The organism is Streptomyces sp. NPDC002206, from assembly GCF_053593595.1.
Map to the genome: position 1 here is coordinate 228,172 of NZ_JBSFCW010000010.1, position 57,238 is coordinate 285,409.

Sequence of the window (57,238 nt, forward strand, 5' to 3'; positions counted from 1 at the left end):
GCGAGGTGCGGCGCAGCCGAGTGTGCTCGTCGACCCGGGCCTGCGGCGAGTCGTAGTCGGCGAGGATCTTGGCGACGATCTCCTCGGTGCCCGGCCTGACGGTGAACGTCAGCGCGTGGCGGACCACACCGTCGCCCAGCCGCGGCGAGGCCTGCAGGCCGCCCTTGGCCGACTCCGGCAATGCGTCGAAGGCGCTGCCGGTCTCGCGCAGGATGCTGTAGCGCAGCGAGCGGGTGTCGCGTACGCAGCTGTGCAGGGGCTGGACCGTCTTGACGTGTTCCTCGCTGTTGACCCAGGCGAGGAAGGGCGGCGCGCTCTCCCATTCGCTGGTGATGAGCCATTGGGAGGGGTTCTCGATCGACTGGCACAGCTGGTCGCTGATGTGTCCGGGGACGGATGCCACTTGGTTGCGCATGTCCTCATACGCCTCCAGGAATTGCTTCTGGGCTCCGTCGTGCAGATCGAGCAGCAGAACGATCCGCAGCCTGGAGCCGTCGAAGGCGGACTGCGAGATCCGTTCCGAGAGGGTGGTCATGGTTGCGCTCTCCTTCGAGACGGTGCGGTGGCCGTATCGGTTGGCCGGCCGTCGGTTGTCGAGTGGAATCGGAGCGGGGCTTCTCCCGGCGGATGTGTACGGTCCGCCCCCGGACCGCGGGCATCTCTCCGTGACCGATCGTGAAACGCTGGTCCGGCTGACGCGAGATTTATGAACCGTTCAGGTGAGCAGGGCTCCGGCGGCCGTCCGAACGGCTCTCACAAGGGCATGGACAGTGCATCTGCACAGCGTCCTAGCGGGAGCAACTGATGAACGAGAACGTCGATCACCGCGTACCAGTCCTCATCGTGGGAGGCTCGCTGGTGGGCCTGTCCGCATCGCTCTTCCTCGGCAGGCTCGGCATCGAGCATCTGCTGGTCGAGAAGCACGCGGCCACCTCTACACATCCGCGGGGGCGCGGCAACAACGTCCGGACCATGGAGGTGTTCCGCACGGCGGGGGTGGAGCAGCGGATCCGGGAGGCAGCTTCGGTCCTCGCTGACAACCATGGCATCCTGCAGGCGGGCTCGCTGACCGGCGACGACCAGGAGTGGCTGTTCAAGGAGATCGACCCGGGCGGCGGACTCGCCCGGTTCAGCCCGAGCGGCTGGTGCCTGTGCAGCCAGAACGATCTGGAGCCGGTGCTGCTGGCCCAGGCCCGTGAGCAGGGCAGTGATCTGAGGTTCTCCACCGAGCTGCTGAGTTTCGACTCGAACGGGTCAACGGTGGACGCGGTGCTGAAGAACCGGGAGACCGGTGAGCACACCACCGTCCGCGCCGACTACCTCATCGCGGCCGACGGCCCGCGCAGTCCGATCAGGGAGCAGCTGCGGATCGGCCGGTCGGGCCCCGGCGACCTGTTCCACAACGTCAGCATCACCTTCCGGTCCAAGAAGCTCGCCGACGTGCTGGGCGACCGGCGGTTCATCGTGTGCTACCTCACCAACCCGGCGGCGGACGGCGCGCTGTTGCCCGTGGACAACGAGCAGGACTGGGTGTTCCACGCACCGTGGAAGCCCGAACAGGGCGAGACCCTCGAGGACTTCACCGACGAGCGGTGCGCGGACCACATCCGCCGGGCGACGGGCGCCCCGGACATCGATGTGGAGATCACCGGCAAGGCCCCGTGGCACGCCGCGGAGCGCGTCGCCGACCGGTACGGCTCCGGCCGGGTGTTCCTCGCCGGCGACTCGGCCCACGAGATGTCCCCCACCGGGGCGTTCGGCTCCAACACCGGTATCCAGGACGCGCACAACCTCGCCTGGAAGCTCGCAGCCGTGCTGCGTGGCGAGGCCGGTCCGGGACTGCTGGACACGTACGAGGCGGAGCGGCTGCCGGTGGCCCGGGCGACGAGCGAGCGGGCCTCCGCCCGTTCCGCGGAACACAGCCACCCCGGCTATGCCCCGCCTCCCGGCGCGGGCGGCGGGAAGCAGGGCGGCCTGCTGCCCGTGGCGCTGGGCTACCGCTATGTCCGTGGCGCCGTGGTGGGCGCCGACCCCGAGCAGCCCGTGGTACCGCGCGGATTGCAGCTGACTGGTGACCCCGGCTCCCGGGCCCCGCATCTGTGGGTCCGTCAGTCCGGTGAGCGCAAGTCCACCCTGGATCTGTACGAGCGTTCGTTCGTGCTGCTCTGCGACGGCTCGGATGTGGCGTGGCGTCGTGCGGCCGTGCGCGTCGCCGACCGGCTGGCGGTGCGGCTCGACGCCTTCGGCATCGGCTCCGGATCCGATCTGGAGCCGGAGAACGGGGCGGACTGGGCCGAGGCCCACGGTACGACCGCCGAGGGCGCGGTGCTGGTGCGCCCCGACGGCTTCGTGGCCTGGCGGTCGGCCGGTTCCGTACCCGACCCGGAGGCGACCCTGCACGAGGTCCTGGCCACCCTGCTCAGCCGCGACTGACCCCCGGAGCAGTCCATCGGGACCCGTCGCCGACGTCTCAGTCCATGCCGAACGACCGCAGCGCCACCAGGAATTCGGCGGGTTGGGCGGCGTGGACGAGATGTCCGGCGTCGATGGTCACGAACCGGCAGTCGGGGATCTGCTGTGCCATCCGGGCGAGTTGATCCTGTGGCAGGTGGCTGCCGGGGCCTCCGCCGATGACGAGTGTCGGGGCGATGATGTCGCCGAGGCGCTCGCGGCCCGTCGGATCGGGGTCGTTGAGCTGGGCGTCGATCGACGGGACGACCGGCCAGTCGAAGTCGAGCTCCCCGTCCGGGCGTTCGGCAGGCCGACGGGGCGGGTCGAGCGGGATGAGCGTCGGGGCTTCCTCGACGACGAGTCTGCCGATCAGTCCCGGTTCCCGTTCGGCGAGCAGATAGGCGGCGGCGCCGCCCATCGAGTGCCCGACGACGGTGGCGCCGGCCAGATTGCGGGCCTCCATGAAGGCGTGCAGATCGTCGCGGAACAGCTCGAAGGAGTAGCGGCCGGTCCAGTCGCTGAGGCCGTGGCCGCGGAAGTCGAGTGCGTACACCCGGTGGTCGGCGGCGAGTTGTTCAGCGATCTCCGTCCAGTCCCGGCTGTTGCCGCCCCGCCCGTGGGCGAGGACCACGGGCGGGGCGGACAGATCGCCCCAGACGCGGTACGCGAGCCGTATGCCGCCGGCCTGCACGCTGTGCACCTCGGGGTCGAGGAACGCACGGACGGTACGCGCGAACGCGCCGGGGTCGTCGAGCCACGGAAAGTGCGCGGCACCGCGCTGCACGGCGAACTCGGCCTGCGGAAAGAGCGCGGCCAGTTCGGCGGCGCGGTCGGGGGTCGGTCCTGCGTCGTACTCCCCCGCGAGGACGAGCACCGGGACCGGCAGGTTGTGCAGTGGGGCAACCGTGGTCGCCGTGTCGAAGGCGCCGTCCTGGTAGTAGACGGCCATCGCCCGGGCATTGCACTGTGTCGCTTTCCCGGCGGCGTGCGTCCGGGCTGCGGCGTCCCACCGTCCGTAGGCGAACGGCTCGACCGCCGCCCACTGCTCGCTCCCGCCGCGTCCGGCCTGGATCTCCTTCAGTGCCGAGACTCCGGCCTCGTACCAGGGTTCACCGCTGCGCAGCGCGAAGGCGTCGATCCGGTCCTGGTCGGTCATCTCCACTCCGACGGCCCGGGCTCCCGGGGTGACGAGCGTGAGCGAGCGCAGCCGCTGCGGATACCGGGCGGCGTAGAGCTCGACCAGGTTGCCGGCGGCGGAGTGGCCCAGCAGATCGATGCGCTCCAGGCCCAGGTGTACGCGCAGCGCCTCGACGTCGTCGACGAGGCGGTCGCAGCGGTATGTCGCAGGGTCGTCGGGCACCGCCGAGTCGCCCGTCCCTCGCAGATCGAGCAGCACCAGCTGCCGATGGGCGGAGAGTCCGCCCAGGTCACCGAGGTAGACGGCGGCCCGCATCGGCCCACCGGGCACACAGATCAGTGGCTCGCCCTCGCCCTGGATGTGGTAGGTGAGCTCGGTCCCGTCATATGTGTGAAAGAAGGGCATGCACGCCATCCAAACAGGCACCGCGCCGGGCTGCACCGGTGTTCGGTGTGAGCGAATCCGCACCGCGGTTCGGCTCCGGCGCGCACGATTGTGCCGCCCCCCCTTGCCAGGCTGCGGATCATCCTGAATTACTGCTCCCGTAACGATCGACCGAATGATCGGTCGTCTGCTCGGGACGAGGGAGATCGGGATGACGGCTCTGCTGGACGCGGCGGAACGGCTCGACCGCAAGGAGCTGGAGGCGCTGCAGCTGGAGCGTCTGCGCGCCACACTTCACCATGCGTACGACCACGTCGGCTTCTACCGTGCGGCGTTCGACGCGGCGGGGCTGCGCCCGGACGACTGCCGCAGCCTCGCCGATCTGGCCCGCTTCCCGTTCACGACGAAGACCGATCTGCGGGACAACTATCCGTTCGGCATGTTCGCGGTGCCGGAGGACCAGGTACGGCGCATCCATGCTTCCAGCGGGACCACGGGCCGCCCCACCGTCGTCGGCTACACCCAGGCGGATCTCGACACCTGGGCGGATGTGGTCGCCCGCTCGATCCGGGCGGCCGGCGGCCGCCCGGGGCAGAAGGTCCATGTGGCATACGGGTACGGCCTGTTCACCGGCGGTCTCGGGGCACACTACGGAGCGGAGCGGCTCGGCTGCACAGTCATCCCCGCGTCCGGCGGCATGACTGCCCGTCAGGTGCAGCTGATCCAGGACTTCCGGCCGGAGATCATCATGATCACGCCGTCGTACATGCTCACGCTTCTCGACGAGTTCGAGCGGCAGGGCGTCGATCCGCGTACGACATCGCTGAAGGTCGGGATATTCGGTGCCGAGCCGTGGACGCAGGAGATGCGCCGGGAGATCGAGGAGCGGTTCGCCATCGACGCGGTCGACATCTACGGCCTGTCGGAGGTGATCGGCCCGGGTGTCGCCCAGGAGTGCGTCGAGACGAAGGACGGACTGCACATCTGGGAGGACCACTTCTATCCGGAGGTCGTCGACCCGCTGACCGGGGAAGTGCTGCCGGAGGGCGAGGAGGGTGAGCTCGTCTTCACCTCGCTCACCAAGGAGGCCATGCCGGTGATCCGCTACCGGACCCGGGACCTGACCCGGCTACTGCCCGGCACGGCCAGGGTCTTCCGGCGGATGGAGAAGGTCACCGGGCGCAGCGACGACCTGGTGATCCTGCGCGGGGTGAATCTCTTCCCGACCCAGATCGAGGAGATCGTGCTGCGTACACCAGGGGTGGCGCCGCACTTCCAGCTCCGGCTGACCCGTGAGGGCCGGCTCGACGCGCTGACGGTGCGGGCGGAGGCGCGGGCGGAATCGACGCCGGACCAGCGGGCGGCGGCCGCGCTCGCGATCGCGACGGCCGTCAAGGAGGGCATCGGGGTGTCGGTGGGGGTCGAGATCGTCGACCCCGAGACGCTGGAGCGGTCGGTCGGCAAGTTCAAGCGGATCGTGGACGAGCGCGGCGGGCACTGAGCGCCTGTCGTCGAACCGCCGGGGAGCGGCGTTGTTCGCCCCCGGCGGACGGGACGAACACCGCGGTGTTCCTGGCCTCTGCCCAGGCCGCCGCCGTGTCGGGGGGCCGTCGTCGGCATCGGCTGCGGCGCGCTCGTCACCCAGGGAGCGCGAACCGGTCCCTGAGCTCGCGCTTGAGGATCTTTCCGCTGGCGTTGCGGGGCAGCTCGTCCACGAAGAGGACCCTCTTCGGCGCCTTGAAGTGGGCGAGCCGTTCCCGCGCGTGGTCGAGCAGCTGCTGTTCCGTGGCGTCCGCGCGCAGGACCACGACTGCGGTGACTGCCTCGATCCAGCGCTCGTCGGGCAGCCCGACGACGGCTGCCTCCGCGACGGCGGGGTGGGTGTAGAGGGCATCCTCGACCTGGCGGGAGGCGACGAGGACACCACCGGAGTTGATGACGTCCTTCACCCGGTCGACCACGGTGAAGAAGCCCTCCGGGTCCCGGACCGCGAGATCGCCGGAGTGGAACCAGCCGTCGCGGAACGCCTCGGCGGTCTCCTCCGGCTTGTCCCAGTAGCCCTCGCACAGCTGCGGGGAACGGTAGACGACCTCGCCCGCCGTCCCGTCCGGCACCTCCTTGCCGTGCTCGTCGACGACTCGCGCCTCGACGAAGAGCACCGGCCGGCCACAGGAGTCCATCCGGCCCTCGTGCTCGTCGGGCCCGAGAACGGTGGCGAGCGGACCGATCTCGCTCTGCCCGAAGCAGTTGTAGAACGCGAGTGCGGGCAACCGCTCACGGAGCCGTTCCAGCACCGGAACCGGCATGATCGACGCCCCGTAGTACGCCTTGCGCAGCCCGCCGAGGTCGCGGGTGGCGAACTCCGGGTGGTTGGCGAGGCCGATCCAGACAGTCGGCGGGGCGAACAGGCTGTCCGCCTGCCCGGCCTCGACGAGGTCGAAGATCCGGCCCGCTTCGGGCGCGTCGAGGATGGTGCTCTCCGCGCCGACCGCGAGGTACGGCAGCAGGAACACATGCATCTGCGCGGAGTGGTACAGCGGAAGCGAGTGGACGGGCCGGTCGGTGGGGCGCAGATCGAGGGCGGTGATCGCGCTGACGTACTCGTGGACGAGGGCGCCGTGCGTCATCATCGCGCCCTTGGGGAGCGCGGTGGTGCCCGATGTGTAGAGCAGCTGCACCAGGTCGCCGACGGCCGGTTCGCGCTCTGCGGTGAAGGGGCGCGGGGTGGCGAGTTCACCGAGGAGGGAGTGCGGCGCGTCGCGCAGTGGACGTACGGCGAAACCGGCCGGGATCCGGTCGGCAAGGTCCGGATCGGTGAGGACGAGGGCGCTGCCCGACTGCTGCAGGATGTACGTCAGGTCGTCGCCGGTGAGGTTCTGGTTGACCGGCACATGGACGAGGCCGGCGCGGGCGCAGGCGAGGTACGCGATCAGGTACGCGTCGGAGTTGTGCGCGTAGGAGGCGACCCGGTCGCCGGGGTGCAGGCCGTGTTCGGCGAGGAGGACGGCGGCCGCGGTGCTGACCGCCGTGTCGAGGGCCCGGTAGGTCCAGGACCGCTCGGCGTACCGCACGGCGGTGCGCTCGGGAGTGCGCCGGGCGCTGCGCGTCACGACGCCGTCGACTGTGGAGCTGCGTACACCTGTCATGGCGTGATCCTGTGCGGCCGGGACCCGGTGGTCAAGGGTTTGGATCCCGGCCACGATGTTGACAGGGGTACGCGGGTGCTGGCTGAGTTACGCGTGGCGTCTCGGAAAATCCGAGCAACCACCTTTCGTTCCCGCACAGTTGGGAGGACCCTTGCCCCTCCGAAACCGTCTGAGACTTCTCGCGGTATCCGGTCTCGCTCTGTTCACCGTGTCGGCGTCCCTGCCACCGGCGGCCGCCGATCCCTCGCACGGCCAACACCCGGCGGGCGGCGGGCTGTCCGCCGTGATCCGCTACACCGAGTACGGCATCCCGCACATCGTGGCGAAGGACTACGCAGATCTCGGGTTCGGCAACGGCTGGGCGCAGGCCGCCGACCAGGTGTGCACGCTTGCCGACGGCTTTGTGACGCTGCGCGGCGAGCGGTCGAGGTACTTCGGTCCGGACGCGGCGCCGGACGGCTCGCTGTCCTCCGCGACGAAGAATCTCTCCAGCGATCTCTACTTCCGCGGGATACGCGACAGCCACACCGTCGAGAGACTGCTGAAGGTGCCCGCTCCGGCGGGTCAGAGCCATGAGGTGAAGGAGCTGGAGCGCGGCTGGGCGGCCGGGTACAACGCCTGGCTGGCCCAGAACCGGATCACGGATCCGGCCTGCCGGGACGCCGACTGGGTGCGACCGGTGACGGCCCTGGATGTCACGACCCGCGCCTTCGCGCTCTCCGTGCTGGGCGGTCAGGGCCGCGGTATCGACGGCATCACAGCGGCACAGCCGCCCACGGGTGCAGTGTCGCCCGGTGTCCCGCCGGGCGACGCCGCGCAGGCGGCGCAGCGGCTGCTGTCCACGCAGAACGCGGACATGGGCTCCAACGCGGTCGCGTTCCGCGGCAGTTCGACGGCGAACGGGCGTGGGCTGCTGCTGGGCAATCCGCACTACCCGTGGCAGGGCGGGCGGCGGTTCTGGCAGTCGCAGCAGACCATCCCCGGGGAGCTGAATGTGGCGGGCGGTTCACTGCTCGGTTCGGCGACCGTGTCGATCGGGCACAACGCGAACATCGCGTGGAGCCACACGGTCGCCACCGGTGTCACCCTCAATCTGCATCAGCTGACCCTCGACCCGGCGGATCCGACCGTGTATCTGGTGGACGGACTGCCGGAGCGCATGGTGAAACGCACGGTCTCGGTGGCCGTGAAGGGCAGCGCCGCGGTGACCCGCACGCAGTGGTGGACCCGGTACGGTCCGGTCGTCACCTCGCTCGGTGCCGGGCTGCCGCTGCCGTGGACGGCGACGACCGCGTACGCGCTCAACGACCCGAACGCCGCGAATCTGCGGTCCCCGGACACCGGTCTCGGGTTCAGCAGGGCCCGCAGCACCGCGGACATCCAGACCACGTTGCGCCGTACCCAGGGGCTGCCGTGGGTGAACACCGTCGCCGCCGATTCGTCGGGGCACTCGTTCTTCTCCCAGTCGCAGGTGCTGCCGAGGATCACGGACGAGCTCGCGCAGCGGTGCTCCACCCCGCTGGGCCGGGCGACCTACCCGTCATCGGGACTCGCGGTGCTGGACGGTTCGAGGAGCGACTGTGCGCTCGGTTCGGACCCGGACGCGGTGCAGCCCGGCATCTTCGGGCCGGGCCGGATGCCGACCGTCAAGGACGCCCCGTACGTCGAGAACTCCAACGACAGCGCCTGGCTGACCAACGCCGACGCTCCGCTGACCGGCTTCGAGCGGGTCTTCGGTACGGTCGCCGTGCCCCGGTCGATGCGGACCCGGGGGGCGATCGAGGATGTGTCGGCGATGGCGGCGAAAGGCCGGCTCACCGTCGGCGACCTGCAGGACCAGCAGTACGCGAACCGCGCCCCGGCGGGAGATCTGGCCGCGGCCGACCTGGCGCGCGCCTGCGCCGCGCTGCCCGGCGGGCGTGCCGTCGGCAGCGACGGGACAGCGGTCGATGTATCGGCGGCGTGCGGTGTGCTTGCCCACTGGGACCGGAAGGTCGACACCGGCAGCCGGGGCGCGCTGCTCTTCGACCGGTTCTGGCGCAGGGCCACCGCGGTGCCCGCGGCCGAGCTGTGGAAGGTGCCCTTCTCCGCCGCGGACCCGGTCCGCACCCCGAACACATTGAACACCTCGGCGCCGGGCGTCACTTCGGCTCTCGCCGACGCGGTAGCCGAACTGCGCGCGGCCAGGATCGCCCTGGACGCACCGCTGGGCGACCACCAAGGGGTCGTACGGAACGGGAAGCGCATCCCGGTCGGCGGCGGTACGGAGTCCCTCGGCATCTGGAACAAGACGGAGCCGGTGTGGGACGCTGCGGGTGGCGGCTACACGGAGGTGTCGGCCGGCTCCAGCTATGTGCAGGCGGTCGGCTGGGACGGCTCCAAGTGCCCGGTGGCCCGAACGCTGTTGACGTACTCCCAGTCCTCGAACCCGAAGTCTCCGCACTTCAGCGACCAGACCGAGCTCTACTCGGGTGAGCGCTGGGTGACCTCCCGGTTCTGCGAGAAGGACATCGCACGCTCGCCCGCGCTGCGGGTGGTGCGGGTGCACGAGCACCGGTAGTCCGCCGTGGGCCGGTATCCCGCCCGGAGGTGGCAGGGTACCGGCCCGTCGGTCACAGGGCCCGCCGGTGGCCTTCCCAGTACGGGTCGCGCAGCCGTCGCTTGTACAGCTTGCCGTTCGGGTCGCGTGGCATCGCCTCGATGAAGTCGACGCTCTTGGGGCGTTTGTATCCGGCGAGCCGCTGTGCGCAATGGGCGAGGATCTCGGTGGCGAACCCGTCGCCCGGCAGGTGCCCTTCGGCCGGTTCCACGACCGCCTTGACCTCCTCACCCCAGTCGGCGTGCGGGATGCCGAAGACGGCGGCGTCGGCGACCGCGGGGTGGGCGAGGAGGGCGGCTTCGATCTCGGCCGGATAGATGTTCACGCCGCCCGAGATGATCATGTCGATCTTGCGGTCGCGGAGGAAGAGATAGCCGTCCTCGTCGAGGATGCCGAGGTCGCCGACGGTGAAGAAGTCGCCGATGCGGTTCTTCTCCGTCTTGGTCCTGTCCTTGTGGTAGCTGAAGCCGCCGGTACTCATCTTCATGTAGACGGTGCCCAGTTCGCCCGGTGGGAGGCGGGTGCCGTCGTCGTCGAAGACGGCGAGTTCACTGATCGGCCAGGCCTTCCCGACCGTGCCGGGCTTCTTCAGCCAGTCCTCGGCGGTGGCGAACGCCCCGCCGCCCTCGCTGGCGGCGTAGTACTCCTCGACGCACCGTCCCCACCAGTCGATCATGGCGCGTTTGACGTGGTCGGGGCAGGGGGCCGCACCATGGATGGCATGCCGCATCGAGGTGACGTCGTACCGCTTCTTCACTTCGTCGGGCAGGGCCAGGAGCCGGTGGAACTGCGTGGGGACCATGTGCGTGTGCGTGCAGCGGTGGGCGTCGATGACCCGCAGCATCTCCTCGGGCGCCCACTTGTCCATCACCACCAGGGGGTGGCCGATGTGCAGGGCGGCGCCCGCGAACTGGAGTACGGCGGTGTGGTACAGCGGCGAGCAGACCAGGTGGACGTTGTCGTCGAACGGCCTGATGCCGAAGATGCCGAGGAACCCGCCGAGATGGCTCTCCTCCGGGAGCCTGCCGGGCAGCGGGCGGCGGATGCCGCGGGGCCGGCCGGTGGTGCCGGAGGTGTAGTTCATGACCCAGCCGAGCGTGCGGTCGTCGGGCGGGGCGTCGGACTGCCCGTCGAGCAGTTCGGCGTAGGGACGGAATCCGTCGACCTCGCCGACGGCGTACCGGTGGCTCGCGGGCAGCTTCGCCTCGTCCGCGGCGGCGGTCGCGGCGTCGGTGAACCGCTCGTGCGCGATCAGCGCCTTGGAGCCGGAGTCGGAGACGATCCAGGCGATCTCGGGGCCGACGAGGTGGTGGTTGACGGGTACGAGGTAGAAGCCGGCCTGGGCGGCGGCGAGGTAGGCGGTGAAGAACTCGACGTCGTTGGGGAGGACGACGGCGAACGCGTCGCCCTGCCGGAGTCCGGCCGCACGCAGCCCGTGGACCAGGCGGTTGGCAGCGGCGTGCAGCCGGCCCGCGGTCCAGGTCTGCCCGTCGGGCGCGACAAGGACCGTACGGTCGGGGTCGGCGGTGGCCTGGGCCCAGAAGCCGTTCGGCGGCTGGTTCATGTGACGCTCCGTCCGGCGATGCGGTTGATCCGGTCCACGGCGCGTTCGAATCCGCTGGTCAGGTCGTCGAAGACGGCCTGCACGCTGCGTTCGGTGTTCATCCTGCCGACGATCTGACCGACGGGGGTGCCGAGCAGCGCGCCGGTCTCGTACTTCTGGATGCGGGAGACGGCCTCGGCGACCAGCAGCCCCTGGAGCGGCATGGGAAGTGTGCCGGGTCCCGACGGGTCGTCCCAGGCGTCGGTCCACTCGGTACGGAGCTGGCGTGCGGGTTTGCCGGTGAGGGCACGAGAGCGGACGGTGTCGCCGGAACCTGCGGCAAGGAGTTTGCGGGTCAGCGCGCGGGAGTGGAGGTCGGCCTCCTCGGTGGTCAGCCAGAGCGAGCCGAGCCAGACGCCCTGCGCTCCGAGGGCGAGTCCGGCGGCGATCTGCTCTCCGCTGCCGATGCCTCCGGCGGCGAGGACGGGCAGCGGTCCCACGGCGTCGACGACGTCGGGGACGAGGACCATGGAAGCGATCTCTCCGGTGTGGCCGCCCGCTTCGTACCCCTGGGCGACGACGATGTCGATGCCCGCGTCCGCGTGGTGCCGGGCGTGTCTGGCGCTTCCGGCGAGGGCGGCGACGAGAACGTCCCCGTCATGTGCGCGTTGCACGACGTCGGCGGGTGGCGAACCGAGGGCGTTGGCGAGCAGCTTGATGGGGTACTCGAAGGCGACGTCGAGCTGGTTGCGGGCGACCTCCTCCATCCATCCGGTGATCCGCCAGCCTGAGGCCTCGCCCTCGGCGAGCTCGGGGACGCCGTGCTTGGCGAGGGTGTCCTGGACGAACTGGCGGTGTCCGGCCGGGATCATCGCCTCCACATCGGCCTCGGTCACCCCCTCCACCTTTCTGGCGGGCATGACGACATCGAGGCCGTACGGCTTGCCGTCGGTGTGCTCCTGCATCCAGTCGAGGTCGCGCGCGAGGTCGTCGGGGGCGGTGTAGCGGACCGCGCCGAGTACGCCGAACCCGCCGGCCCGGGTGATGGCCGCGGCCACCGCCGGGAACGGCGTGAAGCCGAAGATGGCTTGCTCGACTCCCAGTTTCTTGCTCAGCTCCGTCTCCATGGGCGGCAGGATGCCGCAGTCGGACATCCGAAGGAAGAGATTTTCTGATGCAGTGTCAGATTCTTTGTGGCGACGGGAGCCTCCGGGACGGCAGGGGTGACAGTAATCTCTGCGGCGGCAGGAAGTTTCACCACAGGACTGGATGACGAAAGTAACTTTCACCCGGTAGGAAGGGGTTCCGGATGACCGAGGACGCAACCGGCACAGGAATCAGCCGACGCAGGCTGAGCGGCGGGATGCTGGCACTGGGCGGGGCGCTCACCCTCGCACCGATTCCGTTCGCGGAGACGGCGTCGGCCATGGAATCGGGAGCGGGATCGTCGGGGACGTCGGAAGCGGGAACATCGGGACCGGGGGCGGATGCCGCGCACGCTCGGCCGACGCTGCGGCGCGGTTCCGCCGCCCGCGCGGGCCTGTTGCAGGGGCCGCTGGACCAATTGGTCATCGACACCGAGAAGTTCCTCGGCGCCTCCCCCAAGCACCCGTGGTTCGCGGGCGCGGTGCTGCTCGCGGGGCGAGGTGGCACGGTGGCACTGCACCGGCCGATCGGCAAGGCAGTGCGGTACGCGGCATACGACGAGAAGACCGACACCGGGGTGGAGTTCCCGACGGACCAGCAGATCGCGATGGCCGAGGACACGGTCTTCGATCTGGCGTCGGTGTCGAAGCTGTTCACCTCGATCCTGGCCGTGCAGCAGATCGAGCGCGGGGCGCTGGAGCTGGAGGCGAAGGTCGCCTCGTATCTGCCCGACTTCGCGGGGGGCGGCAAGCAGGACATCACGATCCGTCAGCTGCTGACGCACACGTCGGGTTTCCGCGCCTGGATTCCGCTCTACAAGGCACCGACGCGGGAGGGAAAGCTGGAGCTGCTGTGGAACGAGGTGCCGGCCAACCCGCCCGGCACCGTGTACCTCTACTCCGACCTCAATCTGATCTCGTTGCAGCTGGTCCTGGAGAAGATCACCGGCAGCACCCAGGATGTCCTGCTCCGCGAGGAGATCACCGCTCCGCTCGGTATGCACCGCACTCGTTACAACCCGCCCGCCGCCTGGAAGCCGAAGATCGCGGCGACCGAGGACGCCCGGCTCCCCTGGTCCGGCCTGGACCGCGGCCTCGTCTGGGGCGAGGTGCACGACGAGAACGCCTACAGCCTGGACGGGGTGGCGGGCCACGCCGGAGTCTTCTCGTGCGCCTGGGACCTGGCGATCCTGGCCCGGACACTGCTCAACGGCGGCGTCTACGGGCGCGCGAGGATCCTCTCCGACGAGTCCGTGGATCTCCTGTTCACCGACTTCAACACCGCGTTCCCGGGTCATGCGCACGGGCTCGGCTTCGAGCTCTACCAGCACTGGTACATGGGTGCGATGGCCACCCCGCGCACCGCGGGCCACACCGGCTTCACGGGCACAAGCCTCGTCCTCGATCCGACGACCGACTCGTTCCTGATCGTGCTGGGCAACTCGGTCCACCCGGTCCGCACCTGGCGCTCCGGCAGCGCACCACGCGTCGCCACCGCGAACCAGATGGCGCGAGCCGTGGCGGTGCGCCCGGCCCACGACCGTACCGCCTGGTTCTCGGGCATGGCGAGCGCCGCTTCCGCCACGCTCGCGCTGCCCGTGCTGCGTCCGGTGACATCGCGTGCCGCGCTGAGCTGCACGCTGTGGTGGGACACCGAGCCGGGCTCCGACTTCCTGTTCCTCGAGGCTTCTTCGGACGCCGGGGCGACCTGGCAGCCGGTGCCGTTCACCACCGTACCGACAGCGGCCGCACACCACGGGACGGAGCCCGAACCGCATCCGGCCGGCTCCGTCTCCGGCTGGTCGGGCCGGGTCTGGCACCGGTTGGACGCGGACCTTGCCGCCTGGCGCGACAAGGAGGTGCGGCTTCGGTGGCGGTACACCACGGACCAGCTGTACGTCGGACGCGGGGCGTACGTGGACGGTATCCGGGTCGAGGACGGCGGTCGTACGGTCTTCGACGACAGCAGGTCCGGCGACGTGGGGCGTATCGAAGCGAACGGGTGGACGGTGTCCGCGGACTGAGGCGGGCCGTCGCGCCCGGCGGGCGACGTTGAGCAGGACCCGGGCTGCCGGCCGGTTCGGCCGGCAGCCCGGGTCATGACGTCGGGACGAGCAGATGGACGGCGAGTGCGGTGATCAGCGTGCTGGAGGCCAGGGCGGTGACGAGCCGCCCACGATGGCTGGTCAGCGCACGGCCGAGCAGCGCTCCCCCACCGGCGAGCACCAGTTGCCAGCTCGCAGATGCCGCGAAGGCCGCGAGGACGAACACCGACTGTTCCCAGCGGTCCGGATCCGCAGCGGCCGTCCGGCTGCCGAGCACCAGCGCCGCGAAGTAGATCACGGTGGTGGGGTTCAGCATCGTCATTCCGAGCAGCCCCAGATAGGCCCGCGCGGGGCCGAGGGGCGCCCCGTCGGTCCGGACTGCCGAATGCCGCTTGCGGTACCTGCCGATTGCTGTGGCCCCGCCCAGAGCCGCCAGTGCGACGAGCACCAGCGCCGAGGCCCAGCGCAGGGGCAGCGCGACGGGCTCGATGACATGGGTGAGCGACGAACCTCCGACGACCGCGATCAGCGCATAGAGGCCGTCGGCTGTCGCGACGCCGAGCGCGGCAGCGGCACCTGTCCTCAGAGACGTCCGGGCCGTGAGGGTCACCAGATAGGCCCCGACCGCTCCGATCGGCATGGCAATGCCCAAGCCGGCCAGGAGCCCCGCGACCAGGGCGGCGCTCACGCGTGCAGGAAGGCAGGCCTTCGCGGTGGGCCGGGCTGCTGCTGGCCTCGGACCGGTCGGGCGGCGGGGACGGTCAGCGACAGGAGGACGGTGATCGAGTTCATGAGCAGATGATGCGGGCGGCCCGGGGCGCGGGCAATGCAATTTCTGTCAGCCACTACGCTGCTCACTCATGACTGAACCCGCCTACCTGAGCACCACCCGGGCGTCCTATGACACCGTCGCCGTGGACTACGCCGAACTCCTGAGAAAGGAACTCGGATACAGGCCGCTGGACCGGGCGATGCTGGCCGCATTCGTCGAGCTCGTGCAGGCGTCCGATGCCGGACCGGTCGCCGACATCGGATGCGGACCCGGCCGGGTGACAGGGCACCTGCAGTCCCTGGGCTGACCGCACGCGGCATCGATCTGTCGCCGGAGATGATCGCGGTGGCCCGCCGAACCTATCCGGACCTTCGTTTCGACGTGGGTTCGATGAACGCGCTGGAACTCAAGGACGGCAGTCTCGGCGGCATCATCGCCTGGTACTCCATCATCCACACCCCGCCGGCGCTGTTGCCGGAAGTGTTCGCCGAGTTCCACCGGGTATTGGCCCCGGGCGGCCATCTGCTGCTCGCCTTCAAGGCCGGTGACGAGATCCGGCACCTTGAACACGCGTACGGCCATCCCCTGGCGCTCGACGTCCACTGGCTGGAGCCTGAGTGGGTGGCGGAGCTGCTGCGCCGGGCCGGGTTCGTCGTGGACGCCACGCTCGTGCGCGAGGCGGGCCGGAACGAGTCCGGCCCTCAGGCGTACCTCATGGTCCGCAGACCGGCGAACCCGTAGTCGGCGGGCCCGTCCTCCTGGCTACGGAGCGTCCGGCCTCCGGTCGGCGGGCTGGATCCCGGCCCGCCGTGCGACGTTCTCGCTGTGCTCCAGGTGGACACGCCCCTTCTCGCCGAGCTGTCCGAGTACGCCCGCGAGGACCGTCTCGACCGTGGCCAGCGTCGGCACCATGCTGTCGTACGGTGACGGGGCGGCAACCCGGCTGGGCAGGACGACATCGGCGAGATTGGTCACCGGCGAGAGCCAGGCATCGGTGAACAGCACGATCTTGCTGCCGCGCTCCCTGGCCAGCTCGGTGATGACGACCTTGTCCGGTTCGTAGCGGCGGTAGTCGAACACCACGAGGACGTCCTGTCTGCCCAGACCCGCGAGCACAGCGGTCCGTTCCACGTCCCGGTCCGGCAGGATCACCACGTCACCGCGCAACTGCATGAGATGCAGGCCCAGATATTGCGCCAGCAGGTGGGTGAACCGGCCGCCCACCAGGACGACCCGCCGCTTGGGGTGACAGAGCAGTGCCACTGCTGCCTCCACATCGTGCGGAGGCAGTTCGCGCAGGGTGCGGGCGACCTCGGCGCTGAACACATCCTGGTCGCCTTCGGCGCGCGCCGTTCCCGGCCCGGCGTCATCCTGCGCCCGGGGCGGAGTGCCGCCGTATCCGCGCGTACTGTACAGCGCCAGCGGTGAGGCGCTGCGTTCGTCGAGCTCCTCGCGCAGGGCCGCCTGGAAGTCGGGGAATCCCTTGTAGCCGAGCCTGTTGACGAAGCGGATCACCGTGGGCGCGCTCACGCCGGCCCGTTCGGCGAGCGTGGCCACGGTCTCGAAGCCTGCCGACGGATAGCCCGCGAGGAGCACCCGGGCCACCTTGCGTTCGGCGGGACTGAGGTCACCGATGCGGTGCCGGATCTCTTCGGCGAGTGAGGACATGGGCCGGGCCACCTTTCCAAAGGGGTTCAGATTACGCGGGACCCGGCCCCGGGCTCTCTCCGCATCGACGACGGGCCGCCCCGGGGAGCCCGGTCAGCTGCCGCCCGCATCCCCGAGCGTCACGATCAGGGCGGCCAGCAGGGCGACGCGGGACGGAACGGTCGTGACATCGAGCCACTCGTCCGGGCCGTGGTCTCCGCCGCCGACCGGGCCGAGGCCGTCGAGGATGGGGACACCGGCGCCGGCGATGGTGTTGGCGTCGCCTACGCCGCCGGTGGCTGCGGCGCCCAGAGCGATGGAGAGTTCCCTACCGGCCTCCACGGCGTGGGCGAACATGGCGCGCGCTGCCGGGGTGTCCTCCATCGCCGGACAGGCTTCGGTCTGCCGGACGGTGGCGGTGGTGCCGGGTACGCGGAGCCGGGCGGCAGCTTTCTCGATGGCCTCCCGGGCGTGCCGGATCCCGTCGCCGGTCGACGACCGCACCTCTACGTGCAGCTCCGCTTCGGGACAGACGATGTTGATGCGGCTGCCCGCCCTGACCATGCCCACATTGACGGTGACGTCGCCCCAGCGCCCGTTCATCTTCTGACAGTCGATGAGCAGATGCGCGGCGGCCAGCGCGGCGTTCGCTCCGCGCTCCGGTTCGATTCCGGCGTGTGCGGCCCGCCCTGTCACAGTGATCACGAAGTCGGCCACGCCCTTGCGGGCGACGACGAGGTCACCGTTCTCGCGGGCGCACTCCAGGCCGAGCGCGTGGTGGATTCCGGCCGTGAGCTCCACGGTCACCGGGCGGCTGGCCGGCGAGCCGATCTCCTCGTCCGGGGTGGCGAGGAAGACGATCTCCGCGAAGTCCAGCATCCGCCGGTCCACCAGGAGTTCCACGGCGGTGAGCCCGGCGAGGAGTCCTCCCTTGTCGTCGCTGACTCCGGGGCCGTGGGCGAGCGGGCCGCTCAGACGGAAGGGCCGGTCGGTCGCGGTCCCGTCGTCGAACACGGTGTCCATGTGCCCGGCGAGCAGGATGCGCCGTCCGCCGCGCTCCACGGGCAGCCGGCCGCGCAATCGCCCCACCACCAGGTCACCGAAGCGGGTGTCCCGGCCTTCGGCGGTGACGGCTGCCCGGTCGACCTCGAAGCCCAGGGATGTCAGTCGCCGTACGGTCCAAGCCGCGACCCGGTTGACCCCTTCGGGGCTGTACGAACCGGAGTCGATGGAGACGAGGTGCTGCAGGTCCGACAGGTAGCGGTCGTGCAGGGCGACAGCGTCCGCGAGGAACAGGGCCGCGGTGCGTGCCGCCTTGCCCCGGGCCCGTGCGGGGGCGCTCACAGGACCTTCGACAGAAAGGCGCGGGTGCGTTCCTGTTGCGGGTCGCCGAGCACCTGCCGCGGGGTGCCCGCCTCGACCACGACGCCGCCGTCCATGAAGACGGCCGTGTCCGCGACTTCGCGGGCGAACCCGATTTCGTGGGTGACAACCACCATCGTCATTCCTTCCGAGGCCAGTTGGCGCATGACGTCCAGTACTTCTCCGACCAGTTCGGGGTCGAGGGCGGACGTCGGTTCGTCGAAGAGCATCAGTTTGGGCTTCATCGCCAGGGCCCGTGCGATGGCGACACGCTGCTGCTGGCCGCCGGACAGCTGGGCGGGGTATCGGTCGGCGCGATCGGCGAGGCCGACGCGGTCCAGCAGGCGCCGGGCGTCCGCGCGGGCCTCGTCCCTGGCGACGCCCGCGACCTTCATGGGAGCCTCCATGACGTTCTGTTCCGCCGTCATGTGCGGGAAAAGATTGAACCGCTGGAACACCATCCCGATGTCGCGGCGGCTGCGGGCGATCTCGCGCTCCTTCAGCTCGTACAGCCGGTTGCCCTGCTGCCGGTAGCCAACCGGTGCACCGTCGACGGACAGCCTGCCCCCATCGAGCTTCTCGAGGTGGTTGATGCAGCGCAGGAACGTCGACTTCCCGGAACCGGAGGGGCCCAGTAGGCAGCAGACCTGGCCACGTTCCACGGTCAGGTCGATGCCCTGGAGCACGGCAACCTTCCCGAAGTGTTTGCGCACGCCCTCGGCGTGCACCATCGGCGTCTCCACGGTCGTCATCCCTTCGGGCCGGTCGGGGCGGGGGTGGTACGGGACAGGCTCAGCCGGGCTCCGGCGACGAGGCGCTGCAGCGGTCCGGCGGCAGCGGCGGGGCCCAGGCCGCGCCCGTACCGGCGCTCCAGCCAGGACTGCGGAAGGCTCAGGGCCGTGACGAGGATCAGGTACCAGATGGAGGCGACCACGAGCATGGGGATGACCTGGTAGTTCTGCGCGTACACATCCTGAATGTTGGACATCAGGTCGTGGGCGGAGATCACGGAGACCAGTGCGGTCATCTTGAGCATGTTGATGGTCTCGTTGCCCAGCGGCGGGATGATGACCCGCATGGCCTGGGGCAGCACGATGCGCCGGGTGGTGAGGGAGGCACGCATGCCGAGGGAGTGCCCGGCCTCCGTCTGGCCCGGGTCGACGGACTGGATCCCGGCGCGGACGATCTCGCTCGCGTACGCCGCCTCGTTCAGCCCCAGCGCCAGGAGCGCAGCGACCGTGGGCGTGAGCAGGGCGTTGGTGTCGGCCTGGAGAAGGGTGATGTGGGTGAACGGGACGCCGATCAGGACGTGTTGGTAGAGCGCTCCCGCGTACCCCCAGAAGATGATCTGGACCAGCAGGGGCGTCGACCGGAAGACCCAGACGAAAGCGGTGCCGAGGGTGCGCAGGACGGGATTGGACGACAGCCGCATGACCGCTACGAGGACACCGAGACCGAGCCCGATCGTCATGGCGGCCGCAGTGAGCCACAGCGTCGTGACCAGTCCGCTGAACACGAGATCGGCGAAGACGTAGCGTCCGACGATGTCCCAGTGCAGGTTCTTGTTGCCGGCCAGGGAGCCGATGAGCCCGACAAGGGCGGTGGCGGCTGCCGCCGCGGCGATCCAGCGGCCCCAGTGACGGACCGGCACGGCGGTGAGGGTGTCCGGTGCGGGCGCCGCCGGTGCGGAACGGCTCTGCATGGTCCCGGCGGGGGTCATGGCTGTCATGTCAGGACACCGCCGCGTTCTTGGTGGCTTCCTGCACCGCGATGGACGCGACACCGTACTTGGCGCAGATCCTGCGCAGCGTCCCGTCGTCGATGAGCGCCTGCACGGCCTTCTGGATCGCGTCGGTGAGGCCTGGCAGGCGTTTGGTGACACCGATCCCGTTGGGGGTGGCTTCGTAGCCGCCGACCGCCTCGGGGTCGTCGACGACTTCGAAGGCCCGGCCGCCGTCGGCGGTCTTGGCGGTCCAGCCGGCTGCTGGCTTGGTCAGCAGGTCGGCTGCGACTTTTCGTGATCGCAGGGCCAGTTGGGCATCCGAGTCCTTCGGGAACGTCTGGATGGAGACGGGCTTCTTGCCGGCGTCCGCGCATGCGGCCTGATGGGCCTTGAGTACGTCCAGCTGGTGGGTGGCGGCCTCGGCACCCACCTTCTTGCCGCACAGATCGTTGAGTTCGGTGATGTGATCCGGGTTCCCCTCGGTGACGAGGATGCCCGACCCCGACACGGAGTAGTCCACGAAATCCAGGACCTGCTGACGCTCCTTGGTGTCGGTCATGGCCGACATCACCGCGTCGAACTTGCCGGCCTGGATCGCCGGCACGATGCCGTCGAACTTCTGCGCGGTGAAGGTGAATCGCACCCCCAGCTTGGCTCCGAGCGCCTGCCCGAGATCGTAGTCGAGCCCGGTCAGTTCGGGTTTGCCCTCGGCCACGAACATCACGAACGGGGCGTACGGGACGTCGGTGGCGACCCTGACCGCACCGGCGGACCGCACGGCGGCAGGCAGGGCCGCGTGGAGCTTCGCATCGCGGGTGATGCGTACGCCGGCGACGGTGACGCCGGCTGCGGGGGCAGCGGTGTCGCTGACGCCGGGGTCGCTGCCGCAGCCGGACAGCGTCGTGGCCGCTGTGATCAACAGTGCTGTGGCCGCAACTGCGCGGTGCCATGAGTGAGTGTGCAACACGAACCCCTTCTCGCGGAACTGCCGTGCGGTTGGTTCACCGCCGACGAACTTCTCGCACGTTACACATGACGCCTTCATTCGATCTACCGTAACGCCCGTTACATATCGATAACGGCCCCACCACTCCGCGAGACGATCACCGAGCGACAGATACACCGAGGCCCCCGCGCCCACACGAGCGTGCGCCCCCACCGCCGGCGTTACAGATCGAAGACCACGTACTCGATGCGGAACGAGCACTACCGATCAATTCGCAACCTTGCGCGCGGAGTTTCGAGCGGCTTGCGATGCGCTCACCCCGTACAGGTATCGAAATATTTCGATGAATTTGCGGGCCCCTTCCGCGTCCAGATCGGGCTTTGATCCACCAAGAGGCGCGAAATGTTCTGCCAAGCAATACGAATGATCCAGGTGATCCGCCGAGTCGACCCCCGGCTTCGTCCGAATCGCATGCCGCATTTCGGAAGACTTTCGTAACTTCCACCTGCATCTGCGCCTACGTTCCCACCCCGGACGTCCGCGCCGACACCTCTCGGTCATATTCACGCAGTTCAGAGGCACCACAGGTGCAGATTTCACGCTTTACATCTTCGAAATATTTCGGAAATGCTGCGTTGACGTCTCTCGTCGGCGGGCGCATACTCTCCCTCGCTCCTTGCTTCACCGATCAACTCCCCGCCGGAGAACCGCCATTCGTCGGCATGTCCGGAGGCGGAACGCACAGCCCTGAACGGTCCACCCATCCCTGTCCGGGCGGTCCGCTCATTCCGTCCGACAATCGGAAGAAGAGGTTGGTCAGTGATCGACAATTCCCCCCGCGGCTTCGAGTCCGAACGCCCGCAGTTCCGTGCCCGGGTCCGCAAGGCACTCGTCCTCGGAACGGCCGGCGTCCTGGCCGCCACCGGTGTCCTCTCGCTCGCCGGTAGCGCAAGCGCTGCGAGCACACTCGGCGCCTCGGCCGCGGCCAAGGGCAGGTACTTCGGTACGGCGGTGGCCGCGAATCACCTCGGTGAGGCGCAGTACGCCTCCACGCTGGACACCGAGTTCAACGCGGTGACGCCCGAGAACGAGATGAAGTGGGACGCCGTCGAGGGCACCCGCAACTCGTTCAACTACTCCTCGGCCGACCAGATAGTCAGCCACGCCCAGGGCAAGGGGATGAAGGTCCGTGGCCACACCCTGGTGTGGTACTCGCAGCTGCCCGGCTGGGTGGGTGGCCTCGCCGCCGCCGACCTGCGTACGGCGATGAACAACCACATCACCCAGGTCATGACGCACTACAAGGGCAAGATCTATGCCTGGGACGTGGTCAACGAGGCGTTCCAGGACGGCAGCAGTGGCGCCCGCCGAAGCTCCCCGTTCCAGGACAAGCTCGGCAACGGCTACATCGAGGAGGCGTTCCGCACCGCTCGCGCCGCCGACTCGGGCGCCAAGCTCTGCTACAACGACTACAACACCGACGGCCAGAACGCGAAGAGCAACGCGGTCTACAACATGGTGAAGGACTTCAAGCAGCGCGGCGTGCCTATCGACTGCGTGGGTTTCCAGTCGCACTTCAACAGCAACTCGCCCGTCCCCAGTGACTACCAGGCCAATCTGCAGCGCTTCGCCGACCTCGGTGTCGATGTACAGATCACCGAACTGGACATCGAGGGCTCGGGCTCGGCGCAGGCCACCAACTACAGCAATGTGGTGAAGGCCTGTCTGGCCGTCTCGCGCTGCACCGGCATCACGGTCTGGGGCATCCCCGACAAGTACTCGTGGCGCAGCAGTGGCACCCCGCTGCTGTTCGACAACAACTACAACAAGAAGCCCGCGTACGACGCGGTGCTCGCCGCGCTCGGCGGCAGCACCGGTGGCGGTACCCCCGGCGGCGGCACGGGCGGCGCCACCTGCACGGCGACCTACACCCGCACCGACTCCTGGAGTGACCGCTACAACGGACAGGTGACGGTGAAGGCCGGCAGTTCCGCGATCACCAGCTGGTCGGTGCCGGTGACCCTGACCTCGCCGCAGAAGGTCTCCACGACCTGGAACGGCACTCCCAGCTGGGACACCAGCGGAAACGTGATGACCATGAAGCCGAACGGCAACGGCAGTCTGGCGGCAGGAGCGTCGACGACCTTCGGGTTCACCGTCATGACGAACGGCAGCACTGCGACGCCCTCCATCGGCGCCTGCACTGCCTCCTGATAAATCGTCAGAAAGGTGAGAATGCAGGGCGCGGCGATTCCCGGTCGCCGCGCCCTGCACCGTTGTAAGGAACAGGACGGGGTGCGCAATCGGCGGGCGGTTCCGTACTCCCGCTGTCCCACGAGCGGCTGTCCGGCCTCCGTCGACGCAGGGACGGAGTCGTCGGCCGGAACGGGCACCGGGGCCGGGGTGCGGTACGCCGCTGCGCGGACGGGCTGTTCGCGGCGAACTTCTGGACCGCGGGCACCGCACAGGACCTCACCTCGGACGGGCCTGTGTCGGTGCTGGTGCGGCCCGAGCGGAAGACGGTGACGGTGTCCCCGTCCGATCCGACCCAGCTGCGGTCCTCGGTCGTGCTGGACCTCGCGCAGTGCGGTCTGACCGTCGTCTCCGCCGATCCGGGCGTCAGCGCCTCGGCCACGGCACGGGCATCCGGATCACGCCCGACACCGCTGAACGCCACGGCGCAACCCTCACCCTCAACCTCACCCTGAAGAGGAGCTAGACCCTTGCTGTTCGACATGGGCCTGGAACGGCTGCGGGCCTACCGGCCGGAGCCGGAGGAACCCGCGGACTTCGACGCCTTCTGGGCGAAGACGCTCACCGAGACGGCGCGTCACGAGCTGGACGCCGAGTTCGTCCCGTACGACGCCGGGTTCGCCACGGTCGATGCCTTCGATGTGACATTCCGCGGCTGGGGCGGGCAACCGGTGAAGGCGTGGCTCATGCTGCCGCGGGCGCGCTCGGCGCTGCTGCCCGCCGTGGTGCAGTGCATCGGCTACAACGGCGGCCGGGGCATTCCGTACTCCTCGCTGACCTGGAGCGCCCTCGGCTACGCGCATCTGATCATGGACAACCGGGGGCAGGGCGGTGGGGCAAGAACACCGCAGACATCCCGGACATCGGCCCCGGCGGCCATGGCTCCTCGTCCCCCGGCTTCCTCACACGCGGCGTCGAGGATCCGTACCGGCACTACTACCGGCGGCTCATCACGGACGCGGTGCGGGCCGTCGATGCGGCGAAGGCGCACGAGGCCGTGGACGCATCGCGGGTCGCGGTGCTCGGCGGCAGCCGGGGCGGCGGGCTCGCCCTCGCCGCTGCCGGGCTGCGCGACGATGTGGTGGCGGCGGTCGTCGATGTGCCCTTCCTCTGCCACTACCGGCGCGCCTCGCAGATCACGGACGCGGGCCCGTACGCGGAGATCGCCCGCTGGCTGTCCGGGCACCGCTTCCGGATCGACGAGGCAATGGAGACGCTGTCCTACTTCGACGGGGTCGACTTCGCGGCGCGGGCGACCGCTCCGGCGTGGTTCTCGGTGGGGCTGACGGACAAGATCTGCCCGTCGTCGACGGTGTTCGCCGCCTACCACCGCTACGCCGGAGCGGCTGAGATCGAGGTGTTCACGTACAACGGGCACGAGGGCGGCGCGGAGTACGACCTGCCGCGCAAGCTGGGCGCGCTGCGCGGCGTGTTCGGTCAATAGGTACGGATCAGCAGGTACGGGTCACCGGCCCAGCGCCGCCATCGCGGCGTTGTGGCCGGGAACCCCGCTGACCCCGCCACCGCGCACGGCGCCCGCCCCGCACAGCAGCACATTGGCGTGCGCCGTCTCGACGCCCCACCGGCCGGTGGACTCCGTGGCGTACGGGAAGGCGAGATCCCGGTGGAAGATATGGCCGCCGGGCAGTCGCAGATCCCGTTCGAGGTCGAGCGGGGTCTTCGCCTCGATGCACGGCTCGCCGTTCCCGTCGACGGCCAGACAGTCGGCGATCGGCTCGTCGAGATGCGCGTCGAGTTCGGCGAGCGTGGCCTTGAGGAGGGCGGCGCGTGTCGCCTCGTTGTCCGTGGCGAAGAGCCGGGCGGGCGTGTGCAGGCCGAAGAGGGTGAGGGTCTGGTAGCCGCGGGCGGCGAGGTCGGGACCGAGGATCGACGGGTCGGTCAGCGAGTGGCAGTAGATCTCGGACGGGGGCGCAGCGGGCAGCCGGCCCGATGCGGCGTCCTGGTAGGCGTCGGCCAGCTGCCCGTACCCCTCGGCGATATGGAAGGTTCCGGCGAACGCCTGGCGTGGGTCGACGGAGCGGTCGCGCAGCCGGGGCAGCCGGCGCAGCAACATGTTGACCTTCAGCTGGGCGCCTTCGGCAGGGGCCGGCGGCTCGTCGCCGAGGAGTGCGGCGAGGGCCTGCGGCGATGCGTTGACGAGGACCCGGCGGGCGGCGACCCGGTGTTCACCGTCGGGTGAGCGCACGGTGACCTCGGCCCGGGTGCCGTCGGTCTCGAGCCGGGTCGCCTCGTGGCGGACCCGGATCTCGGCGCCCGCCGCCCGGGCGGCCTGCGCGAGGGCGTCGGTGAGCGCGCCCATGCCGCCGACGGGGACGTCCCAGTCGCCGGTGCCGCCGCCGATCACGTGGTAGAGGAAGCAGCGGTTCTGGAGCAGGGACGGGTCGTGCGCGTCTGCGAAGGTGCCGATCAGGGCGTCGGTCAGCACGACTCCGCGTACGAGATCGTCGGCGAAGTTCTCCTCGACGGCCACACCGATCGGTTCCTCGAAGAGCATCCGCCAGGCGTCCGGGTCACCGATCCGGTCGCGGAGCGCGTCCCGGCTGGGCAGCGGCTCGGTGAGGGTCGGGAAGACCCGCTCGGCGACCTGCTGCGTCATGCCGTAGAAGCGCTGCCAGGCCGCGTACTCGCGCTCGCCGCCGGTGAGCGCGGCGAAGGACTCCCGGGTGGTGTCCCCGCCGACGAGCAGTCCGGTGGCGCGGCCGCCCCGCACGGTCGGTGTGTACGAGGAGACGGTCCGCTTGCGTACGGCGAAGTCCAGCCCGAGATCGCGGACGATCTTCTGCGGCAGTAGGGACACCAGATACGAGTAGCGCGACAGCCGGGCGTCGATTCCGTCGAAGGGACGGGTCGATACGGCCGCTCCCCCGGTGGTGCCGAGGCGTTCGAGGACGAGGACGGACTGTCCTGCGCGGGCGAGATAGGCGGCGGCGACCAGACCGTTGTGGCCGCCGCCCACGATCACTGCGTCATACGTGTCAGGTGCGGGCATGGCCCTTGGTAACACGGGACGATCGCCTATGACCAGAGGCGGCGGGGCGAAAGTTCCTGGTCAGTGCGGTTCGACGCCCCGCTGCTGGCGCAGCGCCGCGACCTTGCGGTACAGCTCGACCGCCTCCGTGCCGCGTCCGAGCTGTTCGAGACAGTGCGCCTCGTCGTTCCGGCTGGCGAGCGCGTCGGGGTGGTCGGCGCCGAGAACGCGCTCGCGGACCTCGGCGACCGTCCGGTACACGGCGAGGGCGTCGGCCCAGCGGCCCAGCCAGCCCAGGCCGACCGCGACCTCGCGACGGCTGACGAGGGTGTCGGGATGGTCGGGGCCGAGGACGCGCTCCCGGATCACGCACACATCGCGCGACTCGGCGAGGGCTTCCTCCCAGCGGGCCAGTCGCCCCAGATTGACGCCGAGGCCGTGGCGGGCGCGGAGCGTCTCGGGGTCGGCGGGGCCGCCCACCCTGGTCCGGTCGTCGACGAGGGCGCGGTACAGCTCCAGGGCCTCCGCGCTGCGGCCCAGCCTGCCTAGGCTGATGCCGACCTCGTAGCGCGCGGAGAGCGTGTCGGAATGGTCGGGGCCGAGCGTCGCCGCGCGGGCCCGGGCGACTTGCCGGTAGGTCTGCAGCGCGTCCGACCAGCGTCCCAACTGGCCCAGGGTGTAAGCGACTTCGTAGAGAGTGACCAGGGTGTCGGGGTGACTGGCACCGAGCAGCCGGCTGCGGGCGTGCGCCACGTCGCGGGCCATCCGGTAGGAGTCCTCCAGACGCCCGAGCCTGCTGAGGTTGAACGCGAGGTTGTGGCGGCAGCGCAGGGTGTCGGGGTGGTCGGGACCCATCGACCGTTCCCTGGAGGCGAGGACCGCGGCGTACACCTGATGGGCCTCGAAGTGGCGTCCGAGCTGGCCCAGTACGTACGCCGCCTCCTGCCGGGCGGCGAGCGTCTCCGGGTGGTCGGGGCCCATGGTCCGTTCGCGGCCCTGGGCAACCCGGTCGAACTCGCGCAGAGCGTCCGCGGCGCGTCCGGTGCGGCTGAGGGTGAACGCGACCTCGAACCGGCTGGAGAGGGTGTCGGGGTGGTCGGGGCCGAGGGCGTGCTCGCGTTCGGCGGCGACCGCGCGGTGCACCTCGCCGGCCTCCTCCCAGTGGCCGAGCCGGCCCAGGTTGAGGCCCGCGCTGTGCCGGTTGGCGAGGGTGGAAAGCAGTTCCGGCGACGGTGTGGGGCGCTCGGGCCGGGCGAGCGGGACACCTCCGGTCAGGGCTCGCAGATCGGCGCCGGTGGTCCATTCCCCGGTCAGGCCCGCGGAGTGATCGGGCGGGGCGAGGCCGAGGTGCGTGGCCCCGGATGCCCTGTGTCCGATGGTCATGCCGCGGGTCCAGGACGGCAGTCGCGGTCCGGACCCCGGGGGCTGCCGGCCGGGGTGTACGACGGGGACCGGCGGGGCGAGCCGGACCTGTCCCGACGGCTGGAGATGTCCGGCCGCCTGGAGATGTCCGGCCGGCGGGAGGTGCTGTTGTTCACCGGTGCGTCCGACGGCGATCCGCTGCCGCAGGTCGCCCGCGTCGGCGGGCCGCTCCTCCGGTGTCTTGGCGAGCAGCTCCAGGACGATCCGGTCGAAGAAACCGGGGAGTTCGGCGCGGTGGGTGCGCAGCGGTTCGGGCTGGGTGTCGCGGTGCCCGACGAGGACGGCCCAGGCGTCGTCGAGGTCGAACGGCGGGACTCCGGTGGCGATCTCGTACAGCACACAGCCCAGTGAGTAGAGGTCGCTGCGGTGGTCGACATGGCCGCCGCTGATCTGCTCGGGCGACATGTAGTGCGGGGTGCCCATGGCGATGCCCGTACCGGTGAGGCGTGAGGTGAAGCCGATGTCGTGACCGAGCCTGGCGATGCCGAAGTCGCAGATCTTCACGGTGCCGTCGATCAGCCGCATGATGTTGGCGGGCTTGAGGTCGCGGTGCACGATGCCCTGTTGATGGGTGTAGCCGAGCGCGTCGGCGACCTGCTCGGCGATGTCGACGATGTCGGGCACCGGCAGCGGATGCTGTTTGTTGTCCTCCAGGAGCTGGCTGAGGTTGCGGCCGTCGAGGAGTTCCATCACCAGGTAGAGGACACCGTCGTGTTCGCCGAAGTCATGGACGACGGTGACGCCTCGGTGCTGGAGGGCGGCGGCCACCCGGGCCTCGCGGCGGAACCGTTCGCGCAGGATCCGGGTGAACGACTGATCGTGCTGGGGCCCCATCGGCTTGAGACATTTGACGGCCACGTGGCGGCCGAGCGACTCGTCGCGGGCGCGCCACACCTCGCCCATGCCCCCGCGCCCGATCAGATCGAGCAGCCGGTACCGGCCCTGGATCAGCCTGGTGTCCGCCATCGCGTGCTGTCGCCCCCGTTGCTTCGCCTACTGCTGCGCCCTCCCCGGCCCGTCCAGTATGGCTGCCCCGTCACGGAGTTTGGAGGGGGCGGGGCGGCTACCGGGGCCGAGTCGTTCCATCGCCCGCACGATGTGGCCGGGCGGGAGTTGCCAGCGCAGCTGCGACGGGATGCAGCGCAGGGCGGTTCCGGTGGCGCGCAGGCGCCGGTCGACGGTACGCAGGGGTGGCGCGGGCCTGCCGTAGAGGTCATGCGCGTACGGGGGCAGTGACTGGTAGGCCAGTGCCGCGACGCGCCGCCACAGCAGTTCGCGCGCCGGGATCAGCAGGGCATGGACGGGCGGACGGCGGAGAAAGGCGTCGACGTCGAGCGCCTCGGCACCCGCGGCGAGTTCGGGCCGCACCCGGTCGAAGTAGGCGGCGAGCTGGGCGGTGGTCGCGGGTACGCCGTCGGGGTCGAGGCCCACCAGGCGGGCGCTGGTGCGGTGTTCGTCGATGTAACGGTCGGCCTGCGCGGCGGTGAGGGACTGGCCGGAGCGGAGCTGCACCTGAAGATAGGAGTCGACCTCGGCACAGTGAACCCACAGCAGCAGCTCCGGTTCGTCGACACCGTACGTCTCGCCGGTCGCCGGGTCGGTGGCCTTGAGGAGCCGGTGGATCCTGCGGACCCGGGCGCCCGCCTTCTCGGCGGCTTCCGTGGTGCCGTACGTGATGGTGCCGACGAAGCCGGCCGTGCGCATCAGCCGTCCCCACGCGTCCTTGCGGAAGTCGGAGTTCTGCATGACTCCGCGGACGGCGCGGGGGTGCAGCGCCTGGAGGTACAGGGCGCGCACGCCGGCGATCCACATCATCGGATCGCCGTGCAGCTGCCAGGTGACGGTTTCGGGCCCGAAGAGCCCCGGATCGGCGTGCGCCATAGTCTGCTCGTACCTCCCGCTCGGCCGCGTCCGTTATGACGTGTGCACCCACAAGGATGCGCTGGTACCGGGCTGATGCTCCAGGCCCTGCTCCTGCCCGGTCACACCCCGGCGATGACCGCCACGCCGACCCGGCCGCCGTCGACGTCGAGCACGGTTCCGTGGACGAATGCCGCCTCGTCGCCGGCCAGGTACACCGCCGCCTGCGCGATGGACTCGGGGCTGCCGGCCCCGCCGGCCGGCGTGCCCTTCATCATGATGTCGCCGGGGTGCGCCTCGGTCTCGTCCGAGGTGGGCGTCCGCACCACACCGAGCGAGTGGGAGAAGGCTCCTGGGGGTGTGGCTTGGGACCTGGTGACGTGTCAGCGTGTCACTGAAAGTGACGATTGAGAACATGTCCTCCGTTGGAGTGCATCGGGCGGCAGCCACAACTGGGGGCCGCTTCTTGTAGCCCCACGAGGCGGCGCTTCATCATGACCTTATGCGTAGAGCCGTACTTGTTTGATGTACATCCTGTGCAATGTGGACACGGGCACGTGACCTCGCGTAGCTGCTGCGCACGCCCCTTGGGACCAGGGCGGCGCCCCTGACAAGTGACTGCCGTTCTTGGCATCAATCCGGCTCCTCCTCTGGCCCCGACCTTGCGGATCTCCGTGAACGGTTCAGCAAGGGGAGTGCCGCCAGGGGGAACACGATCACGGACATGAGGCCCGCTGCCACCAGCGCGGCTGCGTTGGCCGGTCGGATCGCGTCCAGCTTCAACCCGATTGTTGTCGCCGCCACGATCACGGGGAGGGAAGTGGCCTGCAAGAGTCCGCTGGCCATGATCTCTTCACGCGAGAGGCCCGCGCTGCGGTAGGCCAATGCAGGCAGTCCACGAACGAGGAGGAGCGCGGCAAGGAACATCGGTACCCGCAGCACCGTCCCGGCGTCCGCGAACAGCGCTCCGAGGTCGAACTGGATACCGCTGGTTACGAAGAAGACCGGGACGAGGAATCCATAGCCGAGGCCCTCCAGTTTGACGTGGAACTGCGGATGCGTCCGTTTGGCTTGGGGGTCGACCAGCCGCAGCACGGCCCCTGCAATGAAGGCACCCAAAATGGCCTCGAATCCGAGATGCAGGGCGACCGCGGATAGACCAACAATCAGAACCATTGTCAAGCGGACCCGGACCTGGGCGCTCGTGTCTGCCAGATTCATTACGGCCCGGGACAGCCACATGGAGCGCCCTGCACGTATCGATGTCACGACGATGAGCGCCACCAGGCAAGCAAGGCTGAGCAACAGAAGCAGCCTGGAGGCCGGGCCCGATGAATGCTCGGAGAAGAACAACGACAGCAACACCACAGCGCTGACCTCACCTGCAGAGGCTCCACCGATAGTCAGTTGGCCGACTGGCCGGTCGACCGCGTCGGCGTCCTTGAGGATCGGGACCAGAAGCCCCAAGGACGTGGCCACCAGCGCCGTGCTAATCAGCAGTGGGCTCTCGACCAGCCCGGCGATGTCCAGCACCCAGCCAACGGTTCCGGCCAGCGCAACTGTGCCCGCCAGACCAATACCGACGAGCCGCGCCCGTGGCCCGTGCAGTTGCTGGAAATCGATCTCGAGCCCGGCAAGGAACAGCAGGAAGCTCAGTCCAATGATCGACAACGCCTGAACGGTGGGGTCTGGCTGCACCAGATTCAGCACCGCGGGACCAAGGACGACGCCAGCCACGATCTCGAGGACCGGGCCCGGGAGGGGAACTCGGGGCACCATGGCGAGGAGGAACGGGACGCCAGCGGCTACTACCAGAATGATGACCAGATTGTCGTATGACATCGTGACTCCGGTGGCCGGTCGGCGATACACAGATTCTGACCAACGTTGCCTCATCCCACGGTGCTATGGGCTGCCGAAGCTTCTAGGCTCATTGGATGCTTGCCAGGGTTTTCACGAACTCCTCTTCCGTCCTGTTCGAGGGCACGGCCATCGGACGAGTGTCACCCTTGCCGACTTCCACGTTGATGTGTGGCCCTTCTCCGGGGCACAGCCCAAGCTGAACTGCTCGCTCAGAAGACGCAGAGGCAGCGCCGGCCTTCGGCCGACCGCCTACTGCGTCCAGTGCCGCCGGGTCAACGTTCCCTGAGACCGGTGGCGCACCCCCACGGCACCGGGCGCGCACGTGTGATCACACCCCCACTCAGCTAGGGAGATCGACCGACGGTCGGCCGGTCGTCGTGTCCGGCGTGACCGTCCGTCCGGGTGATTACGTGTTCGCGGACGCGTCCGGCGCTGCCTTCATCCCCGCTGCACAGGTCCTCAGCGTGTTCGAAGAAGCCAACCGCGTCGCACAGTGCGGCGGCAGGCCCACCTCGGCGAGGACTTCGGCCCTCCACTGGTCCAGTGGCACGTCCACGTAGGACACCCGGCGCCCCAACACCCGTGAGAACTCTTCGGCCGTCTCCGTCATATCGACCGTGCGCGGGCTGGTGAGCTCGTAGACGTGCCCGATGTGCGGGGCCGGGTCGCGGAGCACGGTGGAGACCGTAGGTCTCACTCCCGGGGACTGGATGGCCGTGGACGACACCTGCCGGGTGACCGACGTCGCCGGCGGCTGGCTCTATGCCGTCGGCGACGTCAGCCGGCGGGCACTGCTGACGCATCAGGGCAAGTACCAGGCCCGGATCGCCAGCGCCGCCATAGGGGCCGCGCCAAGGGAGAGCCGGTCGACGACGCCAGGTGGGGCGGGCACGTCGCGACCGCCGACAACGCGGCCATACCGCAGGTCGTCTTCACCGACCCGGAGGTTGCGTCCGTCGGTCTGACCACGCGCGAGGCGGAGCGGACCGGGCGCCGGATCGAGGTGGTGGACTACGACCTCGCGCGGGTCGCGGGTGCTCACCTGTACGCCGACGGCTACCGCGGCAAGGCCCGCATGCTCATCGACGCCGACCGCGGCACCGTGGCCGGGGTCAAACCGCTACGACCGCGCGTCCGACGACGTCGAGCACGTGACAGGCGTACCTGCCCAATCGGTCGAGGCGTTCGTAGCCGCTCGCAAGGGCTTCTACCTGGGCTGAGCCCTCTGGACCGGCCCCACACCCAGAGCGAACGCGTCGAGGACGTCCGCGAGCGCCGGGGCGACGAGCCGAGCGAGACTGTGCACGACGACACACTCAGCGGATCCGCGCCACTGCCGCAATGCTGGCTTCCATACCGGACCTTCAGCATCGGGCCGACCGGTCACAGGACATGTCCGCGCCTATCAGACGCGACGGCTTCGGACCTCGACGTGTCCACATGACCTGGCCCGGCGTCCTGAAAGATCGCCTCATGGAAGATGAACGAATCCGTGCCGCACTCAGAAATCCCCATCAGGCGCGGCCCAGTGGGTCAGCGGGTCAGCGGGTCAGCCGATGGCCCGGCGAGCGTGACCGGCGCGGATAGGGACAGACCGAACCCGGTATGTCCCGGACCGCGATGCCGTCAAAGTCGCACACCGCCGTCGGCCTCGGCACCCTCGCTCACTACGCTCATCGCCTCGACGCCTTGGCTCGCCCAACGGGAAGCACGGACCACAGTTCGTGACATCGAAGCCAGTGCGTAGGCCATCGTGGCGGCAAGGACGCTGATCCGGCTGTGTGGCGCTCACGCAACGTGGATGACTGTCTTGCCAACTGTTCCCTTCTTCGCGCGGAACGCCTCCGGCGCACGGTCCAGAGGATGGACGGCACCCACCAACGGGCGGAGCTGGCCCTCCCGGTGCCTGCCGATGATCTCCAGGAGGTGACCACGGTTGGGTTCGACGATGAAATACATTGCCCGACCGTCCTCGGGCCGCACGTTCGGGGGTTGGACGATGCTCACCAGGGTGCCGCCGGGCCTGACCACGACGGCCGAGCGGTCGAGTACCTCCCCGCCGAGGGCGTCGAAGACGAGGTCGACGCGACCTACCGCTTCCTCCCACGCTGGGTGTTCGAGGTCGAGGAATACCTCTGCGCCGAGCTCCAGCACCCGGTCCCGGCTCCCCCCGCGCCCCGTCCCGATCACGCGCGCCCCGGCTTCGCGCGCAAGCTGCGTCGCGGCCATTCCCACGCCCCCTCCCGCACCGTGCACGAGCACACTCTGCCCAGCCTCCAGCCTTCCGTGTATGAAGAGGCCCTGCCAGGCGGTAAGGCCCGGCATCGGCAGAGCCGCCGCCTGCACGTGGTCGATTCCCACAGGCAGCGGCGCCAGATTGCGCGCCTCCACCGCCACATACTCCGCGAGAGCGCCGTCCCGGCTCCAGTCCGTCAGCCCGACGACACGCTGACCGGCCGACAGCCCGGTGGTGCCGACCGCGACCTCGGCGACCTCACCCGACACCTCGTGTCCTGGAATGACGGGCGCTCGGTCCCTGCCGCCCCGGTCGACCCAGGTGGCCGGCCAGACCAGCTCATCGGGGGTGAAGGAGGCCGCACGCACCCTTACGATCACGTCGCCCTCGCCCGCGTACGGGTACGGTACCTCCTCCACAACCAGGCTGCCCGCAGCCGCATCACGATCGTGGGTTCGTACGGCCTTCATCGACGTTCCCTTCCGGCCGCGGGAGACCCCCTACGGTCCAGGATGACGGTGCCGCGCCCTCGGGGCGATCCGGGGCGGCGCACCTCCCGCTCTCGCCCCGGTATTGAGAACGGCGCCCTTCCGACGCCCGACCAGCGATCACTGCAGCGCAGATCAGCCGAGTTGCAGCGTGGTCTCGGGACACGGGCGGCTTTGTCGTCCTTGTGCGTGAGTGCCTTTGTCGTGGGGACGTGAACGTGGCCTGCTCCGGCCCCAAGTCTGTCAGGACGGCCGTGGTGCGCGTCGGTCCCGGAGGCTGGCAAGTTCCTCATCGTCGACGAGCGTGAGCATAGGCTTATCTGGCGCACACATCATCACCACGACGAAGCAGCTCCACATGTCGTCCCGATTGTTCCTGTCCTGATAGTGGATCACATCGCCGCCGGGCTCCCAGAATCACTCACCCGCCCGGACGACGCGCTCCGGCTCGCCTTCCAACTCGAACAGCCTGCGGATGCTGGATGGCTTGCAGGGACTCAGCGGCTGTGAGCAGCGAAGCTCCAAGAAGCACGATGTCTTTCACCAGGAACTGGCCCGCAATGGACAGCTTCGGCTCCCCGCGCCTCTCCTCCCATGCCTCCGGCGTCGTGGCCAGGAAACTGAGAGTGGTGGCGAACATCCCGACAGCCGCCAGGCTGCCGAGTGCCGACGCTCGGGGTGCGAATGGTTTCGCTGCGATCAATGATCCCATGGCGATCTCGGTCACGCCGATGAGTCTAGCCAGCTTATGTTCACCAAACTTGGTAACAAGCCGTGAGAACAGCGGACTAGAGGTGACCAACGGGCGGATGTTCTCGACCTCGTAATCTTCAAACTTGAGCCGTCCAATCCACAGAAGGTTGAGCGCCAGTCCATAACGGGTGGTCGAGAGTCCCGCAGTTTGGAGGTTCTTGTCGACCGTCGATTGCGTTCCCACAGGTATTCCTTCACGTGTGCGACATCATGGACGTCTCTCAGCATTTAGTCAGTTTACGCCGGAGTGCATTCAAGGGTGCACTGGAACTACCGTCGATCTCTTGCGACGTAGCTGTTTAGGGGCACTCGTGAGCTGCAGCGATGCGGTGCGTAGCGGTCGTGCTGGTCCGGTAGGTTGATCTTGTGACCTCCGACCAGCCGCTGCAGCCTTCCTACGAGGAGCTGGCCGCGCTGGTGGTGGAGTTGAAGCTGCTGGTGTCTGCCTAAGAGCCTGTCGGGTGGCCTCTGGCCGGGCGGCCACGCCCTGGCACGCACGCTTCCGGCGTTGCCGAAATGCCCTAGTAGCTCCGCTACGAGGACATCCCGGCGCCTTGGAATCGCACGCACCATGCCGCGTCCGCTTTCCGATCGAAGGTCACCCGACAGGCTCTAAGGGCTGTGACAATCGCCGTACTCGAGTCTCGAGTTGTGGAACAGGCCCAGTGAATCGCGGAGTTGGAGAGACAGGCCGCTTTCGACTCGCACAACTCCTTCAAGCCCCCGTCCAGTGAGCCTGTTTCACCCTGAAGTTGCTGGTCGCGGGGCTGGTGTGAGTGACATAGTCGGTGCTCGCGCAGGTCGCGGGCGGTTGCCGAACGTGATGATGGTCTGACAGTCGACGGGATGGATCCCATGGTTCGACTGCCGGAGTGTGCGGCGGATTCATATGCTCTGTCCAGATCTTCTGGGAGGGGCGGCCGTGGACGCGCTGGAGCGGATCACTGCACGGCGTGGGAACTCGATGCGGCGGAAGAACGGCTGGCCAAGGAACTGGAGGCGGTCCCTGCCGAACGGGAGGAACTCGTTGTCGCGGAACGGGTGCTGGTCCGACTGAACGCGCAGGCCGAGGCGGAGGCGGACGAGGCTTCCGCGCCGGCTGCCGGGCAGGTCGCGGGCCGGGCGGTGCTGCTGGTGCCGCACCGGGAGAAAGGCAGGGACGAGAAGGCTCTGCCGGAGGAGTACCGGAAGGTTTTTGACATCGTCCGCTCGGCCGACGAGCCGGTCATGGCTCAGTTCGTGTGCCGGCTGCTCGGGATCAGTGCCGAGCCGCGGTTCCGTGAGGCGATGCGGAGCCGGCTGAACCGGCTGGCCGACCGGGGCCGGCTGCGGCAGACCCCGGCAGGGCGGTTTACCGCTGTGCTGTGAGCACGGGATGCGAAACCTGGTGTTCTGGCCGTAACTGGCGTGCTCCCGGTGGGAGTTGGGGTTGTATGCGAAAGAACCTGAACTCCGCCGAGGGCACCGAGGCCCTTGTCTGCCAAGTCCGGCTGCCGCTGTCCACGGCCACCATCTCCACCGTCACCCGGCTGATCCGCGCCCACCTCAAGAAGATCGGGTCGCGGTGGCGTAGGCTCCCCGCCGGCCGGATCGCGGTCATCGTCCTGGCCGTCCTCCGCCACGACCAGCGACTTGTCGACATGGCCGGTGACAACGACATCTCCGCCAGCACTGTCCGCCGCTGGGTGCTGGAAGTGACCGGTCTGCTGGCCGCCCGCGCCGAACGTCTCGACCGGGCCCTGAAGAGAATCATCCGAAAGGGTGGTCACGTCGTCTTCCTCGACGGCACCCTGGTCCGCACTCGCCGCCGCACTGGAGCGGACACCCGCCGCAACTACAGCGGGAAGCACAAGAGCCATGGCCTGCTCTTCCTCGGCATCACCGATACGCGTGGCAGGCTGATCTGGGTCTCCGCAGCCCGTCCCGGACGGCCCTCGGAGGTCATGACCGCCCGCCACAACGACATCACCCGCCGTCTGCGGGAAACCGGTCTCGGAGCCATCGCCGACCTCGGCTTCACCGGCCTGGACGACGACCCAGACGACCCCGTGATCATCACCGGCTTCAAGGCCGCCCGCACCAAGCCCCTCACGCCGACGAAGAAGCAGGTCAACAAGCTGATCGCCGCCGAACACGCCGCCTGCGAACACGCCTTCGCCCATCTGAAGAACTGGCGCATCCTGACCAAGCTCCGCCTGGACGCCCGCCACGCCACCACCCTCCTGCGGGCCCTCCTCGTCCTCGCGAACCCCGAAGTCACCCGCTGACAGATGATCTACAGCCCGGACAACCGGCCACGACCAGCATGAGCACCAGGGAGAGTCATCACACCAGCCCGGCGACCAGCAACTTCAAGATGAACAGCGCTCAATGCGTGCGCACTCCTCCCTCGCGGACGCGATCCCCATGCGCGAAGCCGTTCCTTTCGACCATGCGGAAAGCTTCGCAGGAGTTCAGAAGCCCCCTTGAATGGATAAGAAAACCTGTCGTAAGGTCCCAAAAAACCTAACTGGATCTTTTTCATTTCTACGGGGAGTCTGGAGGGGTGATAACTCGTCTCGCCTCCCCCCGCTTCCTGGCCCTGGCCGGAACCGTCACGCTCTGGGCTTGCGCGTTCCCGGCGATCCGCGTCGGTGTCGACGGCCTGGGCCTGGCAGCCCTGTCGTTCCTGCGCCTGTCCGTCGCCTCCATCGCCCTGGTCGCCGTCGCCCCCTTCGCCGGGGTGCGCCTGCCCCACCGGCGCGACCTGCCGCTGATCGCCCTGTGCGGACTGACCGGGATGACCGCCTACCAGCTGCTGCTCAACTGGGGCGAGATCCACGTCGAGGCCGGTACCGCCAGTCTGCTGATCGCCGTGGCGCCGGTCTTCAGCGTCCTGCTGGCCGGCGCCTTCCTGGCCGAGCCGCTGACGCGCAACGTCGTCATCGGCAGCGTCGTCGCCGTCGCCGGAACCGCCGTCGTCACCCTGGCCGACGGCTTCTCCGGCTTCACCGCCGCAGCCCTCCTCGTCCTGGCCGCGGCCGTCGTCCAGGGCACCTACCACTTCGCCACCAAGCCGCTGCTGCTCCACTGCACCGGCCTCGAAGTCGCCACCTACGCCATGGTCGCCGGCACCGTCTTCGCCCTGCCGCTACTGCCGGCGACCATCCGTGCGACCGCCCACGCCCCCGCCGACGCCCTGCTCTCCGCCGTCTTCCTCGGCCTCCTGCCGTCCGCTCTCGGCTTCGTGATCTGGGCCTACGCCGTCGCCCGCCTGCCGCTAGCCACCTCCACCGCGGCCCTGTACCTGGTGCCGCCCGTGACGCTGGTCGTCTCTTTCGTGTGGCTGGGCGAGGTCCCGCACGTGATCGAACTGGCCGGCGGCGCCATCACCGTTACCGGTGTCGTACTGATCAACCGCCGCCGCTCCGGAGTGCCACAGGACCGACGGGATCTCACGGTGCGCACCGCCGCTGCCGACCGCTGAGCCGACCAAGAAAGCGAAAGCCATCTTTGCGCGTGTGGTCGACTTTTGTAAGGATGTCTTCATGCTTGATGTGCGACGCCTGCGGATCCTGCAGCACCTGGCCACCTACGGCACGGTCGCCGCAACCGCCGACGTATTGCAGCTGACCGCGCCGGCCATCTCCCAGCAGTTGGCGGTCCTTGAGCGCGAAGCCGGCGTACCGGTCGTCGAGAAACACGGGCGTACCCTGCGCCTGACTGCCGCCGGGGAACTCCTGGTCGCACATGCCGAGGTCGTCCTGGGCGACTTGGCCGCCGCCGAGTCCGACCTCGCGGCCCTGCGGGGCGGAGAGCACGGCGTCCTGCGCGTGGCTTCCTTCGCCTCCGCCGCCCGTCGGCTCATGCCCGCCGTCTTCGCGCGCCTGGGAACCGAGGAGAACAGGAGCCACTCGCTCTCGCTGCATCTCGTCGAACAGGAACCCGACCTCGCTCTGGAAGCCCTGCGCAAGCGGGAGGTGGACCTGGCCGTGGTGCACGGCTACACCGTGCTGCCGCGCGATTTCCCCGCCGGGTGCGAGCCCTCCCCGCTCATGGAGGACCCGGTCCTGCTCGCTCTCGCGCCGGCCCGGGCGACGGCGCTCGGCCTGGCCGAGGGTGAGGCGGCCGATCTGTCCCGCCTCGCGGATGACCCCTGGCTGACCCCCGGTCCGGAGACGTCCTGCTACGAGATGGTCCAGCGTGCCACCGGCGCCGCCGGATTCGTCCCTGGCATCCGGGTACGCAGCAGCGACTTCTCCGTGCTGACCTCGCTCGCAGCCGCCGGAGCCGGGGTCGCGCTCGTGCCCCGCCTCGCCCTGCCCGAGGCGAACGCGCCTCTGAGCCTGCACCCGCTGATGCAGCCCGTCACCCGGACGATCTACACCGCCGGCCGCACCGGCACCGCCCGCCGCCCCGGCCTGCGACACCTGCTCGACGTCCTCAAGGAGACAGCCGCCGCCTCCCTGACCGTCCCGGCCTGAGACCGGAGCGCCGGACAAGAACCGCAGCGCCCAGGGTTTCCCGTTGGCACTCGCCCACGTCGCCCATGTGCGCCGGTCATACGCCGCACCTCCAGTGGGTGGGCCGCCCGGGTGAATATTCTCCCGACGGGTCCTACCGTAAATCCCGTCGGTCAGGCGGACCGACGGACTGCGCAAATGGTTGCACAAATTAAAATTCCTGCCTTGATTCACCAAACTTGGAAAGACGCGGACGTACCCCCGGAATGGCAGAAATGGGCCGATCCCTGGCGTATCCACCATCCCGGTTGGGGCTACCGGTTGTGGACCGACGCGGACAACCGCGCATTCCTCCAGGAGCACCATCCGTGGTTCCTGCCGGTCTACGACGGCTATCCCGAAGCGATCATGCGGGCCGACGCAATTCGGTATTTCCTGCTCGACCATTTCGGCGGGCTCTACGTGGATCTGGACTTCGAGGTGGATCTGGACTTCGAGTGCCTGAAGCCGGTCACCGAAATCCTGGACGGGCACGATCTCGTCCTCGGCTGCGAGCCCGACGCGCACACCCGGCTGCTTCTGGCCCGCCAGCGCGGATTCGACCGCATCGTCGGCAACGCATTCATCGCATCACGGCCGGGCCACCCGTTCTGGGCCCATGTACACCGCCGGCTGGTCGCCACCCACAAGCTGCCCAGCACTCTGGACGTGACAGGCCCGTTCTTCCTCACCAGAGCGATCGACAGCGCCCCGGAGCCTGACTCGATCACGGTTCTCGGCCCGGAGGTCCTGTACCCCGAGGTGAGCCCGTACGCGACCGAGCTGTGCGGACCGCAGGGCGCCGGCCGCTCACAACGGCACCGCCGGCCCGCCTCCCCAGGAGAGGGGTCCCGCCCCGACGGCTTCCGCCGTTTGACAGCCCCGTCGAGGCGGTGGTCCGAAGCCGCCCTCGTCCCCTGAATCGCCGAATCCCGGTCACCACCCCGGTCAGCGGCGCACCCGCGGCATCCCCAGACCGATCCACGAGATGATTTCCCGCTGGATCTCGTTGTTGCCGCCACCGAAGGTGAAGATGACGGCGGACCGGTAGCCGCGTTCGAGTTCGCCGTGCAGGACGGCGCCCGCCGAGCCCTCCTTGAGCGGTCCGGCCGAGCCGACGACCTCCATCAGCCAGGCGTAGGCGTCACGGCGCGCCTCGGAACCGTAGACCTTGACGGCGGAGGCATCCTGCGGGGTGAGGGTGCCCTCCTGGACGGCCGAGACCATCTGCCAGTTGAGGAGTTTCATGGCGTCGAGCCGGGTGTGGGTGCGGGCGAGTCGGGTGCGGACCCAGCCGAGGTCGATGACCCGGCGCCCGTCGGCCAGCTTGGTGTCGGTGGCCCAGCGCTGCACGTTGTGGAGGGCGCGGATGGCCATGGTGCCGTGGGCGGCGAGGGTGACGCGTTCGTGGTTGAGCTGGTTGGTGATGAGCCGCCACCCCTTGTTCTCGTCGCCGACGCGGCGGGAGACGGGGACACGGATGTTCTCGTAGTAGCTGGCGGTGGTGTCGTGCGAGGCGAGGGTGTTGATCAGGGTGCAGGAGTAGCCGGGGTCGCCGGTCGGGACGAGCAGCATCGTGATGCCCTTGTGGGGCGGGGCGTCGGGGTCGGTGCGGACGGCGAGCCAGACCCAGTCGGCGGTGTCGCCGTTGGTCGTCCAGATCTTCTGACCGTTGACCGTGTAGTGGCCGGTGGCCTCGTCGCCGTCGCGTACGGCCCGGGTCTTGAGGGCGGCAAGGTCGGTGCCGGCGTCGGGTTCGCTGTAGCCGATCGCGAAGTCGATCTCACCGGCCAGGATCTTCGGCAGGAAGTATGCCTTCTGTTCGTCCGTGCCGAACCGCATGATCGTCGGGCCGACGGTGTTGAGGGCCATCAGTGGCAGCGGTACGCCTGCCTGGGCGGCCTCGTCGAAGAAGATGAACTGTTCCATCGGGGACAGACCGCGTCCGCCGTACTCCGTCGGCCAGCCGACGCCGAGCCAGCCGTCGGCGCCGAGTCGGCGGATGGTCTCGCGGTAGAAGCGCTTCTGGGCTGCGGGGTCGTCGTACCTGCTGTAGGCGTTGTCGGGAACGAGTCCGGCGAAGTACGTACGCAGCTCGGCGCGCAACTGCTGTTGCTCAGGCGTGTATTCGAGGTGCACGGCCCCTCCAGGAGTCTCGCGGTCGCGTCGCCCGTATGCGGCGGCGCACACAGTAGAACGTGTTGCAAGAATCCGGAAGGGCCATGGGGCCCCGTCCATCGGTCAGCGCTTGACGGCCCGCAGCACGACGAACTTGGGGTCACCGGCGACGGTGGTGCAGTTGCCGAAGGTGCGGCGCAACTGGGTGTGGTACCCGAGGTGCCGGTTGCCGACGACCCACAGCTCGCCGCCCTGCCGCAGCGCGCTGCGTGCCCCGTGGAACATGGTCCGGGCCGTGGCGTCGGTGGTCGCCTGATGCGAGTGGAACGGCGGGTTGTTGAGCACCAGGTCGACACTGCCCGGCGGTACGTCCGCCATCCCGTCGCCGACCAGGAAGTCGGCCACGGCGTCCGTCCCCAGGTTGGCCCGGAACGTCGCCTCGGCCGAGGCGACCGCCAGGTACGACTCGTCGATGAAGGTCACCGTCGCTTCGGGGTTGGCGAGCGCGGCGGAGGTGCCGACGACCCCGTTTCCGCAGCCCAGGTCGACGATGCGGTCCCGGCCGCTGCGCTCGGGCAGATGGTTCAGGAAGAAGCGGGTGCCGATGTCGAGGCGCTCGGCGCAGAAGATCCCGGCGTGGTTGACGACGGTCCGGCCGGAGACGGCGCCGATACCTTCGGGCAGGTCGTAGCGGTGCGGCCACGGGCTGGGGGTGCGGGCCAGGGCCGGGTCGGGGGTGCAGAAGATCAGTCGGGCCTTCTTGACCGCGAGGGAGGTGCGGGTAGGGCCGATGATCCGCTCGAACAGTTTGAGGGTGGAGGTGTGAATCTCCTTCACCATGCCGGTGCCGATGACGACGGTGCCGGCATGCACGGCAGGGGCGAGCCGGTGCAGCTGGTCCTCCAGGAGCGCCAGACTCTTCGGGACGCGTACGAGGAGGACGTCGATCCGCTCCGGTGGCGTGTCCCGGGCCGACAGCAGACGTACGGTGTCCGGGTCGTCACCGTTGCGGGCGAGGTTCGCCAGGGTGGCGCGCTGCGCGAGGTACGAGTCGGTGATCTGTACCGGGCGGTGCCCGGCCAGCACGGTGGTCAGCGCACCCCAGCGGTCGCCCACCACGACCACGGTGCCGGACAGGTCGACCGGCTCTGCTCCATCGATCCCCTCCAGCTGCCGCAGCAGATATTCGTCGGCAGCGTCCCAGGCGCGGAACGGGTCGCGCGGGTGCTCGGGGAAGCGGGCGAGGTCGAACCCGCCCTGTGACGTCGTCAAACGGTTCATTGTGCATTCAGGCTAGCCGAGCAGCGGGGAGCGCCCACACACTCCCCGCCGCACCGGCCACCTACGGCAGCTGCTTCTCCATTGCCGCCCGGCCCTCTCGTGCCAGTCGGCGCTGCGCCCAATCAAGATTCTGCGGAGTCAGGTCCCGCCCGGAGGCGAGCACCAGATCCTCGGCCGACGGATCGTCGGTCCCGCCGGTGTGCAAGAGGCTGTCCGGGGTCACGCCCCGAGCCATGGATACGGGTACGGATTCGGGCTCTTCGCTCATGCCGCCTCCTCGTCCTTGCGGCAATTCTCGCCCTGCGGCTCCAGGACCGCATCCGAGAGCCCGTTTGACCTGCACATGATAGGTACACAGCGTTCACACCTCGGTCACTGTGCGTGTGGAAGGCTCCCGCTGACCACGTACCACACACGAACACCGCGGCACCGTCCCCCACCCTGTGACGGCGCCGCGGTGCCTGTTTTTCCGGAGAGGACACCCCACATGTCCCGTCGTCACCTTCCCTACCGGCGCCCGCTGCTGGCCACCCTCGCCGCCTTCGCGATACTCGCCGGCACCGCGGCCGCCGCGCCGGCCGCACCCGTGACCACGCCGGTCGCCGCGACGCCGCTCGCCACGCTCGACGACACGTACTATCAGGACGCGCTCGGCAAGACCGGAACGCAGCTCAAGAGCGCCCTCCACTCGATCATCAGCGTGCAGACGAAGATCTCGTACAGCCAGGTCTGGGACGCGCTCAAGAACACCGACCAGGACCCCGCCAACTCCTCGGACGTGATCCTCCTCTACACCGGACGCTCCGAGCCCAAAAGCGACAACGGCGGCGCGGTCGGCCAGTGGAACCGCGAGCACGTCTGGGCCAAGTCCCACGGCGACTTCGGCACCAGCACCGGCCCCGGCACCGACATCCACCACCTGCGCCCGGAGGACGTCACGGTCAACTCCATCCGGGGCAACAAGGACTTCGACAACGGCGGCACCGCGGTGAGCGGGGCAGCGGGCAACTACACCGACAGCGACTCCTTCGAACCGCGCGACGCGGTCAAGGGCGACGTCGCCCGCATGATCCTCTACATGGCGGTGCGGTACGAGGGCGACGACGCCTTCGCCGACCTCGAACCGAACGACCAGGTGGACAACGGCTCCGCGCCGAACATCGGCAGGCTCTCCGTACTGAAGCAGTGGAGCCAGGAGGACCCGCCGGACTCCTTCGAGGAGCGGCGCAACGACGTCATATACGACCAGTACCAGCACAACAGGAACCCGTTCATCGACCACCCCGAGTGGGTCGAGGCCATCTGGTAGCAGCGCGGTCCGGTGCCGTCAGGCCGTCGAGCGACCCGCCTCCCGCGCAGCGCGCTCGACGGCCTCCTCGCGGGAGGTGAAGCGCCGGGGGGCCGTCGGGTCGCCGCCCGTCACTCCGAGGTGCCCGGCCGGGTCGACCACGGCCGTGCGCCGGCCGCCCTCCGTGAGCCGGGCCAGTCCGGAGCGCAGCATCGACCTCGCCACCGTGTCGATACCGGTCACCTGCCGCAGATCCAGCACCACGGACGCGGTCTCCTCCGGCCCGGACTCGTCGAGCGCGTACAGCACCCGTTCCGCCGCGGTGAAGTCGAGGGCGCCCTGCGCGGCGACAACCGCCACCTGTTCCCGCAGGGCGCGTTCCTGCTCCTCCGTCGGGGCCGACGGCAGATCGTCGGCCGTGGTGACCAGGGTGACGGTCGAGGCGGCGAGCGCCGGGTTGTGCATCAGATGCAGGCCGAGCCGTTCCGACAGCGCCCCCAGCGCGATGCGCCCGCGGACCGATGTACCGGTCGGATCCAGCCGCGGGCTGTAGGCCGCCAGGCCGAACCGCGCCGGTCCCGCGGCGATCAGGCCGCCGGACACCCCGCTCTTGGCGGGCAGCCCCACCCGCAGCAGCCAGTCGCCCGAGACGTCGTACATACCGCAGGTCGCCATCACGGCGAGCACCTGCGCAGCGACCGGTTCCTCGACGACGACGTCACCGTTGAGCGGGTTCACACCGCCGTTGGCGAGGGTCGCGGCCATGGCGGCGAGATCCAGCGTGGTGACGCGTACCGAACACTGCCGGAAGTACGTCTCCACGGCTCCCACCGGGTCGACCGGCAGCGGGCCCGCACTGCGGATCAGATAGGCGAGGGCGCGGTTGCGATCGCCGGTGGCGACCTCGGAGGCGTACACCGCCTCGTCGACGTCCAGCTGCCGGCCGGCGAACCGGCTCAGACAGTGGAGGATGCGGTCGAACCTCGGGGCGTCGGCGGTGTCGGGAATCAGCGCGGTGGTGACGATCGCACCGGCGTTGACCATGGCGTTGTCCGGCCGGCCGGTGCCGGGTTCCAGGCTGATGGCGTTGTAGGCCTCGCCGCTGGGCTCGGCGTTCACCCACCGGGACACGCCGTCGAGTCCGAGTTCGGACAGCGCAAGGGCATAGACGAAGGGTTTCGAGACGGACTGCATGGTGAACGGGACGTCGGTCTCGCCCGTGCTGTAGCGATGGCCGTCCATGCTGATCAGGGCCAGCCCGAAGGCCTCGGGGTCGGCCATCGCCAACTGCGGAATGTAGTCGGCCGGTTCACCGTCGCGCACACCGACGAACCGGGTGCGCAGTTCACGCAGCGCATCCGTCACCGCACCGGCCGCGGAGCTCACCTCGCCCCCGGCCGTCAGCTGCGCTCGGCCTGGGCGATCCGGGGGAACGTCTTGACTCCGGCCGCCTTACGGCTGTTCGCGTGTTCGCTGACCGTCCGGCCGGGCGGGGCGTCCGGGAAGCCGAGCACCACCGAGTCGAGCACCTTCCCCGACGCGTCGACGAACTCCACCCGGACGGCGTAGAAAGCGGCCTTGTGGGTCGGGTTGGTGACGCGCACCAGTGCGCTGCGGAACTGCTCGCCTGTCGCGATCGGCAGCCCGTTCACCGAGACGTCCTTGATCGCGTTGCCCTGCCCCTTGACCCCCGCGAGCTGCTGGGTGGCCTTCTGCCGGCTGCGCTCGAGCTCGGCGGAGACCGAGGCCTCGAAGTCGGTCTGGGTGCGCGGCGAGGGGCTCGCGGAGGGCGACTCGTGCGGCTCCGGGGACACCGTACGCGTGCTCCGGGCCGTTCCCGGCGACGTTCCACCGGAGTTGCAGGCGGCGGCGCCCGCCACGAGCACCGCGGCCAGCACGGCGGGGGTCAGACTGCGGGCCGTGCGGCCGCCGAGGGCGTGTCGCAGAGGGCTGGGCTGGTTCACGGACACTCCGGGTCTGCTCGGAAAAGAGAGTCAGGGGGGGATACGGCTGGACGGGCGGAAGGCACCGGATCACTCGGCGTCTTCGCCGAAGATCTCGCGGAGCCGGGCCTCGCTGAGGGTGTCCAGGTTGCTGTGGAGAAGCTCGGCGCCGCCGCCGGGGAGCGCGTCGCTGATCCGGTCGGGCACCTCGTTCGTGGTGAGCAGGAACAGGGCCGAAGTTCCGGGCGTCACCTGCTTCTTGACCTCCGCGATGAAGTCGTCGTCGATGCCGACGTCGGCGAGCTTGCCGCCCAGCGCCCCGGCCGCCGCGCCGATGGCCGCGCCCAGCAACGGCATGAGGAAGATCAGCCCGAAGAGCATCCCCCAGAACGTGCCGCTCAGGGCGCCGGCGCCGACCAGGTTGAGCAACTGCTTCGTTCTCGGCTTCGCCTTGTCGGTCGGCCAGCTGACCACGGCGGCATCGAGGATCTTGATCAGCCCCTCCTTCTGGAGGGCCTTCAGCGTGTTCTCCACGTCCTCCGCGCCTTCGGCGGACTGGAACTTCCACACGGTGAGGGTGGACATCGCTCATACCTCCGCACTCCGGAACCGACCAGTTCGCCCATATTAGGATCAACCGGTATAAATTGACTCGCCGAATCACGTGAATCGCGTCCCGTCGCGCACCTGAACGGGTGACCCTCGGCGGCACCTCGCCGTCATCGCCGTACGGCACCGTCTTCCGCTGCAAGCCCCGGGAGCCGCTGGGACACTGGGTAGTGCACCCCGGACCGTCCCTCTCGGGCACGGAGGCCACGGAGAGGAAGTGACCGCACCATGCCAGGCGGATCCAGTCCCAGGCGCGAGCGGCAGTACGAGCACATCAAGGAGAGCGCGCAGGAGCTCGGAGTGAGCGAGGAGCGGGCGGAGGAGATCGCGGCGCGCACGGCGAACAAGGAGCGCACCCGCTCCGGCAGGCCGCCGACCGCGAGCCGTACGTTGCTCCACGACCTCTCGTCCCTGCGGCGCGCCGAGCTGCGCCCCCACGACGGAGCCGAAGGCCCCACCCGCGACCAGCTCTACGAAGAGGCCAGAAGGAAGAACGTCAAGGGACGCTCGACCATGACAAAGGCCCAGCTGGCCGAGGCAGTCGGCCGCTGAGCCCTCGCCACCGCCGGACGGTGGCGGCTACGCGGAGCCGCTTCCGTCCGGCTCGGGGCCGTACCAGACCGTCGTGGCATTGCAGAATTCACGGATGCCGTGACCGGCCAGCTCCCGCCCGTAACCGGAGCGCTTCACCCCGCCGAACGGCAGCGCGGGGTGGGAGGCGGTCATGCCGTTGAAGAAGACACCGCCGGCCTGCAGGTCACGCACGCACTGACGGCTCTCGTCGGCGTCGCGCGTCCATACGTTGGAGCTGAGGCCGAACGGGCTGTCGTTCGCGAGGGCCACGGCTTCGTCCAGGTCCTCGACGCGGTACAGCGTGGCGACCGGGCCGAAGGTCTCCTCGCGGTGGATCCGCATGGCGGGGGTGATCCCGCTGAGGACGGTGGGGGTGTAGAACCAGCCGCGCTCCAGCTCCGCACCCAGGCCGGTGGGCCGGCTACCACCGCACAGTGCGGTCGCGCCCTGGTGTACGGCGTCGTCCACCAGCTCCTCCAGGTCGGCGCGGCCCTGTTCGCTGGAGAGGGGGCCGACGTCGGTGGTCTCCTGCTGCGGGTCACCGACCGTCAGATCGTTCATGCCCGCGGTGAACCGCTCCGCGAACTCGTCGTACACATCGGTGTGCACGATGAACCGCTTGGCGGCGATGCAGGACTGCCCGTTGTTCTGGACCCGGGCGGTCACCGCCGTACGGGCGGCCTGCGGGATGTCGGCCGACGGCAGGACGAGAAACGGGTCGCTGCCGCCCAGTTCAAGCACGGTGTGCTTGACTTCGTCGCCCGCGATCGACGCGACCGAGCGGCCGGCCGGCTCACTGCCGGTGAGGGTGGCGGCCACGACGCGGCGGTCACGCAGGATCGACTCGACCGCTCCCGCTCCCACCAGCAGCGTCTGGAAGCAGCCGGGCGGGAAGCCTGCCCGACGGAACAGGCCCTCCAGGTACATCGCGGTCTGCGGGACGTTCGACGCGTGCTTGAGCAGGCCGACGTTGCCCGCCATGAGTGCGGGGGCGGCGAACCGTACGACCTGCCACAGCGGGAAGTTCCACGGCATCACGGCGAGGACCGGGCCCAGCGGACGGTAGTGGACATAGGCCCGGGAGGCTCCGGCGTCGCGTACGTCGTCGGTCGGCGGGTGCTCGTCCGCGAGAAGTCGCTCGGCGTTGGCCGCGTACCAGCGCATGGCCTTGGCGCATTTCGCGGCCTCCGCGCGAGCCGCTTTGATGGGCTTGCCCATTTCGGTGGTCATGGTGCGCGCGATGTCCTGCTGGTCCGCGTCGAGGAGGTCGGCGGCCTGGTTGAGCAGCCGGGCCCGTTCACCGAATGCGGTGGTGCGGTACTCCCGGAAGGTGCTGTCCGCGGTCGCGAGCCGGTGCTCGATCTCCGCCGCCCCCAGTGCCTCGAACGTCTTGAGGGTCTCGCCGTTCGCCGGGTTGACCGTCGCGATGGGCATGACTGTGGTCTCCTTGCCTCGGATTCTTCGACCGTGCCGCGCGACGCCCCGTCGCGCAACGCGGGCCCCGGTGCGGGCACCCGACCGGCGCGGACCATGCGTGCACTGTGCACGTCATCCGCGCCGGTGGGCAGAGCAGACTTCTTCGCGTAGGGACTCGGGTACCGGTCCGGGCAGGGATCCCCGCCGCCCCTGTCGTCGGGGCCGGCCGCCGGCGCCCGCCTCAGACGAGGGCGGGCTCGGAGGACTCGGAGGACTCGGAGGCCTCGGAGGGCTCGGAGGGCTCGGAGGCCGGCGGCAGCAGGAACTCGCGTACTCCGGGCAGGGGTGCGCGCGGCAGCAGATCGCTGCTCCGCGGCGCCTCGGCGTAGCGGGTGAACCAGACCACTTTGCCGTCAAGGGTCCGGCAGGTGCCCCAGCTGTGGCTGAGGGCCATGACGCGGCTGAGACCACCGCCGCCGCTGCTGAGCAGTCGCGGCATCTCGGAGCTGTTGTCGGCGACGGAGACCGTGAGGTGCCGTCCTGACCAGCGGAGTTCGACGACGCACTTGTTGTCGCCACCGACGTGCCGGTGGACATTGGTCAGCAGCTCCTCCACACCCCGGCACACCGGCCGGATGTGGAGTTCGAGACTCCAGTGGCGCAGATGCGCAGCGACTATTCGTCGCAACTGCGAAACGCGCTCTTCCGATACCTGGAGTTCGACCAGATAATGCCGGTCGAGTGGAACGGTCATCGTCGAGGCTCCTCACATCCGGGCCCATCTGCTTCGCCCCGTTGAACCAACGACCCCCGCATACGAAGAGTGAGCAGATGTCACTATTAGGTCACTCCTTAGGGTGACCCGGTGGGACCGGTTGCGCAACACGAAGGCGAGCGGGCCTGTGATGTCGCCACGGAGCGTGACCGCCCTGCACCCGCCCTCACGGCAGATACGGCAGCAGCTTGTCCGGTGTGAGCGGGAGGCTGCGCAGCCGGGCGCCGGTCGCGTGCCGCACCGCGTTGCCGAGAGCGGCCGCGGCGCCCACGATGCCGATCTCGCCGATGCCCTTGCTGCCCATCGGGTTGAGATGCGGGTCGTCCTCATCGATCCAGTGCGCCTCGATCTGCGGGACGTCGGCGCAGACGGGCACATGGTAGGAGGCGAGATCGTTCTGTGTGAAGTCGCCGAAGACGGGGTCGATCGTGCTGCCCTCGGTCAGTGCCATGCCGAGCCCCATGACCATGCCGCCGATGAACTGGGAGCGTGCGGTACGGGAGTTGAGGATGCGTCCGGCGGCGAACACGCCGAGCATGCGGCGCATCCGGACCTCACCGGTGCGGGTGTCGACGGCGACTTCGGCGAAGTGCGCCCCGAACGCATGCCGTGCGTACGGGGATTCCACCGCCGTATCCTCCGCGGTGTCTGCGGTGACCGTGACGCCCTCGTCGGGAAGCGGTCCGGTGCGCTCCCGCAGGTGTCGTACCAGGGCGGTGGACGCCTTGTGCACGGACCATCCCCAGGAGGCGGTACCCGCGGAACCGCCGGCCAGCGGCGCTTCGGGCAGTGCGCTGCTGCCGATGTCGATCCGGACGTCGGCCACGGGGATGTCCAGCACGGACGCGGCGATCTGCGCCAGGACGGTGCGGGCGCCGGTGCCGATGTCGGTGGCGTTGATCCTGATGCGGTAGGTGCCGTCGGCGGCTGCGTGCGCCGAGGCGCTGGAGCCGGCGATGTATACGGGGTACGTGGCGGAGGCGACGCCCGTACCGAGCAGCAGTGGGCCTTCGGTGCGGACCGCGGGTCGCGGGTCGCGGTCGTACCAGCCGAACCGTGCGGCACCCTCCTCCAGGCAGGCGGCGAGGCCGCGGCTGCTGAAGGGGCGGCCGGTGTCGGGTTCGTACGCTGGGTCGTTGCGCAGACGCAGTTCGACGGGGTCGATGCCGAGGGCCACGGCGAGCTCGTCCATGGCCGACTCCAGTGCGTACATACCGGGGGCCTCGCCGGGCGCGCGCATCCATGAGGGGCTGGGAACGTCCAGGGCGGCCACCCGGTGGACCGTACGGCTGTGCCCGGACGAGTACATCGTGCGGGCCGGCACGGCCGCCTGTTCCACGAACTCCTTGACCGTGGAGGTGTGGGTGATGATCTCGTGGGCGAGCGAAGTGAGGGTGCCGTCGAACTCCGCGCCGAGTCTGACGCGTTGCACGGTGGGGGCGCGGTGGCCCACGACGGCGGGCAACTCGCGTCGCGGCAGGGCGAGTTTGACCGGGCGCCCGATGTGGCGCGCGGCCATGGCGGCGAGGACGGCCTGTGGGCGCGCGGTGCCCTTGGAGCCGAAGCCGCCGCCGACGTGTTCGGAGACGACCGTGACCTGAGCGGGCCGGAGCCCGAACACGGTGGCCAGGGTGTCGCGGACCGTTCCGGTGCCCTGGCTGGAGTCGTACACGGTCAGCTGCCCGTCGTCCGTCCAGTGGGCGGTGGAGGCGTGCGGTTCCATGGGGTGGTTGTGCAGGGGACCGAGTGTGTACGTGACGTCGACCTGTACGGGGGACACGGCGAAGGCGCGGTCGAAGTCGCCGCGTTCGCGGACGGCCGGGTATCCGCCGTTCACCGTCTGCGGTGTGTACAGGCCCGGGTGGTCCTCGGTGAGCCGGACATCGTGTCCGGCGCTCTCGTACTCGATCCGGACGGCCTCGGCTCCTGCCCGCGCCGCCTCGAGAGTGCCGGCCACCACGAGCGCCACCTGCCGGCCCCGGTGCGGGACCCGGTCGTCCTGGAGGACGGCGAGGGCGGGGTCGTCGGACTGTTTCAGCTTCGGGGCGTTCTCATGGGTGAGGACGGCGTGCACGCCGGGCAGGGCGAGTGCCTCGTCGGTATGCATCGCCGTGATCCGGCCGCGTACGACGGTGGCGGGTACGGGCCAGGCGTACAGACAGCCGGGCGGGGTGTGCTCGGCGGCGTAACGGGCGGCGCCGGTGACCTTGTCCCGTCCCTCGCGACGGACCACGGGGCTGCCCAGCGGCTGGGGGGCCTGGCTCATGGCAGGAGTCCTCACGTTCTCAGGCGGGGGCGGTGAGTCCGACCAGGGCGTCGACGGCGAGGCTGCGGGCGAGCTCCACCTTGAACGCGTTGTCGCGCAAAGGCCGGGCGGCCGCGAGTTCGGCGTCCACGGCCCGGGTGAAGGTGTCGTCGGTGGCGGTGGCGCCCCGCAGGATCTCTTCCGCGGCCCGGGCGCGCCACGGGCGGTGGGAGAGCCCGCCGAAGGCCAGCGCGGCGTACTGGATCCGGCCGTCACGGACGGTGACAACAGCGGCGACGGAGGCGAGGGCGAAGGCGTACGAGGCGCGGTCGCGGGCCTTGCGGTAGAGGGAGACGGCGCCGTCGGGAGCCGGCGGCAGCAGCACCTCGGTGATCAGCTCGCCCGGCCCGATCACCGTGTCGCGCTCGGGTGTGCCCCCCGGCAGCCGGTGGAAGTCGGTGACGGGTACGGAGCGTTCGCCGTCCGGTCCGTGCAGCTGGACCACGGCGTCCAGGGCGGCCAGGGCGACGGCCATGTCCGACGGTTGGGTGGCGACGCAGTCCGCGGAGTGGCCGAGGACGGCGAGCTCCCGGTGGGCGCCTTCGCGGGCGGGGCAGCCGGTGCCCGGTACCCGTTTGTTGCAGGGCTTCGAGGTGTCCTGGAAGTACGGGCAACGGGTGCGCTGCAGCAGGTTTCCGCCGGTCGTGGCGGTGTTCCGGAGCTGCCCGGAGGCCCCGGAGAGCAGTGCCTGCGACAGGGCGGGGTAGCGGGTGCGCACGGCGCGATGGGCGGCGAGGTCGCTGTTGCGTACGGTCGCGCCGATGCGCAGGCCACCGTCGGCCGTGTCCGCCACCTGGTCCAGGGGCAGCCCGCTGACGTCGATGAGCAGGTCGGGGGTGGCCACACCCAGCTTCATCAGGTCGACCAGATTGGTGCCTCCGCCGAGAAACACGGCCCCGGGGCGGGCGGTGCTCGCGCGGACCGCCTCGGCGGTGGTGCGGGCGCGCAGATATTCGAACGGCTTCACGGAGCCACGTCCAGGATCGCTTCGACGATACGGGGGTAGGCACCGCACCGGCACAGGTTGCCGCTCATCCGCTCGCGGATCTCGAGCGCAGTGAGCCGGGCCGGGGCTGCGCCGGGCCGACCTGTTTCGGTGGCGTGGGACGGGAAGCCGTCGGCCGCTTCGTCGAGCATGCCCACCGCCGAGCAGATCTGGCCGGGGGTGCAGTATCCGCACTGCAGCGCGTCCCGGGCCAGGAAGGCTTCCTGCATGGGGTGCAGCCCGTCCCCGTCGGCGAGCCCCTCGACGGTGGTGATCGCGGCCCCGTCGTGTGCGACGGCGAGCAGCAGACAACTGTTGGCGCGCCGGCCGTCGACGATGACGGTGCACGCCCCGCACTGTCCGTGATCGCAGCCCTTCTTCGCCCCGGTGAGGCCGAGGTGCTCACGCAGCGCGTCCAGGACGGTGGTGCGGTGGTCCAGCGACAGGGTCCGTTCGGTTCCGTTGATGTGCAGCGTCAGCGTCGAACAGTGAGGGGCCGCCTCCGGATTTCCGGCACCGTCCTCCCGCCGGCTCGCGCGTTCCACCCGTTCGCACCTCTCAGAGCTGTGGCTTTTGGCTGCTTTGTACCAGATACGCAGAGGCCTCCCGGTGCATTGCGCCGACTCCGGGCACGGGTACACGCCTCACCGGCTCTCCACCCGCAGACGCACCTCCTCCTCCTGGTCGCCGGAGACCGTTCCGACGACCCGCACCGTGAAGGCGTCCGCCAGGTGCCTCCTGAGCTCGTCGACCGCCCAGTAGCCGCCCTGCACATCGAGCGTTACGGGCTCGCCGATCGTGATGGGGCCCGAGACCACCCTCGCCTCGGACACATCGACGTTCACGTTCCATACGGTGGGTCGCTTTCCCCCCAGGTCCTGCGGTACGTCCACCGAGGCCCGGTCGGTGGTGAAGGCGGCCCGCAGCACGTCGAAGACCATCCGTGCGTCGTCCTTCGAGCATCCACTGATGGCGACCGCCACCTCCTTGCCGTACCAGTTCTCCTCCGCCTTCGCCTGTGTGCTGTTCACCGAGGTTCCTTCCGCTCGCAGTACTGACCCTTCTCCAGGCTCGCCCCACGGCTGGGTGTCGGCGACACGAAGCGGCCGGCGAGCAGTGAAACGCTTTTCTCTTTATATCCACTTAAAACATGAATTCACGGTCATAGTCGAGTGACGGCCCCGCCTCGGGGTATCCGGCATGCATGGACGTATCGAATGGAGCCCTCAATTCCCTGGCCGTCACGCTCGCGGACGGGCGGGGTGCGCTCGGCGTGGTGATGGCGATCGTCGGCGTGGCCCTCGTGGGCATGCTGATCGGCGCCGTCTGGCTGGGACGGCGCCGCCGGGCCCAGGAACTGCCGCCACCCCGGCCCGACGAGCAGCCGCCGCGGCCGGACCACCGCGCACACGTCGAGGAGCGCAACGTCCACGGCGACGACAGCTTCCCTGCCGACGGGCGGGGGCTCTCCCCCTACGAACTCGGTGACCACGGGAACGAGCCCATCCCGCACGACAAGGACGAGACGCGCGACTGAGCAGGTGCATGTCCGCATCGGCGCGTGTTGCGCGACCGACCGACCGAAGTGAGGCTGGTAGAGGCCCGACCGCCACGGCATGCGTGTGCCGCAGAACCGATGAAGGCAGCAGCACCATGACGGGAAGCGAACCCAGGACAGCGCCCCCCTCGGCACCGCTGACCGGACCGTCGGCGCCCTGCTGGGTCAACCTCATGACCCGGGACCTGAAATCGGCGCAGGAGTTCTACACAGCCACCCTGGGGTGGACGTTCCGGCCGGGACGGCTGGGGCAGGAATTCTCCGTCGCACGCCGCGGCGGAGTGCCGGTGGCCGGTATCGCGGCGATGGCGACGGCTTTCCGGGTCGCCGTGGCATGGACTCCCTACTTCGCCGTGCAGAACGCCGATGTGGCTGCGTCGCGCATCCGTGAGCGCAGCGGCACGGTGGCGGTCGGGCCACTGGCGCTCGGCAAGGGGCGCGGCGCCCTGGCGGCGGACCGCGACGGCGCGGTGTTCGGCATCTGGGAGCGCACCGAGGCGGCGAGCTCACCGCCGGCGCCGGACGACCACTCGAACGCCTGGCTCGAACTGCGTACCAGGGACGCTTTCGACGCCGCAATCTTCTACGGCCAGGTCCTCGACTGGGCGACCGGACGTCCCGGCGCCTGCGAGGTGTCGTACGAGAAGGACGGGGTCGTGGTCGACTGCGGCGGCAAGCGGCTGGCCCGGATCAGCTCCGGCGCGGTCGAGGCCGCACCGGATCCGCTGGTCCGCCCGCACTGGCAGGTCCACTTCCCGGTGGCCGATGTGGCAGCAGCTGTCTCGGCGGCGCGGCAGCACGGGGGCTCGGTCGTCGAGCAACGGACACAGGGGCAGGGTGCGGAGGCGACCCTGCTGGACCCGGACGGCGGGCTGTTCACCGTCTCGGACATCCGAAGCCCGGCCGCCGAGGACATCTGAGCCGAACGGTCGCAGTCAGTTGTTCGGCCGCCCGCCGCGCGCCGAGTGCGCATCCGAGGTCACTTCTCGCCTTCCGATGTCGAGCGTGCCAGCACCCAGGCCGGGAACACGAACCAGCAGACGAGGAACCACAGCGCCATGGCGCCGACCAGCCACAGTGCGAGCGCATTGTGCAGGGCCACCCGCAGGATGAGCAGCAGCGCGGAGCACATCGTGCAGAACAGCAGGGCGAGGCCGAGCACGGTCAGTCGCGACGCCCACGCAACGGTCTGCCGCTTGAGCCGGTGCCCGGTGAGCAGCCGGTGGAGGGAGACGGGCCCGATCAGCGCGGCGGCCGTGGCCGACCCCAGCATCACGGTGACCACATAGATGGTGCGGTCCGTGTCCGACAGAGCGGCGAAGCGCGGCTGGAAGACGACGGCAAGCAGAAAGCCGAACAGGATCTGGACGCCGGTCTGGGCGACACGCAACTCCTGGAGCAGGTCCGTCCACAGCCGGTCCGCCCGTTCCTCGGCCGTCTCGTGGCGGCCGATGTCGGGCTCCCGGCCGCTTTCCGCGTCGCGGTCCTCGCCGGGTGTCGCGGTCACCGTGAGCCTCCGTCCGCAGTAGGTGTGGAGCCCGTTGCGTCGCCTCTTACCCCACCGTAGAGATCTCACGTCGGGGCGGCAGCCCGAATGCGCCGTCGGCCATGCCCTCGACGAACGGTGCCGGTCGCACCTACGATCTTGAATACGGCATCGCGCGCCGGTCACCGGCCGGGTGAGGCGTGGAGGTGCCCGTGAGATGCCCGTTGGAGGCATTCCACAGTGTCAGTCGAGTTGAATCACACCATCATTCACGCCCGGAACAACCGGGAATCCGCCGAATTCCTGGCGCACATCCTGGGTCTGGAAATCGGTGCGGAATGGGGCCCGTTCGTTGCGGTCGCCACCGCCAATGGGGTCACGCTGGATTTCGCGACCATTCCCGCCGAATCGATCGTCGGGCAGCATTACGCCTTCCTGGTCTCGGAGGCGGAGTTCGATACGTCGTACGCCCGCATCAAGGAGCTCGGGATCACCTACTGGGCCGATCCGCATCGGAAGCATCCGGGCGAGATCAACCACAATGACGGCGGCCGGGGCATCTACTTCCTCGATCCCGCCGGACATGCCATGGAAATCATCACGCGCCCGTACGGCGGCTTCGCCTCGTAACGGTTCCCGGCGCACCAGGCGTTCGGCCGGGATCCGGGCCACCGGGTCCCGGCCGGGCTCTTCTGCGGTCCGTCAGGCGACCGGAAGCATCAGTTCGGGCCGGTCCCACATCACCGCGGGCGGGTTGGCCGCGGCAGTGCCGGTCCGCAGGGCGCCCACACTGCGGTAGAAGCCCTCGGCGGGCGGATGCGAGACGATGCGAACGCCAGTGAGCCCGGCCAGCTGCGCCTCGCCGCGCAGATGCACGATCAGCAGCCGTCCGATCCCGAGACCCTGCGCATCGTCGGCGACGAACATCAGATCCAGTTCGGCCGGCTCGAGGACCAGCGAGTAGAAGCCGAGCAGCCGGTCGGTACCGCTGTGGACGGCCACGAAGACCCGATGGGTCTCGATGTAGTCGGGACCCACCCGGTATCCGGCGACCATGGGCGCGTACGGGCCCTCGTAGGCGCGGGAGTTCCTGACCAACCGGGTGAGACGCTTGGCGTCGCGCGCGGTCGCCCGTCGGATCAGCACGTCCCGGCGACCCGCCCCACCTGCCGGTCGCGTAATACTCGGTGTCATAAAGGGAGTATTACGCATCAGGAGGCCGCGCACACGCCCGGCCTCGCCTGCCCGCTGCCGCGACCTACGCCGAACCGCGCTCCGCACGCCACTCCTCGACCACGGCGTCGATGTCGAACGGTCGCATGTTCAGCAACGGTCCCGGCGGCGGCCGACGGATCGCCGCCTCGATCTTCTCGTTGACCGCGGCGAGCATCCGGCGCACCTCGGTCTCCGAGCGGGCTTCGGACACCGCCGCACGGGTGTCCTCCGCCTCCTTGCGCAGGGCCAGGGCCGGCGGGAGCATCGACACCCCCTCGCGCTGCATCTTCGCCTTGATCCACCAGGTTTCGTCGTACGGGCGGTCGATATCAGGCAGCGGTTTGCCGAAACCCGGCAGCTGGGAGAAGTCGCCGCGCTGCTCGGCTTCACGGATCTGCTTGTCGACCCACGATTCGAAGCTGACGCCGACGGGTTTGCGC

At 69.5% G+C, this 57,238-nt stretch carries 49 protein-coding genes and 5 pseudogenes (2 of these 54 running past the window's edge); 19 read left to right on the forward strand and 35 right to left on the reverse strand.

What is annotated here, in order from left to right; translation table 11 throughout:
- Positions 1-535, reverse strand: partial view of a SchA/CurD-like domain-containing protein gene (locus ACWCP8_RS20900; RefSeq protein WP_451117379.1) — the beginning only. It extends 584 nt beyond the left edge of the window; only the first 535 of its 1,119 coding nucleotides appear in the window; the start codon lies at positions 533-535; the stop codon falls past the left edge of the window.
- Between the two features lie 269 nt (positions 536-804).
- Between ACWCP8_RS20900 and ACWCP8_RS20905 the strand changes: the two genes are divergently transcribed.
- The gene (locus tag ACWCP8_RS20905) at positions 805-2,433 is read left to right on the forward strand and encodes an FAD-dependent oxidoreductase (protein WP_352269548.1); all 1,629 of its coding nucleotides are present in this window, start codon (positions 805-807) and stop codon (positions 2,431-2,433) included.
- Positions 2,434-2,470: 37 nt separating this feature from the next.
- Here the strand turns inward: ACWCP8_RS20905 and ACWCP8_RS20910 are convergent, their stop codons facing one another.
- Positions 2,471-3,994: an alpha/beta fold hydrolase gene (locus tag ACWCP8_RS20910; RefSeq protein ID WP_451117382.1), complete on the reverse strand. Its 1,524-nt coding sequence runs from the start codon at positions 3,992-3,994 to the stop codon at positions 2,471-2,473.
- 190 nt (positions 3,995-4,184) lie between these two features.
- On the opposite strand from ACWCP8_RS20910, the gene paaK reads away from it, so the two are divergent.
- Positions 4,185-5,474, forward strand: a complete 1,290-nt coding sequence (gene paaK, locus ACWCP8_RS20915; protein WP_451117451.1) for a phenylacetate--CoA ligase PaaK — start codon at positions 4,185-4,187, stop codon at positions 5,472-5,474.
- Positions 5,475-5,610: 136 nt separating this feature from the next.
- Here the strand turns inward: paaK and ACWCP8_RS20920 are convergent, their stop codons facing one another.
- On the reverse strand, positions 5,611-7,119 hold the full coding sequence (locus ACWCP8_RS20920) for an acyl-CoA synthetase (RefSeq protein WP_451117383.1): 1,509 nt from the start codon (positions 7,117-7,119) through the stop codon (positions 5,611-5,613).
- Between the two features lie 151 nt (positions 7,120-7,270).
- On the opposite strand from ACWCP8_RS20920, the gene ACWCP8_RS20925 reads away from it, so the two are divergent.
- On the forward strand, positions 7,271-9,679 hold the full coding sequence (locus ACWCP8_RS20925; protein ID WP_352269545.1) for a penicillin acylase family protein: 2,409 nt from the start codon (positions 7,271-7,273) through the stop codon (positions 9,677-9,679).
- A gap of 52 nt (positions 9,680-9,731) precedes the next feature.
- On the opposite strand, the gene ACWCP8_RS20930 is transcribed toward ACWCP8_RS20925, so the two are convergent.
- Both ACWCP8_RS20930 and ACWCP8_RS20935 read right to left on the reverse strand, forming a co-directional pair.
- Positions 9,732-11,282: an acyl-CoA synthetase gene (locus tag ACWCP8_RS20930; RefSeq protein WP_451117385.1), complete on the reverse strand. Its 1,551-nt coding sequence runs from the start codon at positions 11,280-11,282 to the stop codon at positions 9,732-9,734.
- On the reverse strand, positions 11,279-12,388 hold the full coding sequence (locus tag ACWCP8_RS20935) for an NAD(P)H-dependent flavin oxidoreductase (RefSeq protein WP_352269542.1): 1,110 nt from the start codon (positions 12,386-12,388) through the stop codon (positions 11,279-11,281). Before ACWCP8_RS20935 ends, ACWCP8_RS20930 begins: the two co-directional genes overlap by 4 nt.
- Before the next feature lie 182 nt (positions 12,389-12,570).
- Between ACWCP8_RS20935 and ACWCP8_RS20940 the strand changes: the two genes are divergently transcribed.
- Positions 12,571-14,430, forward strand: a complete 1,860-nt coding sequence (locus ACWCP8_RS20940; protein ID WP_451117387.1) for a serine hydrolase — start codon at positions 12,571-12,573, stop codon at positions 14,428-14,430.
- Between the two features lie 73 nt (positions 14,431-14,503).
- On the opposite strand, the gene ACWCP8_RS20945 is transcribed toward ACWCP8_RS20940, so the two are convergent.
- Positions 14,504-15,139 carry a LysE/ArgO family amino acid transporter gene (locus ACWCP8_RS20945; protein ID WP_352269540.1) on the reverse strand — a complete coding sequence of 212 codons (636 nt, stop codon included), beginning with the start codon at positions 15,137-15,139 and terminating at the stop codon, positions 14,504-14,506.
- Between the two features lie 172 nt (positions 15,140-15,311).
- Between ACWCP8_RS20945 and ACWCP8_RS20950 the strand changes: the two are divergent.
- Positions 15,312-15,964 (forward strand): annotated as a pseudogene (locus ACWCP8_RS20950) (class I SAM-dependent DNA methyltransferase).
- Positions 15,965-15,985: 21 nt separating this feature from the next.
- Here ACWCP8_RS20950 and ACWCP8_RS20955 read toward each other — a convergent pair.
- The 5 genes from ACWCP8_RS20955 to ACWCP8_RS20975 all read right to left on the reverse strand — a co-directional run bounded on the left by ACWCP8_RS20955 (position 15,986) and on the right by ACWCP8_RS20975 (position 20,922).
- Entirely contained in the window at positions 15,986-16,891 is a 906-nt protein-coding gene (locus tag ACWCP8_RS20955; RefSeq protein WP_352269539.1) for a MurR/RpiR family transcriptional regulator, read from the reverse strand.
- Positions 16,892-16,984: 93 nt separating this feature from the next.
- Entirely contained in the window at positions 16,985-18,214 is a 1,230-nt protein-coding gene (locus tag ACWCP8_RS20960) for a M20/M25/M40 family metallo-hydrolase (RefSeq protein WP_352269537.1), read from the reverse strand.
- Complete coding sequence (locus ACWCP8_RS20965) at positions 18,211-18,984, reverse strand: amino acid ABC transporter ATP-binding protein (RefSeq protein ID WP_356000331.1); 774 nt, start codon at positions 18,982-18,984, stop codon at positions 18,211-18,213. The genes ACWCP8_RS20960 and ACWCP8_RS20965 overlap by 4 nt, the downstream gene beginning before the upstream one ends.
- Positions 18,981-19,961 carry an amino acid ABC transporter permease gene (locus tag ACWCP8_RS20970; protein ID WP_451117391.1) on the reverse strand — a complete coding sequence of 327 codons (981 nt, stop codon included), beginning with the start codon at positions 19,959-19,961 and terminating at the stop codon, positions 18,981-18,983. The genes ACWCP8_RS20965 and ACWCP8_RS20970 overlap by 4 nt, the downstream gene beginning before the upstream one ends.
- Before the next feature lies 1 nt (position 19,962).
- Positions 19,963-20,922, reverse strand: a complete 960-nt coding sequence (locus tag ACWCP8_RS20975) for an ABC transporter substrate-binding protein (protein WP_352269533.1) — start codon at positions 20,920-20,922, stop codon at positions 19,963-19,965.
- A 798-nt stretch (positions 20,923-21,720) separates the two neighbouring features.
- Here ACWCP8_RS20975 and ACWCP8_RS20980 point away from each other — a divergent pair.
- From ACWCP8_RS20980 to ACWCP8_RS20990, 3 genes and pseudogenes are all read left to right on the forward strand, one after another.
- Complete coding sequence (locus ACWCP8_RS20980; RefSeq protein WP_352269532.1) at positions 21,721-23,115, forward strand: endo-1,4-beta-xylanase; 1,395 nt, start codon at positions 21,721-21,723, stop codon at positions 23,113-23,115.
- A gap of 215 nt (positions 23,116-23,330) precedes the next feature.
- Positions 23,331-23,609: a polysaccharide lyase beta-sandwich domain-containing protein gene (locus tag ACWCP8_RS20985; RefSeq protein ID WP_451117453.1), complete on the forward strand. Its 279-nt coding sequence runs from the start codon at positions 23,331-23,333 to the stop codon at positions 23,607-23,609.
- Positions 23,610-23,624: 15 nt separating this feature from the next.
- Positions 23,625-24,598, forward strand: a pseudogene (locus ACWCP8_RS20990) (acetylxylan esterase).
- Positions 24,599-24,619: 21 nt separating this feature from the next.
- Here ACWCP8_RS20990 and ACWCP8_RS20995 read toward each other — a convergent pair.
- The 6 genes and pseudogenes from ACWCP8_RS20995 to ACWCP8_RS21020 all read right to left on the reverse strand — a co-directional run bounded on the left by ACWCP8_RS20995 (position 24,620) and on the right by ACWCP8_RS21020 (position 31,964).
- Entirely contained in the window at positions 24,620-26,164 is a 1,545-nt protein-coding gene (locus tag ACWCP8_RS20995) for a phytoene desaturase family protein (RefSeq protein ID WP_356000341.1), read from the reverse strand.
- 60 nt (positions 26,165-26,224) lie between these two features.
- A complete protein-coding gene (locus ACWCP8_RS21000) occupies positions 26,225-28,531 on the reverse strand; it encodes a serine/threonine-protein kinase (RefSeq protein WP_352269530.1) in 2,307 nt (768 codons plus the stop codon).
- Between the two features lie 27 nt (positions 28,532-28,558).
- Positions 28,559-29,446 carry an oxygenase MpaB family protein gene (locus tag ACWCP8_RS21005; RefSeq protein ID WP_352269528.1) on the reverse strand — a complete coding sequence of 296 codons (888 nt, stop codon included), beginning with the start codon at positions 29,444-29,446 and terminating at the stop codon, positions 28,559-28,561.
- 101 nt (positions 29,447-29,547) lie between these two features.
- A pseudogene (locus tag ACWCP8_RS21010) lies at positions 29,548-29,763 on the reverse strand (SDR family oxidoreductase); the annotation flags it as partial.
- A 295-nt stretch (positions 29,764-30,058) separates the two neighbouring features.
- Positions 30,059-31,267: a cation:proton antiporter gene (locus ACWCP8_RS21015; protein WP_352269527.1), complete on the reverse strand. Its 1,209-nt coding sequence runs from the start codon at positions 31,265-31,267 to the stop codon at positions 30,059-30,061.
- Between the two features lie 427 nt (positions 31,268-31,694).
- A complete protein-coding gene (locus ACWCP8_RS21020; RefSeq protein ID WP_352269526.1) occupies positions 31,695-31,964 on the reverse strand; it encodes a Rossmann-fold NAD(P)-binding domain-containing protein in 270 nt (89 codons plus the stop codon).
- 1 nt (position 31,965) lies between these two features.
- Between ACWCP8_RS21020 and ACWCP8_RS21025 the strand changes: the two are divergent.
- Positions 31,966-32,423, forward strand: a pseudogene (locus tag ACWCP8_RS21025) (pyridine nucleotide-disulfide oxidoreductase); the annotation flags it as partial.
- Between the two features lie 653 nt (positions 32,424-33,076).
- Here ACWCP8_RS21025 and ACWCP8_RS21030 read toward each other — a convergent pair.
- From ACWCP8_RS21030 to ACWCP8_RS21040, 3 genes and pseudogenes are all read right to left on the reverse strand, one after another.
- On the reverse strand, positions 33,077-33,994 hold the full coding sequence (locus tag ACWCP8_RS21030; protein WP_352269524.1) for an NADP-dependent oxidoreductase: 918 nt from the start codon (positions 33,992-33,994) through the stop codon (positions 33,077-33,079).
- A gap of 261 nt (positions 33,995-34,255) precedes the next feature.
- Positions 34,256-34,477, reverse strand: a pseudogene (locus tag ACWCP8_RS21035) (cupin domain-containing protein); the annotation flags it as partial.
- Entirely contained in the window at positions 34,434-34,949 is a 516-nt protein-coding gene (locus ACWCP8_RS21040) for a YkgB family protein (protein ID WP_352269523.1), read from the reverse strand. The gene ACWCP8_RS21040 and the pseudogene ACWCP8_RS21035, both read right to left, overlap by 44 nt.
- A 662-nt stretch (positions 34,950-35,611) precedes the next feature.
- Between ACWCP8_RS21040 and ACWCP8_RS21045 the strand changes: the two genes are divergently transcribed.
- The 5 genes from ACWCP8_RS21045 to ACWCP8_RS21065 all read left to right on the forward strand — a co-directional run bounded on the left by ACWCP8_RS21045 (position 35,612) and on the right by ACWCP8_RS21065 (position 40,167).
- On the forward strand, positions 35,612-36,133 hold the full coding sequence (locus tag ACWCP8_RS21045; RefSeq protein ID WP_451117396.1) for a hypothetical protein: 522 nt from the start codon (positions 35,612-35,614) through the stop codon (positions 36,131-36,133).
- A gap of 65 nt (positions 36,134-36,198) precedes the next feature.
- Entirely contained in the window at positions 36,199-37,032 is an 834-nt protein-coding gene (locus ACWCP8_RS21050) for a transposase family protein (RefSeq protein WP_451117398.1), read from the forward strand.
- A 278-nt stretch (positions 37,033-37,310) separates the two neighbouring features.
- The gene (locus ACWCP8_RS21055) at positions 37,311-38,231 is read left to right on the forward strand and encodes a DMT family transporter (RefSeq protein ID WP_451117400.1); all 921 of its coding nucleotides are present in this window, start codon (positions 37,311-37,313) and stop codon (positions 38,229-38,231) included.
- Positions 38,232-38,292: 61 nt separating this feature from the next.
- Complete coding sequence (locus ACWCP8_RS21060) at positions 38,293-39,228, forward strand: LysR family transcriptional regulator (protein ID WP_451117402.1); 936 nt, start codon at positions 38,293-38,295, stop codon at positions 39,226-39,228.
- A gap of 204 nt (positions 39,229-39,432) precedes the next feature.
- Positions 39,433-40,167, forward strand: coding sequence for a glycosyltransferase family 32 protein (locus ACWCP8_RS21065; protein ID WP_451117404.1), 735 nt, complete (start codon positions 39,433-39,435; stop codon positions 40,165-40,167).
- A gap of 27 nt (positions 40,168-40,194) precedes the next feature.
- Here ACWCP8_RS21065 and ACWCP8_RS21070 read toward each other — a convergent pair whose 3' ends face one another.
- The 3 genes from ACWCP8_RS21070 to ACWCP8_RS21080 all read right to left on the reverse strand — a co-directional run bounded on the left by ACWCP8_RS21070 (position 40,195) and on the right by ACWCP8_RS21080 (position 42,913).
- Entirely contained in the window at positions 40,195-41,385 is a 1,191-nt protein-coding gene (locus tag ACWCP8_RS21070) for an acyl-CoA dehydrogenase family protein (protein WP_382841362.1), read from the reverse strand.
- 102 nt (positions 41,386-41,487) lie between these two features.
- Complete coding sequence (locus ACWCP8_RS21075; RefSeq protein WP_451117406.1) at positions 41,488-42,645, reverse strand: methyltransferase; 1,158 nt, start codon at positions 42,643-42,645, stop codon at positions 41,488-41,490.
- Positions 42,646-42,706: 61 nt separating this feature from the next.
- Positions 42,707-42,913 carry a hypothetical protein gene (locus ACWCP8_RS21080; protein WP_352271682.1) on the reverse strand — a complete coding sequence of 69 codons (207 nt, stop codon included), beginning with the start codon at positions 42,911-42,913 and terminating at the stop codon, positions 42,707-42,709.
- A 219-nt stretch (positions 42,914-43,132) separates the two neighbouring features.
- Here ACWCP8_RS21080 and ACWCP8_RS21085 point away from each other — a divergent pair, with 219 nt between their 5' ends.
- Positions 43,133-43,954 (forward strand): endonuclease I family protein, encoded by an 822-nt coding sequence (locus ACWCP8_RS21085; RefSeq protein ID WP_451117409.1) that lies wholly within the window; start codon positions 43,133-43,135, stop codon positions 43,952-43,954.
- 18 nt (positions 43,955-43,972) lie between these two features.
- Here the strand turns inward: ACWCP8_RS21085 and glsA are convergent, their stop codons facing one another.
- The 3 genes from glsA to ACWCP8_RS21100 all read right to left on the reverse strand — a co-directional run bounded on the left by glsA (position 43,973) and on the right by ACWCP8_RS21100 (position 46,461).
- On the reverse strand, positions 43,973-45,319 hold the full coding sequence (gene glsA, locus ACWCP8_RS21090) for a glutaminase A (RefSeq protein WP_451117411.1): 1,347 nt from the start codon (positions 45,317-45,319) through the stop codon (positions 43,973-43,975).
- 14 nt (positions 45,320-45,333) lie between these two features.
- Positions 45,334-45,897, reverse strand: coding sequence for a hypothetical protein (locus ACWCP8_RS21095; protein ID WP_352271687.1), 564 nt, complete (start codon positions 45,895-45,897; stop codon positions 45,334-45,336).
- A gap of 69 nt (positions 45,898-45,966) precedes the next feature.
- Positions 45,967-46,461, reverse strand: a complete 495-nt coding sequence (locus ACWCP8_RS21100; protein WP_267006977.1) for a DUF1269 domain-containing protein — start codon at positions 46,459-46,461, stop codon at positions 45,967-45,969.
- Positions 46,462-46,713: 252 nt separating this feature from the next.
- Between ACWCP8_RS21100 and ACWCP8_RS21105 the strand changes: the two genes are divergently transcribed.
- The gene (locus tag ACWCP8_RS21105) at positions 46,714-47,037 is read left to right on the forward strand and encodes a plasmid stabilization protein (RefSeq protein WP_352271689.1); all 324 of its coding nucleotides are present in this window, start codon (positions 46,714-46,716) and stop codon (positions 47,035-47,037) included.
- A 27-nt stretch (positions 47,038-47,064) separates the two neighbouring features.
- On the opposite strand, the gene ACWCP8_RS21110 is transcribed toward ACWCP8_RS21105, so the two are convergent.
- From ACWCP8_RS21110 to ACWCP8_RS21135, 6 genes are all read right to left on the reverse strand, one after another.
- Positions 47,065-48,492, reverse strand: coding sequence for an NADP-dependent succinic semialdehyde dehydrogenase (locus ACWCP8_RS21110; protein ID WP_451117414.1), 1,428 nt, complete (start codon positions 48,490-48,492; stop codon positions 47,065-47,067).
- Between the two features lie 223 nt (positions 48,493-48,715).
- Positions 48,716-49,228 (reverse strand): ATP-binding protein, encoded by a 513-nt coding sequence (locus tag ACWCP8_RS21115; protein ID WP_451117416.1) that lies wholly within the window; start codon positions 49,226-49,228, stop codon positions 48,716-48,718.
- A gap of 187 nt (positions 49,229-49,415) precedes the next feature.
- The gene (locus ACWCP8_RS21120; protein WP_451117418.1) at positions 49,416-51,515 is read right to left on the reverse strand and encodes a xanthine dehydrogenase family protein molybdopterin-binding subunit; all 2,100 of its coding nucleotides are present in this window, start codon (positions 51,513-51,515) and stop codon (positions 49,416-49,418) included.
- 19 nt (positions 51,516-51,534) lie between these two features.
- A complete protein-coding gene (locus ACWCP8_RS21125) occupies positions 51,535-52,521 on the reverse strand; it encodes an FAD binding domain-containing protein (protein ID WP_451117419.1) in 987 nt (328 codons plus the stop codon).
- Positions 52,518-53,084, reverse strand: coding sequence for a 2Fe-2S iron-sulfur cluster-binding protein (locus ACWCP8_RS21130; protein WP_356000373.1), 567 nt, complete (start codon positions 53,082-53,084; stop codon positions 52,518-52,520). The genes ACWCP8_RS21125 and ACWCP8_RS21130 overlap by 4 nt, the downstream gene beginning before the upstream one ends.
- 99 nt (positions 53,085-53,183) lie before the next feature.
- Entirely contained in the window at positions 53,184-53,570 is a 387-nt protein-coding gene (locus ACWCP8_RS21135; protein WP_352271699.1) for a hypothetical protein, read from the reverse strand.
- A gap of 173 nt (positions 53,571-53,743) precedes the next feature.
- Here ACWCP8_RS21135 and ACWCP8_RS21140 point away from each other — a divergent pair, with 173 nt between their 5' ends.
- Both ACWCP8_RS21140 and ACWCP8_RS21145 read left to right on the forward strand, forming a co-directional pair.
- Positions 53,744-54,076: a DUF6479 family protein gene (locus ACWCP8_RS21140; RefSeq protein WP_356000377.1), complete on the forward strand. Its 333-nt coding sequence runs from the start codon at positions 53,744-53,746 to the stop codon at positions 54,074-54,076.
- A 116-nt stretch (positions 54,077-54,192) separates the two neighbouring features.
- Positions 54,193-55,017 (forward strand): VOC family protein, encoded by an 825-nt coding sequence (locus ACWCP8_RS21145; protein ID WP_352271702.1) that lies wholly within the window; start codon positions 54,193-54,195, stop codon positions 55,015-55,017.
- Between the two features lie 59 nt (positions 55,018-55,076).
- On the opposite strand, the gene ACWCP8_RS21150 is transcribed toward ACWCP8_RS21145, so the two are convergent.
- Positions 55,077-55,604 (reverse strand): DUF6328 family protein, encoded by a 528-nt coding sequence (locus ACWCP8_RS21150; protein ID WP_352271704.1) that lies wholly within the window; start codon positions 55,602-55,604, stop codon positions 55,077-55,079.
- A 219-nt stretch (positions 55,605-55,823) separates the two neighbouring features.
- Here ACWCP8_RS21150 and ACWCP8_RS21155 point away from each other — a divergent pair, with 219 nt between their 5' ends.
- Complete coding sequence (locus ACWCP8_RS21155) at positions 55,824-56,213, forward strand: VOC family protein (protein WP_030980095.1); 390 nt, start codon at positions 55,824-55,826, stop codon at positions 56,211-56,213.
- A 72-nt stretch (positions 56,214-56,285) separates the two neighbouring features.
- On the opposite strand, the gene ACWCP8_RS21160 is transcribed toward ACWCP8_RS21155, so the two are convergent.
- A complete protein-coding gene (locus tag ACWCP8_RS21160) occupies positions 56,286-56,777 on the reverse strand; it encodes a GNAT family N-acetyltransferase (RefSeq protein ID WP_382841311.1) in 492 nt (163 codons plus the stop codon).
- A gap of 64 nt (positions 56,778-56,841) precedes the next feature.
- Positions 56,842-57,238, reverse strand: partial view of a DnaJ family domain-containing protein gene (locus ACWCP8_RS21165; protein ID WP_352271708.1) — the 3' portion only. 8 nt of this gene lie beyond the right edge of the window; the window shows 397 of its 405 coding nt (coding positions 9-405); the start codon falls outside the window, past its right edge — the gene reads right to left on this strand; the stop codon is at positions 56,842-56,844.

Coding starts and splice junctions, on each gene's coding strand:
- ACWCP8_RS21145 (WP_352271702.1), top strand. CDS start 54,193: ATGACGGGAAGCGAACCCAGGACAGCGCCCCCCTCGGCACCGCTGACC.
- ACWCP8_RS21080 (WP_352271682.1), bottom strand. CDS start 42,913: ATGAGCGAAGAGCCCGAATCCGTACCCGTATCCATGGCTCGGGGCGTG.
- paaK (WP_451117451.1), top strand. CDS start 4,185: ATGACGGCTCTGCTGGACGCGGCGGAACGGCTCGACCGCAAGGAGCTG.
- ACWCP8_RS21060 (WP_451117402.1), top strand. CDS start 38,293: ATGCTTGATGTGCGACGCCTGCGGATCCTGCAGCACCTGGCCACCTAC.
- ACWCP8_RS21100 (WP_267006977.1), bottom strand. CDS start 46,461: ATGTCCACCCTCACCGTGTGGAAGTTCCAGTCCGCCGAAGGCGCGGAG.
- ACWCP8_RS21050 (WP_451117398.1), top strand. CDS start 36,199: ATGCGAAAGAACCTGAACTCCGCCGAGGGCACCGAGGCCCTTGTCTGC.
- ACWCP8_RS21085 (WP_451117409.1), top strand. CDS start 43,133: ATGTCCCGTCGTCACCTTCCCTACCGGCGCCCGCTGCTGGCCACCCTC.
- ACWCP8_RS20935 (WP_352269542.1), bottom strand. CDS start 12,388: ATGGAGACGGAGCTGAGCAAGAAACTGGGAGTCGAGCAAGCCATCTTC.
- ACWCP8_RS21110 (WP_451117414.1), bottom strand. CDS start 48,492: ATGCCCATCGCGACGGTCAACCCGGCGAACGGCGAGACCCTCAAGACG.
- ACWCP8_RS21005 (WP_352269528.1), bottom strand. CDS start 29,446: ATGGCGCACGCCGATCCGGGGCTCTTCGGGCCCGAAACCGTCACCTGG.
- ACWCP8_RS20970 (WP_451117391.1), bottom strand. CDS start 19,961: ATGACAGCCATGACCCCCGCCGGGACCATGCAGAGCCGTTCCGCACCG.
- ACWCP8_RS20965 (WP_356000331.1), bottom strand. CDS start 18,984: ATGACGACCGTGGAGACGCCGATGGTGCACGCCGAGGGCGTGCGCAAA.
- ACWCP8_RS20910 (WP_451117382.1), bottom strand. CDS start 3,994: ATGCCCTTCTTTCACACATATGACGGGACCGAGCTCACCTACCACATC.
- ACWCP8_RS20920 (WP_451117383.1), bottom strand. CDS start 7,119: ATGACAGGTGTACGCAGCTCCACAGTCGACGGCGTCGTGACGCGCAGC.
- ACWCP8_RS21115 (WP_451117416.1), bottom strand. CDS start 49,228: ATGACCGTTCCACTCGACCGGCATTATCTGGTCGAACTCCAGGTATCG.
- ACWCP8_RS20955 (WP_352269539.1), bottom strand. CDS start 16,891: ATGTCCTCACTCGCCGAAGAGATCCGGCACCGCATCGGTGACCTCAGT.
- ACWCP8_RS20930 (WP_451117385.1), bottom strand. CDS start 11,282: ATGAACCAGCCGCCGAACGGCTTCTGGGCCCAGGCCACCGCCGACCCC.
- ACWCP8_RS21015 (WP_352269527.1), bottom strand. CDS start 31,267: ATGTCATACGACAATCTGGTCATCATTCTGGTAGTAGCCGCTGGCGTC.
- ACWCP8_RS20905 (WP_352269548.1), top strand. CDS start 805: ATGAACGAGAACGTCGATCACCGCGTACCAGTCCTCATCGTGGGAGGC.
- ACWCP8_RS21030 (WP_352269524.1), bottom strand. CDS start 33,994: ATGAAGGCCGTACGAACCCACGATCGTGATGCGGCTGCGGGCAGCCTG.
- ACWCP8_RS21000 (WP_352269530.1), bottom strand. CDS start 28,531: ATGGCGGACACCAGGCTGATCCAGGGCCGGTACCGGCTGCTCGATCTG.
- ACWCP8_RS21045 (WP_451117396.1), top strand. CDS start 35,612: ATGGATCCCATGGTTCGACTGCCGGAGTGTGCGGCGGATTCATATGCT.
- ACWCP8_RS20995 (WP_356000341.1), bottom strand. CDS start 26,164: ATGCCCGCACCTGACACGTATGACGCAGTGATCGTGGGCGGCGGCCAC.
- ACWCP8_RS21075 (WP_451117406.1), bottom strand. CDS start 42,645: ATGAACCGTTTGACGACGTCACAGGGCGGGTTCGACCTCGCCCGCTTC.
- ACWCP8_RS21140 (WP_356000377.1), top strand. CDS start 53,744: ATGGACGTATCGAATGGAGCCCTCAATTCCCTGGCCGTCACGCTCGCG.
- ACWCP8_RS21120 (WP_451117418.1), bottom strand. CDS start 51,515: ATGAGCCAGGCCCCCCAGCCGCTGGGCAGCCCCGTGGTCCGTCGCGAG.
- ACWCP8_RS20940 (WP_451117387.1), top strand. CDS start 12,571: ATGACCGAGGACGCAACCGGCACAGGAATCAGCCGACGCAGGCTGAGC.
- ACWCP8_RS21105 (WP_352271689.1), top strand. CDS start 46,714: ATGCCAGGCGGATCCAGTCCCAGGCGCGAGCGGCAGTACGAGCACATC.
- ACWCP8_RS21160 (WP_382841311.1), bottom strand. CDS start 56,777: ATGACACCGAGTATTACGCGACCGGCAGGTGGGGCGGGTCGCCGGGAC.